General features: G+C 37.0%; 46 protein-coding genes and 2 riboswitches. Of the genes, 12 read left to right on the top strand and 34 right to left on the bottom strand.

Annotated elements, in window-relative coordinates; translation table 11 throughout:
• Nucleotides 1-96: 96 nt before the first annotated feature.
• Nucleotides 97-1,473, bottom strand: a complete 1,377-nt coding sequence (gene rlmD / locus ACM6HU_RS10900) for a 23S rRNA (uracil(1939)-C(5))-methyltransferase RlmD (RefSeq protein ID WP_016112855.1) — start codon at nucleotides 1,471-1,473, stop codon at nucleotides 97-99.
• Nucleotides 1,474-1,594: 121 nt separating this feature from the next.
• A riboswitch (purine riboswitch) is annotated at nucleotides 1,595-1,696 on the top strand.
• A 546-nt stretch (nucleotides 1,697-2,242) separates the two neighbouring features.
• Between rlmD and ACM6HU_RS10895 the strand changes: the two genes are divergently transcribed.
• The 3 genes from ACM6HU_RS10895 (at nucleotide 2,243) to ACM6HU_RS10885 (ending at nucleotide 6,667) form a co-directional block, all read left to right on the top strand.
• Nucleotides 2,243-3,439: a NupC/NupG family nucleoside CNT transporter gene (locus tag ACM6HU_RS10895; protein ID WP_016112854.1), complete on the top strand. Its 1,197-nt coding sequence runs from the start codon at nucleotides 2,243-2,245 to the stop codon at nucleotides 3,437-3,439.
• Nucleotides 3,440-3,978: 539 nt separating this feature from the next.
• Nucleotides 3,979-5,097, top strand: coding sequence for a polysaccharide deacetylase family protein (locus tag ACM6HU_RS10890; RefSeq protein ID WP_016112853.1), 1,119 nt, complete (start codon nucleotides 3,979-3,981; stop codon nucleotides 5,095-5,097).
• 484 nt (nucleotides 5,098-5,581) lie between these two features.
• Nucleotides 5,582-6,667, top strand: coding sequence for a polysaccharide deacetylase family protein (locus ACM6HU_RS10885; protein WP_016112851.1), 1,086 nt, complete (start codon nucleotides 5,582-5,584; stop codon nucleotides 6,665-6,667).
• 157 nt (nucleotides 6,668-6,824) lie between these two features.
• On the opposite strand, the gene ACM6HU_RS10880 is transcribed toward ACM6HU_RS10885, so the two are convergent.
• A complete protein-coding gene (locus ACM6HU_RS10880) occupies nucleotides 6,825-8,396 on the bottom strand; it encodes a vanadium-dependent haloperoxidase (protein WP_414848134.1) in 1,572 nt (523 codons plus the stop codon).
• Between the two features lie 229 nt (nucleotides 8,397-8,625).
• On the opposite strand from ACM6HU_RS10880, the gene ACM6HU_RS10875 reads away from it, so the two are divergent.
• The gene (locus tag ACM6HU_RS10875; RefSeq protein ID WP_414848133.1) at nucleotides 8,626-9,855 is read left to right on the top strand and encodes an aminopeptidase; all 1,230 of its coding nucleotides are present in this window, start codon (nucleotides 8,626-8,628) and stop codon (nucleotides 9,853-9,855) included.
• Nucleotides 9,856-10,148: 293 nt separating this feature from the next.
• Here ACM6HU_RS10875 and ACM6HU_RS10870 read toward each other — a convergent pair whose 3' ends face one another.
• The 9 genes from ACM6HU_RS10870 to ACM6HU_RS10830 all read right to left on the bottom strand — a co-directional run bounded on the left by ACM6HU_RS10870 (nucleotide 10,149) and on the right by ACM6HU_RS10830 (nucleotide 20,983).
• Nucleotides 10,149-11,600: an NAD-dependent succinate-semialdehyde dehydrogenase gene (locus tag ACM6HU_RS10870; RefSeq protein ID WP_033670947.1), complete on the bottom strand. Its 1,452-nt coding sequence runs from the start codon at nucleotides 11,598-11,600 to the stop codon at nucleotides 10,149-10,151.
• A gap of 213 nt (nucleotides 11,601-11,813) precedes the next feature.
• Nucleotides 11,814-13,175, bottom strand: coding sequence for a sigma-54 interaction domain-containing protein (locus ACM6HU_RS10865; RefSeq protein WP_016112847.1), 1,362 nt, complete (start codon nucleotides 13,173-13,175; stop codon nucleotides 11,814-11,816).
• Nucleotides 13,176-13,508: 333 nt separating this feature from the next.
• Nucleotides 13,509-14,870 (bottom strand): 4-aminobutyrate--2-oxoglutarate transaminase, encoded by a 1,362-nt coding sequence (gene gabT / locus ACM6HU_RS10860; RefSeq protein WP_016112846.1) that lies wholly within the window; start codon nucleotides 14,868-14,870, stop codon nucleotides 13,509-13,511.
• 157 nt (nucleotides 14,871-15,027) lie between these two features.
• Complete coding sequence (locus tag ACM6HU_RS10855) at nucleotides 15,028-15,774, bottom strand: HAD family hydrolase (protein ID WP_033671804.1); 747 nt, start codon at nucleotides 15,772-15,774, stop codon at nucleotides 15,028-15,030.
• Between the two features lie 174 nt (nucleotides 15,775-15,948).
• Nucleotides 15,949-16,854, bottom strand: a complete 906-nt coding sequence (locus tag ACM6HU_RS10850) for a diacylglycerol kinase (RefSeq protein ID WP_003194652.1) — start codon at nucleotides 16,852-16,854, stop codon at nucleotides 15,949-15,951.
• 547 nt (nucleotides 16,855-17,401) lie between these two features.
• Complete coding sequence (gene gatB, locus ACM6HU_RS10845; protein ID WP_016112844.1) at nucleotides 17,402-18,829, bottom strand: Asp-tRNA(Asn)/Glu-tRNA(Gln) amidotransferase subunit GatB; 1,428 nt, start codon at nucleotides 18,827-18,829, stop codon at nucleotides 17,402-17,404.
• Nucleotides 18,830-18,842: 13 nt separating this feature from the next.
• Nucleotides 18,843-20,300: an Asp-tRNA(Asn)/Glu-tRNA(Gln) amidotransferase subunit GatA gene (gatA, locus tag ACM6HU_RS10840; RefSeq protein WP_016112843.1), complete on the bottom strand. Its 1,458-nt coding sequence runs from the start codon at nucleotides 20,298-20,300 to the stop codon at nucleotides 18,843-18,845.
• A gap of 14 nt (nucleotides 20,301-20,314) precedes the next feature.
• On the bottom strand, nucleotides 20,315-20,605 hold the full coding sequence (gatC, locus tag ACM6HU_RS10835) for an Asp-tRNA(Asn)/Glu-tRNA(Gln) amidotransferase subunit GatC (protein ID WP_003194647.1): 291 nt from the start codon (nucleotides 20,603-20,605) through the stop codon (nucleotides 20,315-20,317).
• Nucleotides 20,606-20,746: 141 nt separating this feature from the next.
• Complete coding sequence (locus ACM6HU_RS10830) at nucleotides 20,747-20,983, bottom strand: YiaA/YiaB family inner membrane protein (RefSeq protein WP_016112842.1); 237 nt, start codon at nucleotides 20,981-20,983, stop codon at nucleotides 20,747-20,749.
• A 230-nt stretch (nucleotides 20,984-21,213) separates the two neighbouring features.
• On the opposite strand from ACM6HU_RS10830, the gene ACM6HU_RS10825 reads away from it, so the two are divergent.
• From ACM6HU_RS10825 to ACM6HU_RS10810, 4 genes are all read left to right on the top strand, one after another.
• Nucleotides 21,214-21,696 (top strand): MarR family winged helix-turn-helix transcriptional regulator, encoded by a 483-nt coding sequence (locus tag ACM6HU_RS10825; RefSeq protein ID WP_016112841.1) that lies wholly within the window; start codon nucleotides 21,214-21,216, stop codon nucleotides 21,694-21,696.
• 79 nt (nucleotides 21,697-21,775) lie between these two features.
• Nucleotides 21,776-22,954, top strand: a complete 1,179-nt coding sequence (locus tag ACM6HU_RS10820) for an ArsA family ATPase (RefSeq protein WP_016112840.1) — start codon at nucleotides 21,776-21,778, stop codon at nucleotides 22,952-22,954.
• Complete coding sequence (locus tag ACM6HU_RS10815) at nucleotides 22,947-23,141, top strand: DUF3926 domain-containing protein (RefSeq protein WP_016112839.1); 195 nt, start codon at nucleotides 22,947-22,949, stop codon at nucleotides 23,139-23,141. The genes ACM6HU_RS10820 and ACM6HU_RS10815 overlap by 8 nt, the downstream gene beginning before the upstream one ends.
• A 307-nt stretch (nucleotides 23,142-23,448) precedes the next feature.
• Complete coding sequence (locus ACM6HU_RS10810; RefSeq protein ID WP_016112838.1) at nucleotides 23,449-24,006, top strand: cysteine hydrolase family protein; 558 nt, start codon at nucleotides 23,449-23,451, stop codon at nucleotides 24,004-24,006.
• 59 nt (nucleotides 24,007-24,065) lie between these two features.
• On the opposite strand, the gene ACM6HU_RS10805 is transcribed toward ACM6HU_RS10810, so the two are convergent.
• The 7 genes from ACM6HU_RS10805 to ACM6HU_RS10775 all read right to left on the bottom strand — a co-directional run bounded on the left by ACM6HU_RS10805 (nucleotide 24,066) and on the right by ACM6HU_RS10775 (nucleotide 34,158).
• Entirely contained in the window at nucleotides 24,066-24,959 is an 894-nt protein-coding gene (locus ACM6HU_RS10805; protein WP_016112837.1) for a DUF4097 family beta strand repeat-containing protein, read from the bottom strand.
• 458 nt (nucleotides 24,960-25,417) lie between these two features.
• On the bottom strand, nucleotides 25,418-26,965 hold the full coding sequence (gene pruA / locus ACM6HU_RS10800) for an L-glutamate gamma-semialdehyde dehydrogenase (RefSeq protein ID WP_016112836.1): 1,548 nt from the start codon (nucleotides 26,963-26,965) through the stop codon (nucleotides 25,418-25,420).
• A gap of 156 nt (nucleotides 26,966-27,121) precedes the next feature.
• Entirely contained in the window at nucleotides 27,122-27,892 is a 771-nt protein-coding gene (locus ACM6HU_RS10795) for a TSUP family transporter (RefSeq protein WP_016132283.1), read from the bottom strand.
• A 95-nt stretch (nucleotides 27,893-27,987) separates the two neighbouring features.
• The gene (locus ACM6HU_RS10790; protein ID WP_016132282.1) at nucleotides 27,988-29,181 is read right to left on the bottom strand and encodes a CamS family sex pheromone protein; all 1,194 of its coding nucleotides are present in this window, start codon (nucleotides 29,179-29,181) and stop codon (nucleotides 27,988-27,990) included.
• Between the two features lie 16 nt (nucleotides 29,182-29,197).
• A complete protein-coding gene (ligA, locus tag ACM6HU_RS10785) occupies nucleotides 29,198-31,207 on the bottom strand; it encodes an NAD-dependent DNA ligase LigA (protein ID WP_016132504.1) in 2,010 nt (669 codons plus the stop codon).
• Between the two features lie 14 nt (nucleotides 31,208-31,221).
• The gene (gene pcrA, locus ACM6HU_RS10780) at nucleotides 31,222-33,456 is read right to left on the bottom strand and encodes a DNA helicase PcrA (protein WP_016132503.1); all 2,235 of its coding nucleotides are present in this window, start codon (nucleotides 33,454-33,456) and stop codon (nucleotides 31,222-31,224) included.
• A 12-nt stretch (nucleotides 33,457-33,468) separates the two neighbouring features.
• Entirely contained in the window at nucleotides 33,469-34,158 is a 690-nt protein-coding gene (locus ACM6HU_RS10775; RefSeq protein WP_016132279.1) for a heptaprenylglyceryl phosphate synthase, read from the bottom strand.
• Between the two features lie 515 nt (nucleotides 34,159-34,673).
• On the opposite strand from ACM6HU_RS10775, the gene ACM6HU_RS10770 reads away from it, so the two are divergent.
• From ACM6HU_RS10770 to ACM6HU_RS10760, 3 genes are all read left to right on the top strand, one after another.
• Nucleotides 34,674-35,054, top strand: a complete 381-nt coding sequence (locus tag ACM6HU_RS10770) for a DUF2892 domain-containing protein (RefSeq protein WP_016132278.1) — start codon at nucleotides 34,674-34,676, stop codon at nucleotides 35,052-35,054.
• A 376-nt stretch (nucleotides 35,055-35,430) separates the two neighbouring features.
• A complete protein-coding gene (locus ACM6HU_RS10765; protein ID WP_016132502.1) occupies nucleotides 35,431-36,276 on the top strand; it encodes an SPFH domain-containing protein in 846 nt (281 codons plus the stop codon).
• Between the two features lie 15 nt (nucleotides 36,277-36,291).
• A complete protein-coding gene (locus ACM6HU_RS10760; RefSeq protein ID WP_016132276.1) occupies nucleotides 36,292-36,456 on the top strand; it encodes a toxin-antitoxin system HicB family antitoxin in 165 nt (54 codons plus the stop codon).
• 61 nt (nucleotides 36,457-36,517) lie between these two features.
• Here ACM6HU_RS10760 and ACM6HU_RS10755 read toward each other — a convergent pair whose 3' ends face one another.
• From ACM6HU_RS10755 to ACM6HU_RS10740, 4 genes are all read right to left on the bottom strand, one after another.
• Nucleotides 36,518-38,002 carry an amino acid permease gene (locus tag ACM6HU_RS10755; RefSeq protein ID WP_016132501.1) on the bottom strand — a complete coding sequence of 495 codons (1,485 nt, stop codon included), beginning with the start codon at nucleotides 38,000-38,002 and terminating at the stop codon, nucleotides 36,518-36,520.
• Nucleotides 38,003-38,200: 198 nt separating this feature from the next.
• Complete coding sequence (gene gcvPB / locus ACM6HU_RS10750) at nucleotides 38,201-39,772, bottom strand: aminomethyl-transferring glycine dehydrogenase subunit GcvPB (protein WP_016132500.1); 1,572 nt, start codon at nucleotides 39,770-39,772, stop codon at nucleotides 38,201-38,203.
• A 29-nt stretch (nucleotides 39,773-39,801) separates the two neighbouring features.
• Nucleotides 39,802-41,190, bottom strand: a complete 1,389-nt coding sequence (gene gcvPA / locus ACM6HU_RS10745) for an aminomethyl-transferring glycine dehydrogenase subunit GcvPA (RefSeq protein WP_016132499.1) — start codon at nucleotides 41,188-41,190, stop codon at nucleotides 39,802-39,804.
• Between the two features lie 30 nt (nucleotides 41,191-41,220).
• Nucleotides 41,221-41,997, bottom strand: coding sequence for an SDR family NAD(P)-dependent oxidoreductase (locus ACM6HU_RS10740; protein ID WP_016132272.1), 777 nt, complete (start codon nucleotides 41,995-41,997; stop codon nucleotides 41,221-41,223).
• 187 nt (nucleotides 41,998-42,184) lie between these two features.
• Here ACM6HU_RS10740 and ACM6HU_RS10735 point away from each other — a divergent pair, with 187 nt between their 5' ends.
• Complete coding sequence (locus tag ACM6HU_RS10735; RefSeq protein WP_016132498.1) at nucleotides 42,185-43,591, top strand: sigma-54 interaction domain-containing protein; 1,407 nt, start codon at nucleotides 42,185-42,187, stop codon at nucleotides 43,589-43,591.
• Between the two features lie 83 nt (nucleotides 43,592-43,674).
• Here ACM6HU_RS10735 and purD read toward each other — a convergent pair whose 3' ends face one another.
• From purD to purE, 12 genes are all read right to left on the bottom strand, one after another.
• Nucleotides 43,675-44,940: a phosphoribosylamine--glycine ligase gene (gene purD, locus ACM6HU_RS10730; protein ID WP_016132270.1), complete on the bottom strand. Its 1,266-nt coding sequence runs from the start codon at nucleotides 44,938-44,940 to the stop codon at nucleotides 43,675-43,677.
• A gap of 275 nt (nucleotides 44,941-45,215) precedes the next feature.
• Nucleotides 45,216-46,751, bottom strand: a complete 1,536-nt coding sequence (gene purH / locus ACM6HU_RS10725) for a bifunctional phosphoribosylaminoimidazolecarboxamide formyltransferase/IMP cyclohydrolase (protein WP_016132497.1) — start codon at nucleotides 46,749-46,751, stop codon at nucleotides 45,216-45,218.
• A 24-nt stretch (nucleotides 46,752-46,775) separates the two neighbouring features.
• Nucleotides 46,776-47,363: a phosphoribosylglycinamide formyltransferase gene (purN, locus tag ACM6HU_RS10720; RefSeq protein WP_016132268.1), complete on the bottom strand. Its 588-nt coding sequence runs from the start codon at nucleotides 47,361-47,363 to the stop codon at nucleotides 46,776-46,778.
• Entirely contained in the window at nucleotides 47,360-48,400 is a 1,041-nt protein-coding gene (gene purM / locus ACM6HU_RS10715) for a phosphoribosylformylglycinamidine cyclo-ligase (RefSeq protein ID WP_077295398.1), read from the bottom strand. The genes purN and purM overlap by 4 nt, the downstream gene beginning before the upstream one ends.
• A 116-nt stretch (nucleotides 48,401-48,516) precedes the next feature.
• The gene (gene purF, locus ACM6HU_RS10710; protein WP_016132266.1) at nucleotides 48,517-49,932 is read right to left on the bottom strand and encodes an amidophosphoribosyltransferase; all 1,416 of its coding nucleotides are present in this window, start codon (nucleotides 49,930-49,932) and stop codon (nucleotides 48,517-48,519) included.
• A complete protein-coding gene (gene purL, locus ACM6HU_RS10705) occupies nucleotides 49,917-52,136 on the bottom strand; it encodes a phosphoribosylformylglycinamidine synthase II (protein WP_016132495.1) in 2,220 nt (739 codons plus the stop codon). The genes purF and purL overlap by 16 nt, the downstream gene beginning before the upstream one ends.
• Nucleotides 52,120-52,803, bottom strand: a complete 684-nt coding sequence (purQ, locus tag ACM6HU_RS10700; RefSeq protein WP_016132494.1) for a phosphoribosylformylglycinamidine synthase subunit PurQ — start codon at nucleotides 52,801-52,803, stop codon at nucleotides 52,120-52,122. The genes purL and purQ overlap by 17 nt, the downstream gene beginning before the upstream one ends.
• On the bottom strand, nucleotides 52,800-53,054 hold the full coding sequence (purS, locus tag ACM6HU_RS10695) for a phosphoribosylformylglycinamidine synthase subunit PurS (protein ID WP_016132493.1): 255 nt from the start codon (nucleotides 53,052-53,054) through the stop codon (nucleotides 52,800-52,802). The genes purQ and purS overlap by 4 nt, the downstream gene beginning before the upstream one ends.
• On the bottom strand, nucleotides 53,047-53,766 hold the full coding sequence (gene purC / locus ACM6HU_RS10690) for a phosphoribosylaminoimidazolesuccinocarboxamide synthase (protein WP_016132262.1): 720 nt from the start codon (nucleotides 53,764-53,766) through the stop codon (nucleotides 53,047-53,049). The genes purS and purC overlap by 8 nt, the downstream gene beginning before the upstream one ends.
• 89 nt (nucleotides 53,767-53,855) lie before the next feature.
• Nucleotides 53,856-55,157: an adenylosuccinate lyase gene (gene purB, locus ACM6HU_RS10685; RefSeq protein WP_016132492.1), complete on the bottom strand. Its 1,302-nt coding sequence runs from the start codon at nucleotides 55,155-55,157 to the stop codon at nucleotides 53,856-53,858.
• The gene (gene purK / locus ACM6HU_RS10680) at nucleotides 55,154-56,305 is read right to left on the bottom strand and encodes a 5-(carboxyamino)imidazole ribonucleotide synthase (protein WP_016132491.1); all 1,152 of its coding nucleotides are present in this window, start codon (nucleotides 56,303-56,305) and stop codon (nucleotides 55,154-55,156) included. Before purK ends, purB begins: the two co-directional genes overlap by 4 nt.
• Nucleotides 56,302-56,787: a 5-(carboxyamino)imidazole ribonucleotide mutase gene (gene purE / locus ACM6HU_RS10675; RefSeq protein ID WP_000839362.1), complete on the bottom strand. Its 486-nt coding sequence runs from the start codon at nucleotides 56,785-56,787 to the stop codon at nucleotides 56,302-56,304. The genes purK and purE overlap by 4 nt, the downstream gene beginning before the upstream one ends.
• Nucleotides 56,788-56,897: 110 nt before the next feature.
• Nucleotides 56,898-56,999: riboswitch (purine riboswitch) on the bottom strand.
• Nucleotides 57,000-57,671: the final 672 nt, after the last annotated feature.

Raw genomic sequence — 57,671 nt, 5'->3', positions numbered from 1 at the left:
GGCAATGTTTATTTTAACTAAAATCGGTCCTGAATGGTATTTTTATAAACAAAAAAGCAGATGGTATAGATTTTTTCTATATCAACTGCTTTTCTATTATACCAACTCCAACCACGCGACCGCTTCACAATGAGTAGTATGCGGGAACATATCCACAGGTTGTACTTCCTGCGTTTTATATCCGCCTTCTTCTAATACTTTTAAGTCACGTGCTAGTGTTGCAGGGTTACATGATACGTATACGACGCGCTTTGGCTTCATGTCGATGATTGTGTTTAGTAATGCCTCATCACAACCTTTACGCGGCGGATCAACGACGATTGTGTCGGCAATTACGCCTTCTTTGTACCAGTTTGGAATGACTACTTCTGCTTCTCCTACACCAAATTCAACGTTTGTCATGTTGTTTAATGCAGCGTTTCGGTTTGCGTCTTCGATTGCTTCTGGGACGATTTCAACGCCGTATACTTTTTTCGCTTTTTGCGCTAGGAATAGGGAGATTGATCCGATTCCGCAGTATGCGTCGATTACTGTTTCGTTTCCATCTAGTTTTGCGTATTCTAATGCTTTGTCATATAGCACTTTCGTTTGTTCTGGGTTTACTTGATAGAAAGAACGTGCTGAGATGGCAAATTTGATGTCACCGATAAAGTCATAAATATATTCTGATCCGTATAGGACTGTTGTTGTGTCTCCGAAAATTACGTTTGTACGTTTCGTGTTTACGTTTTGAACGATTGATTTTACATTTGGGAACTTCGCTGTGATTTCTTCGATGATCGCCTTTTTATTTGGAAGTTCTGCCGTACGTGTAATGAAGACAAGCATAATTTCCCCTGTTACTTGTCCGTATCGAGCCATCACGTGGCGAAGTGTTCCTTTATGACGTTCTTCGTTGTACGCTGTGATGCCTTTGTTTTCACAAATACGTTTTACTTCTTGAATTAATACATCATTTTCTTCCGCTTGAATTAAGCATGTTTCCATATTAATGATGTCATGCGTTCCTTGACGATAAAACCCCGCTACAAGTCCGCCTTCACGTTCTCCAATCGGTACTTGTGCTTTGTTTCGATAAACCCACGGATTTTCCATACCAAGAACAGGATGAACTGGTACGTCGTGCAATCCACCGATGCGTTGCATTACGTCACGCACTTGTTTTTCTTTCGCCCTTAGTTGTCCTTCATATGTTAAGTGCTGAAGCTGACAACCGCCGCACTGGTTGTAAACTGGACATTCTGCATCTTTACGATATGGGCTTTCTGTATGAAGTTTCATTAAACGACCAAATGCAAAGTTCTTCTTTACTTTAATAATTTTAATTTGTGCTTCTTCACCTGGTAATCCGTTTTTTACGAAAATAGGATATCCCTTTACTTTCGCAACACCGGCACCATCATGTGTTAAATCTTCGAATACTACATCTATAAACTCGTTTTTTTCAACTGGTGGCGTCATTTTATTACTCATTTTCCGACCTCTCTTTTTCATAACACTGCGTTACATTTTATCATACTTATGTGGTCTTTATCTATTGGAAGAAAAAAAGCTATTGACGCTGCTTCTTTATTAATGTTACGCTACTAATAATTTAATACGGACGATGTTACCTCATATATACTTGATAATATGGATCGAGAGTTTCTACCCGGCAACCGAAAATTGCTGGACTATGGGGAAAACTAATGAATATTGGCTTGTTTGTGTATACAAAGACTCATATTGATTAGCTTTCTCTCATAGATGAAAGTGAATCCATATGAGTCTTTTTTATTTTTTACTTTTCTAAAAGGTCAGACATCTTACGTATGACATAAAACCTCTTCTGTTTGAATTATATCTATCTATTTTGATTTTCCAGCATATCATTTGCGGCTATGAAGTACAAAAGGTGACCTGCTCTTATTTTTTCTTTTTGGTTTCACTTGGCATGGGATTGAAAAAGCTCTGACCGCTTGTATACTTGGCCGAATGCTCTCTCTCACCTAAACAGAACTGGTTCGGGTTTTCAAGCGCATCAATCGCGGCTATGAAGAATAAAAAAGACCTGTTCTCATTTTCTCTCTTTTGTTTTACTTGGCATGGGGCTAAAAAGGGATCTGACCGCTTCTATGCATGAGCGGATCCTCTATTCAACCTAAAAAAAATGGTTTGTCGGTTTTTCAATTTGTATTTATATAGTTATATAACAAGTGTTTTATGTAAAAACTTTATACGAACTTCTGAAAGGGGCAACTACATGCAATATGTAATGAGCGTTATCGGCATTCTTGTCGTGTTAGGTTTATGTTTTGCTTTGTCAAACAACAAAAGTAAAATCAACTTCCGTGCAATTGCTATTATGATTGGCTTCCAAATTTTAATTGGTTGGTTTATGTTTGGCACAAAAATTGGTCAACAGATCATTATTTTCATTAGTAAAGTGTTCAACAAACTGATTAAACTTGGTACAACAGGTGTCGATTTTCTCTTTAACGGTATTCAAAGAGACTTTGTCTTTTTCTTAAATGTATTACTAATTATCGTCTTTTTCTCAGCACTACTTTCTATTTTTAGTTATTTAGGTGTTTTACCATTCATCGTTCGAATTTTCGGCGGTGCAATTTCCAAAATTACTGGTTTACCACGCGTTGAATCATTCCATGCGGTAAACTCTGTATTCTTTGGTTCAAGCGAAGCATTAATCGTTATTAAAAATGACTTAAAGAACTTTAATAAAAACCGTATGTTCATCATTTGCTGTTCGGCAATGAGCTCAGTTTCAGCTTCTGTTACAGCATCATACGTTATGATGCTAGATGCGAAATACGTACTAGCAGCTTTGCCACTGAACTTATTCTCTAGCTTAATTGTTTGTTCTTTATTAACACCGGTTGATACAAAGAAAGAAGAAGAAACAGTTCAGAAATTCGATAGAAGTCTATTTGGAGACAGCTTTATCGGTGCAATGATTAACGGTGCATTAGATGGTTTAAAAGTAGCCGGTATCGTTGCTGCTTTAATGATCGCCTTTATCGGTGTGATGGAAGTTGTAAACTATGTAATTAGCGCAGCTTCAGGCGCAATGGGATATGCCGTTACATTACAACAAATATTCGGTTATATTCTCGCTCCATTTGCATTCCTAATGGGTATTCCAGCTCACGATATTATCCCAGCTGGCGGAATCATGGGAACAAAAATTGTTTTAAATGAATTTGTGGCTATTCTTGATTTAAAAGAAGTTGCAAAAACATTATCTCCACGTACAGTTGGAATCGTTACCGTATTCTTAATTAGCTTCGCAAGTATTAGCCAAATCGGTGCGATCGTTGGTACAATCCGTGCCCTTTCCGAAAAACAAGGAAGTGTCGTATCTAAGTTTGGTTGGAAAATGCTATTTGCATCAACACTTGCTTCTATTTTATCCGCTACGATTGCTGGATTATTTATTTAACAATGAATTACCCTATCCTTCCTTTCATTTTGGAATGTTGGGGTGATTTTTTTATGAGCAAAGGTAACCAATCTGAAAATGAAATGTAATCATATGCAATATTGCATACATTTTTCAATACGATTTTTCTTTTTTATATTAAGAAATATATATATACTAGTATTGGCCAGAAGATGTATTCTGTCTGTTTACAGTGAAAGAAATATCCAACAACAGAAACCCAAAAGTAAAAAAAAGCGTTTTTAAAGATACCTCCGAAATCAGCTATTTTTCGGAGGTATCTTTTTTCATAAGGCAATCTATAACTACAATAGTTTTTATTTACAAAATTTTATATAAGACAAATTCCATGCAATTGAACTGCATTTTTGTCGAATTCTCCCAAAAGAGATATTCCCCTCTATATTTCATAGTGATATGATAGACAAGGGTATAATTCAAATAGAAATATTTGAATCAATAATCTCTTATAACAAGACAAATAGAGAAATTATTACATATAAGAGACAAAACTAAAAACACAATAGAAGGATGATATTATGAAGAAATATGCATGTATCGCTTTGCTTTCTTCTGCTATTCTCGTAGGTTGTAACACTAGCACTGTTAGTGAAAAACAGACAAAAGAAGCAACTTACAAGAGCCAAAAGGAGACGAAAGAAGTACAAGCCAAAGTAGTAGAAATACCTGTAACTCAAGGACTCATTTCATGGGATCCATTTGAATACAATGCAAAGAATACGACACTTTATACAAAGAACTTAAGAGATTCATTTAAGGAAGTGCGTTACAATATTTGGCGTACAGCTGATGGACCTACAAGTAAACAAACCTTTGTATCACAAGAAAAAGCTCGTGATTTTGCTCTCCCATTTCATTTACAATCATTTCATTTAAAACGTGGAGAATTTCAAATTGAAGCAGTGGGATTAAAAAATGACAACACTGAAGTTCCTCTAGTGAAATCTACGATTACATTCCAGCAATATGCACCTTTCCTTATGTACCATGCTATTGAAAAATACCCTGGACCAGGTGATGGCGATTTAGGTTTATATGTACCACCAGAACAATTTGAAAAACATATGCAGTATTTAAAAGATAACGGTTATACAATGTTAACGTTTGAACGTTGGGGCGAGGTAAATCGTGTCAATAAACCTGTCTTTGTGACAATGGATGATGGCCGAAAAAATAATATGAACGCTCTTCATATTTTACAAAAATTAAAAGATGATAAATTCCAACCAGCAGCAACCGAATTCCTCGTTTCAAGTACTATTGATACACCAAATCGTCTTACAACCGATGATATAAAACAGATGCTTGATTCAGGTATTTTTTCTATTCAATCTCATACTGCTAATCATGCAATGATGGCTTATACGAGCAATTATGATGAAGAATTACGTGTATCTAAAGAAAAAATTGAAAATCTTACAGGCAAAAAAGTGATCGCCCTTGCCTATCCAGTAGGTTCTTATAATGACCCAGCTGTGGAAGAAACAAAGAAACATTATGAATTTGCGGTAACTACCGATCATGGAACTCATATTACAAAAGGCACACCGAACGAACAATACTTAATTAAGCGACATTTTGTTGGCCCTAATACAACAATGGCGCAGTTTACATCACTTGTGAAAGAAAAATATTAATCGTTTTTTAGGCTGCTTTCATGAAAAAGTAGCCTTTTCTTTTATTTATTTTTCCAACTTTAAAATTAGCTTAAATTTTAGCCTTGAACATTTAGCTCCACTCTTGAAAATGTTATAATTTGTAAAAAGATTGATGGAGGTACAAATGAAATTACATGCTCTTTTTGATTTCCTACATTTATTATTTTTCAGCATAAAAAGTCATTATGTTTTCGGCATCCCTAGTTATGTATTTTTAATTCCCTTCATTTTTGTTGTTGGCTACATGATCATAACGCTGAACAAGCCTGCAAAAAGAAAAAGACTTCGAAGTAGAGAAACATCTTAACTATTTGTTTCTTTGAACTACCATCACTTTACTATAACGACATAAAGTGAAACTTTAATCAGCCCGACCTCTTCATTTCTCTCTGAATCTTAAGGTGAGGGTCTTACTGCCCGTTCATACGGGGAAAAAGCGAATATACAATAGAAGGTGATCGTTATGAAAAAATATGCAGCTATTGCTTTATGTACATCTGCCATTCTAGCAGGGTGTAACTCTAACAATACAAATAATGAACCTAAAAAAGAGAAAACGGTTCAAGAACAGCCAAAAAAGCAAGTAGAAAAAGTGCAACCACAAGGTACAATATCTTGGAGTTCTATTACACATGAATCCACAAATACAGCTATACATATAACGGATATAAAAGATTCTTTAACCGAGGTACAATATAAAGTTTGGCGAACTGCTGATGGAAAAGAAAGTGCAAAATTATTTTCATCCAAAGATAAAAACAAACAGTTTGCAATTCCTTTTGATATTAAAGAATTTGACGGAAAACGTGGTGAATATCAAATTGAAGCATCTGGTTTAAAAGAAGATGGAAAAAGTATTCTGCTCACAACATCCACCATCACGTTTCAGCAATATGTTCCTGTCTTAATGTATCACGCGATTGAGGATTATTATGGTCAAGGAATAAAAGACTTATTTGTCTCACCCGCGAACTTCGAAGCGCAAATGAAATATTTAAAAGAAAACGGCTATACATTATTAACGTTCGAACATTGGGATGATATGAATAAAGTAAATAAACCAATTCTTGTTACGTTTGATGATGGTATGAAAAATAATATGAATGCATTTCATATTCTACAAAAGTTAAAAGACGATACATTTAAGCCGACAGCAACCGAATATATGATTGTTGATAACATCGATGCAGAAGGTTCCTTATCTACCGCGGATATAAAAGAAATGGTTGATTCGGGTATTTTCTCTGTCCAATCTCATACAGCAACACATGCTGATTTACCGAAAATCACAAACTATGAGGGAGAGTTAAAGGGTTCAAAAGAAAAGCTTGAAAAGATCACTGGTAAACCTGTCATTGCAATTGCATACCCGTTTGGTCATGTAAATGATAAAGTTGTAGAAGAAACAAAGAAATATTATCAATTTGCGACAACGACAAAACCAGGGAAGTTTATTACAAAAAGTGAAACAGATGAACTATTAAAAATAAAGCGCGTTCGTATACATAATTCCACAACGGTTGAACAGCTTGGACTTTCTATTAAATAAAGTTGGGTTTACTACCCATAAATAATCGAGTAAGAATAAAGATTATTGTAACTAGAAAAATGAGTACGATACTTTTCATATCGCACTCATTTTTTTTAATAACTCTTAACAATATGGGGTAATTTCAATAAACAGATAAGGAAATCGTTTACTACTATTAAATTGTTATAACCTCACCATTGAATTTAGTAAAAGAAAAGCCATTAAATTTTTCGTTATAGGTTGCTTTATGATCTTTCAGAATTCCAATCGCTACTGCTTCCCCGAGCTTTAAGCCTTCTATCGTGTCAGAACGCCAATGAACACCAGCTGTACTACGGCCAAGCCCAATATTGGTAGCAAGCTTATTCAATTCCCCTTCGACTTTCAAAGGTTGTCCTGAGTAAGAAAGCAAAGAAAGACCATCAGAACTTGCTACAACTGGTTTTGGAATGACAAACGATTCATTAAAAAAGGCTTTCAATACAGTGACACCAGCTCCCATAAGAGTTGCATGTCCCGCAGGGTATGCAGGATGAGTCGGACAGCCTTCAGGATACGCTAACGGAAGTAAATACGTTCCAAACTTGCTAAATACTTCGGAAATAACTTGCGAATTTAATAATTCTGGATGAATCGGATAATGAGTATCACCTGTTAACTGATTATGAACACGTCCTCCAAACTCTTCAGGGCGGATTCTGCGATGAACTAAAAACTTTTGAAACCATGCCGCTTCAAGTGCTGCCTTTGCCGTCTTACCCACTAAATCCAAAATATGAGGGGCACCGAAGGTAACAAAACCATTCTGAGTTTTTGAATGTAAGTAAGGGTTATTGGATGATAATGCTCCTTTTCCAAAGCTAAGTAATATCAAACACGCAGAAAGACAAGCTTGGTAGGAAAAATCTTGATGAACAAATTCAGCTAGGTCACGACCACTACGAATATAACGAGTGACTGTATCAAATATAATTTCCTTCGGAGATAAACCATTTTGGATATCAAGCCATTCTTGGTAAGCAGTCATATAATCTTTATCAGATACAGTAGTACGATATTTTTGAATCATTGTTGTAGCTCCATAAGGAACATCTTGCCATAAAAATCGAGAAATATAAGGTCCTACCAGATCACCAGATATTCCACCACGAAACAAAGTCTCTGTAGTAACGCTACCATTAACTTTAGGCCCACGGAAATCCGACAAACTTGATAATTCAGAAGCCGCTGCTAAAGTAAGAGAATTACTATTATATTCAGCAAAAGGCACATCACGTGTCAATGCCTGCCAGTACAGTTCAGTCATTTCACTTGCTTCCCAGGCACTACTAAAAGCTGGAGGTACCGCGATACTTAAATGGTGAGAGTCCGGCCCTTCTAGCCCATAAGCATAAGCTGCTTGTGGATTGGCAAGCTTCACTACACCACCAAGCGTTAAACATTCAAAAGCATCTGGTTTTCCCTTCTTAAGTGCCTCAATCCATTTTTTATAAGCATAAATATCAACTTCCCCTAAAGAATTATGTGGTAAAGCCTTAGAGAAGCTAGCAATTTTATTATCAAACAATTTTTCATCCCCGTTACAGAATTGAATTGGAAGAGGAAGATCTTTTTGATAATCTGCAGCTTGAAAACGAACTCGGAATGCCTTATCACAACGTTCATATGGGGACATAGGTCCTATCTCACAATTCTTTTCTATATATGGATAACAATCTTTTCTTTTTCGATTCGGATTTCGTCCCATTTTATCACCCTTTCATACTACATATTCATAACCATTTTCTTTTAAATTTTATTTAATATATGCTTATGCTTGTTTACCTGATTATTCTACTCAATCAATTGCCCATTTTCTCACAATACATCGTGAAAATACGAAATTAAGATTGATATAATTGAGGTATCGTTTATATTTTTGAATATTTCGTGTATTATATTTATAACAAATTCTTTCACACAAAGGAGATTATCATATGTCATTTGAACAAACATTAGAAAAGTATGCTGCTCTTGCAGTAAATGTCGGTGTTAATATTCAGCCTGGACAAACACTATCTATTAATGCGCCACTTGAGGCAGCTCCATTTGTCCGTCTTGTTACAAAAAAAGCATACAAATCAGGTGCAAAGCATGTATATGTAGATTGGAACGATGAGGTATTAACACGTTTAAAATTTGATTTAGCTCCTGAAGAAGCATTCTCAGAATTCCCTGCTTGGAAGGCACATGCACGTGAAGAATTGGCAAAAGAAGGCGCTGCATTTATGTCTATCTATGCAGAAAATCCAGATTTATTAAAAGGTGTAGATGCAAAACGAATTGCAAATTCTCATAAGGTTGCTGGAGAAGCAATGAAGGTATACCGTGATTATGTACAAGCAGATAAAGTAAGCTGGTGCGTAATCTCTGTTCCTACGAAAGAATGGGCTGCAAAAGTATTCCCTGATGTAGCACCAGAAGAGCAACAAGAAAAGCTATGGGCTGCAATTTTCCAAGCAACTCGTGCAGATTTAGAAAATCCTGTTGAAGCATGGAAAGAACATGATGCAATATTACATACAAAAGTAGACTACTTAAACGAAAAACATTATAAAGCGCTTCACTATACAGGTCCTGGAACAGATTTAACAATTGAACTTCCAGAAAAACATGTATGGGCTGGCGCTGGTAGCTTAAATGAAAAAAATATACCATTTATGGCTAACATTCCGACAGAAGAAGTCTTTACTATGCCATTAAAAACAGGTGTAAACGGTCAAGTATCAAGTACAAAACCATTAGTATTTGCAGGTAACATCATCGATAACTTTACATTAACATTCGAAAATGGTCGCATTATTGACTACAAAGCTGATGTTGGCGAAGAAGCACTAAAACATTTAGTAGAAACGGATGAAGGCTCTCACTTCTTAGGAGAAGTCGCATTAGTACCTCATGATTCACCGATTTCTAATACAAACATTTTATTCTATAATACGCTATTTGATGAAAATGCATCTTGCCATTTAGCAATTGGAAATGCTTATGCATTTAACTTAGATGGTGGTAAAACGATGACAAAAGAAGAGCTTGCAGAAAATGGAGCAAACTCTAGTATTACACACGAAGACTTTATGATTGGTTCAGCAGAGCTTGATATTAATGGTATTACAGCTGACGGAACACATGAACCAATTTTCCGTAAAGGTAACTGGGCATTCTAAGAATACAAATTATTTAATGAAAAGAGCCATTTTCCTAGAAAAAGGCTCTTTTCACTTTTTAGTATACTGCCTTAATATAATCAATGTATAAAGTTTTATTATTATAATATTAAAAATAAAGGGAGGAGTTTTCATGACAACAGCAAATGCGATTTTAACATTCGTTGGTAAAGTGATTCCATTAGTAACAGATCTATTGAAAGCACTCATGTAAACTTATTCTTTTATATTAATTTACCCTCACATAATAAAAAGGTTGTTTTCATTTTAGAAAACAACCTTTTTTTACTTTATTATAATCCTAAAGAAATGTATTTAATTTCTAAATATTCGTCAATTCCAAAATGACCACCTTCACGGCCAATACCACTTTCTTTATATCCGCCAAACGGAGCTTGTGCAACTGATGGAAGGCCATCATTTAAGCCGATAATGCCATATTCTAATGCTTCACTAATTTGAAATGCTTGACTAATATCTTTTGTAAATACATATGCAGCTAGACCATACGGAGTATTATTAGCTCGTTCAATTACTTCTTCAACCGTTTCAAATTTTGCAACAGGCGCAACCGGTCCGAATGTTTCCTCATTCATACATAACATTGTATCGTTTGCTCCTCCAATTACAGTTGGTTCAATAAAGTGACCATTTAATTCTGCAATTGTTTGTCCTCCATAAAGGATTTCGCCGCCTTTTTGGATAGCATCTTCTATATGTTCCTTTACTTTTTCTACTGCATTCGCATCAATAAGCGGCCCTACAGTCGTACCTTCTCCAAATCCATCTCCTACCTTAAGCTGACCTACTGCTTTTTGAAACTTCTCTGCAAATTCTCCATATACCGCTTCTTGTACAAATACGCGATTTGTACATATGCATGTTTGACCAGCATTACGGAATTTCGAACCAATTACCGCTTCTACAGCTTTATCTAAATCTGCATCATTCATCACAATAAACGGAGCATGCCCCCCTAATTCAAGTGACACTTTTTTCATTGTTTTCGCTGCACCACACATTAATTCTTTTCCGATTTCAGTTGATCCCGTAAACGAAACCTTTCTCACACGTCCATCATTCATCCACGTATCAGCAATAGCCTTTGCACTACCTGTTACAATGTTTAAAACGCCTTTTGGAATATCAGCCTCATGTGCAAGTTTGGCTAATTTTAACGCCGTTAACGGCGTTTGACTTGCAGGCTTTACAACTGCTGTGCAACCTGCTGCAAGCGCTGGAGCTACTTTTCTTGTAATCATAGCAGCTGGAAAATTCCACGGTGTAATTGCTGCAATAACACCAACAGGCTGTTTTATTACTAAGATGCGTTTATCTGGATGAGAAGCTGGAATCATCTCACCATATACTCGCTTTCCTTCTTCTGCATACCATTCTACAAAACTATTCGCATAATTCACTTCACCAAGTGCTTCTGCAAATGGCTTCCCTTGTTCTTTCGTCATAATTGCTGCGATTTCTTCTTTATTTTCATCAATTAGTGCAAACCACTTTTTTAATTTTTGCGCACGGTCAGCTGCAGTTAATTTTGACCAAGATTTAAAGGCTTCATGTGCAGCATCTACCGCTTGCTTCGCCTCAGTGACTCCGCCTTTTGGAACAGTTGCAAATACTTCCTGCGTCGCAGGATTATTAATTTCAATTTGTTCCTGTAGCCCGATCCATTCCCCATTTATATACATTGCTTTCTGTTCTAAATTTATATAAGTCGCTTTCTTATCCAACATTTTCTTCCTCCTTTATATTCACTTCATTTTCTTCTATATTTCTATCATACTTTCAAAAAAGCATTCGAACAAAGAAATAGCCTTCACTCGTATTCTCTCTTTATTTTCACTTGGAATGGGACAGTTTCTATGCATGAACGGATGCTCTCTCCCCCCTAAAAAGAAAGGTTCTATATCATTTTTTCAATTTGTATTTATATAAATTTGTATTTATATAAATTCCTCTCCTATAAACCTCTTAATTTTCCTCGTCGCTGCAGACTGGCTTATTTTCAAAAACTCTGCTACTTTATAGCTTGATCCATATGTTTTATACGCTTTAAGGATAATATTCCGTTCTACTTCTTCCAACATTTTATAGAGGCTTTGACCGGACTGTTCAACTGTTGATCCATGCATAGATAATGGTAAGTCTTCAATCGTTACAATGTTATCTGCAGTAATGACAATTCTTTCAATCACATTTTCTATTTCTCTATTATTCCCTTCCCAAGGGTACCCTACAAATATTTGTAGAGTACTAGGGGCCAATTTTACATCACGTCCATACTTCTCGTTAAAGTGATGTAAGTAATGATAGACTAAAGGTAAAATATCTTCCGTTCTTTCACGAAGTGGAGGGATATGAATTGGTATTACATTTAAACGATAGTATAAATCTTTTCGGAAAGTACCTTGTTTCACCATTTCAGCCAAATCTCTATTCGTAGCTGCTACAATACGAACATCTACTTTTTTTAGTTCCCTACCTCCTACTGAGCGGAATGTTTTTTCTTGTAATACTTGTAACAGTTTCGCCTGAATTTCAAGTGGCATTTCACCAATCTCGTCTAAGAAAAGAGTTCCTTTATGAGCTAGCTCTAAAATTCCTTTTTTTCCTTCGCGGTTTGCACCTGTAAATGAACCACCTGAATAGCCAAACAGTTCCGATTCGATTAAATTTGTCGGCAATGCCGCACAATTAATTTCATAAAACATTTCATTTTTACGATAACTCACTTCATGCAAATGGCGTACTAATCTACTTTTCCCTACACCAGTCTCGCCTAAAATAAGAACCGTACTATCTACCACAGAGACTTTTTTGATTGTTGTAACTATTTTTTGCATAGCTACACTTTTAAAAATAAGCCCCTCATATTCATACGTTTCTCTTAACTCTTTTTTATATGTCTTTAACTGATTATCCATCTCTTCGACCTTTTTTCGTAATTGGTAGAGTTCAGTGAGGTCACGAGAATAACTAATTACCCTTCGCAAATTCCCTTGTTCATCAAACACAGGCCTTGTACGAACGTGTAAATACTCTCCTGATTTTGTTGTCTGAACAAGTTCAATTGGCTTTTTCTTCTCAATTACTTCTAATGTTGCAGATGGATAAAAGATCCCTTCTTTTTGTAGTTCTTTTACATGCTTACCTACTAACTCCTCAGCAGATAATTGATAGTGTCTTTCGCATGTACTATTTACACGGACAACCGTTCCTTCCTCATCCGTGACAAAAATCTCATCAAATGCATATTCAAATACATCTTTTAAATCCATAAATGCTCGTTCCTTTTCTGCAACCATTCCAGCCACTCCTCAAATTCAAGTACATTGCTTCACTTTATTATCTCTTACATTTCATTATAAAATGAAACCTGTATTTAAGGGAATTTTCTGTATATTAAACAAAGTAAACTAGAATGGTCACAAATATGTTATATATATATCCATTTTGATTTTCCGACATATAAGGCGCTACTATAAAGAACAAACGGTAATCTACGGTCGTTTTCTCTCTTTGTTTTAACTTTGCATGAGGCTGTAGGAGAGTCTGACCGCTTCTATACATGAATGGATGCTCTCTCCACCTAAAAAAAGAAAGATTTTATGTCGTTTTTTCAATTTGCATTCTATTATTTATACACGAGCTATATCTGCTTGCTCATAACAAGCTTGCAGGGAATCTTCAATAATTGTAAGCCCCTCTTCTAGCTGTTCATCTGTAATGACAAGTGGCATTAATACACGAACTACATTCCCATACGTTCCAGCAGATAATAAGAGCAATCCACGTTTATTTGCTTCAGCACATAAATTTGCTGTTAATGCTTTATCCACTTCTTTCGTTGTACGATCTTTAACAAGTTCGAACGCACACATTGCTCCTAAGCCACGCACATCACCAATACAATTATATTTTTTCTTCATTGCTTCAAATCGATCCATCACAACTTTTCCTACATGTACAGCTCGATCATTTAATTTTTCTTTCTCTATAATATCCAAAACAGCTAATGCCGCAGCGCAGCCTAATGGACTTCCAGCGTATGTTCCACCAAGTTCCCCTGGTGCTGATTCATTCATAACTTCTTTTCGGCCAATAACGCCACTAATCGGTACTCCTGCCCCTAATGATTTTGAAACAGTAATTAAATCTGGAACTACATCATAATGATCAATTGCAAAGTATTTTCCTGTACGACTAAATCCTGTTTGAATTTCATCAGCTACAAATAAAATACCATGTTCAGAGCAAAGACGACGTACTTCTTGGACAAACTTTTTACTTGGAATGATAAAACCACCTTCACCTTGGACTGGTTCCATCACAACAGCTGCTATACTTTCTGGTGCAACTTCTGATATTAAAAAATTCTTAAATTCTTCAATAATAAAGTTATCGTATTGTTCGTCTGTTAAACCTTCTGGACGACGATATTCATATGGAAATGGTGCTTTATATACTTCCGGTGCAAATGGACCAAATCCGAATTTATATGGCTTTACTTTACTTGTCATCGTCATTGTCATCAATGTACGACCATGAAACCCTTTTGAAAACGCAATAATGCCAGGTCTTTTCGTATATTTACGAGCAATTTTCACAGCATTTTCAACTGCTTCAGCACCACTATTTAAAAATAATACTTGTTTTTCAAATTTTCCAGGAGCTAATGCCGCAAGCTTCTCTGCTAATTCAATATATGGCTCATACATCATTACATTAAATCCAGTATGAATATATTGATCTACTTGTTTATGAAGCGCCTCTTTCACAGCAGGGTGACAATGTCCTACGTTAATCGTTCCAATTGCTCCTGCAAAATCGATAAATTGATTTCCATCTACATCTGTTACAAGCGCACCATCGGCTGACTGTACGAATGTTGAAATCCCATTACTCACGCCCCTTGGTACGATATTTTGACGGCGTTCTAATAAAGAAGCTGCCTTTGGTCCTGGAATTTGTTCATTTACTTTAGCGAATTTTGTATTCATCGTTTCTCCCATCCTTTTCTATGCTATGATTTTCTTTTTCTATATTGCAAGATGTATGCCAACTTACAAATGTAGTGTTGTTCTAACATTCCTAGTATTTCGACATAAAAAACAAGTCTATAAAGACTTGTTATGAGTCTCTATAGACTTATTTTATTTATACATTAGACTTCCTTTGTTCCCAAATAAATTCACCAGAGCCAGAAATAAGATCTCCTACAGAATCTAGTACAACATCGGCAAGTGGTACTAATGTTTGTCGATCCCCCGTCCCAGAAAGAACACCAATTGCATAACAAGCGCCACTATTTTTCGCTAAATGTAAATCGGTCGGTGTATCGCCAACTACCGCTACTTCCGATGAATCCAAGCTAAACTTCTCGCAAAATGCTTCTACAATTTGTTTATCTGGTTTTTGTGCCGGAAATGTATCTGCAGCTACAATACAATCAAAGAAAGATTCCAATCGATACTGCTTTAAAAATAATTCTGTCGGTGCAAAATCATCAGCTGTCACCACCCCTAAAACGAAACCTTTATCTTTCAATGTTTGTAAAACCCTTGGTAAATCTGCTGTCATCCTCATATGTGAACGATGTTCGTACATAAGAGTAAATAGTTTTCCACTTATCCAGTGATGCATATCACTCTCTTTAACAGACGGTATATACTTACAACATATTTTCGCTATATCGAGGCTTGTTCCTGCTGCTAATACACTACTTGGATGAACAACCGCCCCTTTAACACCAATTTCTTCTAAAATCGTTAACTGTAATGATTGAGGTAATTGATGTAGTTCTATAAGTTTAGCTACAAGTTCTTCTGCAACTTTAATCCAAATCGAATGAAAATCCATTAATGTTCCATCTTTATCAAAGAGTATTGCCTTTATCTTCTCCATAACAGACCCTACCTTTCTGCCCTTCTCACATTCAGTGTAGCAAGTAAATGTGGATGTAAGATGAACGCATTGTAAAAATACAATGAAAATCAAACCAACTCCCAATTTACAAAAGGAATTAATGACACGATTCCATCGACACGTTCCTATATAAATAAATAAAAAAGGATACCTTTATAAGGTATCCTCTTTATGTTCTGGAACAAATAGTTCAAGACAATGATATATATTTTCAAATTCCATTGGCGCATCTCCGCCATATTCACCATCTAAATTAATCATTAATTTATCCGGCGAATGAACCTTAATACGATTTGCCTGCGTATATAAAACTTTTGGATTATTAATATGCTCACCGCGCTGTGCTTGTGTTGCTGCTTTAATCAAATCAGCAATAGAACCCTTCTTCAGCACTAATAAGTCAAATAAACCATCGTTAATAGATGCATATGGTGCAACTTTTTCAAAGCCACCAACTGAGCGGGTATTCGTAATTAAAAACATCGTAATCTCTTCTTGCAATAGCTTTCCATCATACTCGATTTCAACGTATGTTGGATGTAATGATGGCAGCATTTCGATACCTTTTAAATAATAGGCAAGCTGTCCTAGTACTGTTTTCAGCTTACTTGGTACTTCGTATGTTAATTCTGTAATACGTCCGCCGCCAGCAATGTTAATAAAATATGTATCGTTCGCTCTACCAAGGTCTAATGGAACAGTCTTACCTTCGCAAATAATATCTGCCGCCTCTTCAATAGAACGCGGTACACCGATTGCACGTGCAAAATCATTTGTCGTCCCAACTGGAATGATTCCGAATTTTGGACGATATTCATTTCCTACTAAACCATTCACCACTTCATTTAACGTCCCGTCACCACCCGCTGCAATGACAACATCAAATTTACGATTTGCCGCTTGCCTCGCTGCCACAGTCGCATCTCCAGGACCCGTTGTCGCATGACAAGATGTTTCATATCCAGCTTGTTCTAATTTTTGTAATACTTCTGGTAAGCTCTTTTTAAATAACTCACGGCCAGAAGTAGGGTTATAAATTATTCTTGCTCGCTTCATCATTCATTAGCACAGGAAATTTCTCATTCACCATTCACAGAAAAAGAATATACCGAATCTTTATTCAGCGTTCCTATGCCTACCTCCTCTCATCTCCATATCCTTCTTTTAGCCCATTTAAAAGGACAAATAAGGACCCAGGTTCATACCGCTTTACATCAGCAAAATATAAAGAACAACCTACTAATGAAAGCTTTACTTTATTGAACTAAGCAATATATATCATTTCACCATTCATAGTACTTTCTGTTTCTTACATACAAGACAGGGGATAACAATTATCTATTATTTCACGAGATGAAAAAACTCTCTATGTCTAGATTTATCATTATTCCCACCTTTTTGCAACTATCATACCATAGTTGCTATACAAACATTTTCTCACTTTTGTCAGTTAATCAAACGTTTGTTTAAATAATTTCTTAATTTAAACAAACGTTTGATTAACTCAGAAAAAACACCCAAATATGGGTGCTTTCTCTGAGTAATCTTTACTATTTGATAACCGCTTAACTTCATGAGCTAGGCTATCCAGTTCCACTTTTCTTTATTATCGCTTGTTGATTTCTTCTAACAAGATTTTATTAACAAGTGGTGGGTTTGCTTGTCCTTTTGTCGCCTTCATAATTTGACCCACTAAGAAGCCAATTGCACGGTCTTTACCGTTTTTAAAGTCTTCAATAGATTGTTCGTTATTATCAAGAATTTCTGTTACGACCTTACGAAGTGTACCTTCGTCAGAAATTTGAACAAGACCTTTTGCTTTAACGATTTCTTCTGGGTCTCCACCTTTTTCAATTAATTCATTAAATACTTTTTTCGCAATTTTAGACGAAATTGTACCTTTTTCAATTAATTGAACCATTTTAGATAGACCAGCTGGCGTTAATGCTACGTCTTTTAATTCTTTTTGTTGTTTATTTAAGTATGCAAGTACTTCACCCATTAACCAGTTTGATGTTAATTTTGCATCTGCACCATCTGCGATTGTTGCTTCAAAGAAATCAGACATCTCTTTTGTTAATGTTAATACGTGTGCATCATAAGCTGGTAAACCAAGTTCTTCAACATAGCGTACTTTACGAGCATCTGGAAGTTCTGGAATAGAAGCACGAACGCGCTCTTTCCACTCATCATCGATGTAAAGTTCAACTAAGTCTGGCTCTGGGAAGTAACGGTAATCGTCAGATCCTTCTTTTACACGCATTAAGATTGTTTTCTTTGTTGCTTCATCATAACGACGCGTTTCTTGTTGAATGATGCCACCAGATAATAATTCTTTTTCTTGGCGTACTTGTTCATGCTCAAGACCTTTTTGTACATAAGTGAAAGAGTTTAAGTTTTTCAGCTCTGCTTTTGTACCGAACTTCTCTTGTCCTACTGGACGAAGGGAAATGTTCGCATCACAGCGAAGAGACCCCTCTTCCATCTTACAGTCAGATACACCTGTATATTGAATGATAGATTTTAATTTTTCTAAGTATGCATATGCTTCTTCTGGCGTACGCATATCTGGCTCAGATACGATTTCGATTAATGGCATACCTTGACGATTATAATCCACTAATGAACCTTCACTTGTATGCGTTGATTTACCTGCATCTTCTTCTAGGTGAAGACGTGTAATACCGATGCGTTTCTTTTTGCCATCTACTTCAATTTCAATCCAACCATTTTCCCCAATTGGTTTATCATATTGAGAAATTTGGTATGCTTTCGGATTATCTGGATAGAAATAGTTTTTACGATCAAATTTTGTTTCTGTTGCGATTTCACAGTTTAATGCCATTGCAGCTTTCATTGCAAAGTTAACTGCTTCTTTATTTAGAGTTGGAAGCACCCCAGGATATCCTAAGTCAATTACACTTGTTTGTGTATTTGGATCCGCTCCGAATTCTGTTGGACTCGCAGAGAAAATTTTCGAATTCGTTTTTAACTCAACGTGAACCTCTAAACCGATAATTGTTTCTAAATTCATCTATGCTCGCCTCCTACAGACTTGCTTTTTTTGTATGATAATCTGTTGCTTGCTCAAACGCATGTGCAACGCGATAAATTGTTGCTTCATTAAAGTGTTTACCGATAATTTGTAAACCAAGTGGCATGTTGTTCGCACCGAATCCACATGGAACAGAAATCGCCGGAACACCTGCTAAGTTCACTGGAATTGTTAAAATGTCGTTTGCGTACATTGTCATTGGATCATCTACTTTTTCGCCTACTTTGAATGCTGGAGTCGGCGTTGTTGGTCCAATAATAACGTCATAGTTAGCAAATACATTTTCAAAGTCATTTTTAATTAATGTACGTACTTGTTGTGCTTTTTTGTAATATGCATCATAGTAACCAGAGCTAAGTGCAAATGTACCGAGCATGATACGACGTTTTACTTCATCACCGAAGCCTTCGCTACGCGTGTTTTTGTAAAGGTCCATTAAGTTACTCACATTGTCAGAACGAACGCCATAGCGTACGCCATCAAAGCGTGAAAGGTTAGCAGACGCTTCTGAAGAAGAAATTACGTAATACGTTGCTAAAGCATATTTAGAGTGCGGAAGAGATACTTCTTCCCAAGTTGCCCCCATACCTTCTAATACTTTTAACGCAGCTAGTACTGACTCACGAGCTTCTTCGCCAACACCTTCTCCTAAGTATTCTTTTGGTACAGCGATACGTAAACCTTTTACATCACCTGTTAAACCAGCTAAGTAGTTGCCAACTTCAACATTTGCAGAAGTTGTATCCATGCGGTCAACACCTGAAATCGCTTGTAATAGGTATGCATTGTCTTCTACTGTACGTGTAATTGGTCCGATTTGGTCAAGAGAAGATGCAAATGCAACTAAACCAAAGCGAGATACACGTCCGTAAGTTGGTTTTAAACCAACGACACCGCAATATGCAGCTGGTTGACGGATTGAACCACCCGTATCAGAACCTAAAGAGAATAATACTTCTCCTGCCGCTACTGCTGCTGCAGAACCACCACTAGATCCACCCGGAACATAATCTAAATTCCATGGGTTTTTCGTAGCGTAGAAACCAGAGTTTTCATTTGAAGACCCCATTGCAAACTCGTCCATGTTTAATTTACCGATTGTAATTGTGTCAGCAGCTTTCAGCTTTTGCACAACTGTCGCATCATAAATTGGATCAAAGTTTGCTAACATTTTGCTCGCACAAGTTGTACGAAGGCCGTTTGTTACAATGTTATCTTTCACACCGATTGGCATACCGAAAAGTAAACCGTTATCTTCAGCACCAATTTTCGCATCTAATTCCTTCGCTTTCGCGCGTGCATTTTCTTCATCTAATGTAAGAAAAGCTTTTACGCTATCTTCTACATCCGCAATACGTTTGTATGATTCTTCTACTAAATCCGTAACGGAAATTTCTTTGTTGTTTAACTTCTTATGTAACTCTGATACAGAATGATCAAATAATGACATCGAAATTCCCCCCTCTATTCTAATACTGCTGGAACACGGATTTGATTATCTTTGTGATCCGGTGCATTTTTTAATACTTCTTCAACTGGTAAACCTTTTTCTGGTACATCTTCACGCATAATATTTTTCATATCTAATACGTGAGTTGTTGGTTTAACACCTGTTGTATCTAATTCATTTAACTGCTCTGCAAATGTAACAATTGCATCGAGTTGCTTTTGAAATTTTTCTGCTTCTTGATCTGTAATTGCAAGACGTGCTAAATGCGCTACATGCTTTACATTCTCAACGGAAATTCTTGACACGGCTAGGCCACCTCCATAATATATCGTTCAATCTACAATACTATTGATGATACCAAATTTTCAGTACTTCAAGCAAGTCAACACACGGCACTTACAGCATTTTTGCATAAAAAAAGAAAGGCTTCTGCCTTTCCTCTCAATTTAGTTTTTATCCAACGGTTCTTTTTTCGGTAAATGCTCGTTATCTTCTTCATTATCACGAATTGTTTTTTGCAGTACAAAACAGGACATTGTTAAAAATAATGTTCCAATTAAGTAGTATCCTTTTACACTAAGCGTTTCATCTAATGTATAAATACCAATTAACATACCAGAAAGCGCACAAACAAATGAAGTCCATGCTAAAAATGTGAACGCTTGGGTATTTCTCTTTCTCATTGTTCTCCCCCTTGATCTGTACATCCATTATAGATAAGTATATTACTATTATGGATTTTTATGTAAAATATAATTCTGTATTTATTACTCACCATACACATTTTCTATTATAAAGTTTATTTTTTATCTAATCTGAAAAAAACAAACATTAATTGTTTGACATTTATTTGCAATACGCATAAAATAAAACCAAATATTACGAATCTCGAAATATACGGGAGTGGAAATAATTGTTGCAATATGAACATTTTTTAGACTTACTGCTAGATAACGCCAAGAAGCTTTTCTATCCAGAAGAATGGGTGAGCCTTGATTTATCACTTTCTAAAACAGAAATATTCTGTCTGCTATGGATGGAGCGAAATACAGATATTACGATGACGAAGATCACGGAACTCCTTGACATTCCAATGAGCACAACGACAGGTGTTGTGAATCGGCTTGTGAAAAAAGGATATATTGAGCGCTATCGGAATGAAAGTGATCGACGCATTGTCTTAATTCGCTTAACCGAAACAGGAATACGACTTGTTCAAGAAGTGAAACAGAATGCAGCTCATTACTTTAACCTTGTGACGGAAGCATTATCAGAAGAAGAAAAAACATCTTTACTACAAATCTTCCAAAAGATTATGAATCACATCGCTACGTCACAACAAAAACAAGTGGAAAAGCTTCCTACACCTAAGATGAAAAACATCCCGATTGAATAAGGCCCTTTATGGGGTTTTTATTCAAATATATATTTCGATACTCGTAATATTCGATAACCGAAACAAAGGGGATATAAATATGAGAATTATTTTGTATACAGGCAAAGGCGGCGTAGGAAAAACTAGCATTTCAGCGGCAACAGCACTTCAAAGTGCAAAACAAGGATTAAAAACATTAGTAATGAGCACTGACCCAGCTCATAGCTTAGGAGATTCCTTTGGCATAAAATTATCTTCTGAGCCACTAGAAATTCGTGAAAATTTATGGGCTCAAGAAATCAATACAATTTATGAAATGGAAAAAGGCTGGGGGAAATTACAAAAGTATATTACATTGCTATTCACATCAAAAGCAGCCGATGATATTACAACAGAGGAATTAACGATGTTTCCTGGCATGGAGGACTTAATTAGTTTACTTCGTGTACTCGATTACTATAAACAGAAAACATATGATGTCATCATTATTGATTGCGCACCAACCGGAGAAACTCTCGCCATGCTAAGCTTTCCTGATATGCTCGGCTGGTGGATGGAAAAACTCTTTCCGATTAAAAGAAAAGTTTTAAAAGTTGTTCGACCTGTTGCACAACCACTTCTAGGAGTCCCACTTCCTACTGATGATATTATGGATGAATTAACAAATACACTTGAACACCTTGGAGAAATGCGGGATATTTTATCTAACCGTGACGTGACAAGTATTCGCGTTGTTGTAAATCCAGAAAAAATGGTTATTAAAGAAGCGCAGCGTAGCTTCACCTATTTGAATTTATATGATTATAACGTGGATGCGATCATGATTAACCGCGTCATCCCTAATACTGTTACCGACTCCTACTTCCAAGCATGGAAAGACGCGCAGAAAAAATATAAAGCATTAATTCAGGATAGCTTCCAACCACTTCCTATTTATGAAGCTCCTATGTTTGAACAAGAAGTAGTTGGATTACCTATGCTAGAGCGTGTAGGAGATGCTCTATTCAAAGATGATGTAGAACCAACCGCTGTAAAATTCAACGGGCGTACACAATATGTAAAAAAAGATGGAGATGAATATATTTTTGTTCTCTCTATTCCATTCTCGGATAAAAGTGAACTCTCTTTAAATCAAAAAGGTGATGAACTCATCATTCGCGCCGGTTCTGTCAAACGAAATATTACATTACCAAAAACATTAACGCACTTATCCGTTCAAGGTGCAAAATTTGAAGGGGATGTTTTAAACATTCGTTTTGGGGGTGCGGTTCATGCATGAGGATTTATTAAGAAAAGTGATTCATACAAAAGTGGAAGTTGGAATGTATATCATAAATGAATTACCTACTCCCTTTAGGCAACAAGCTAAAAAAATGATAAATATTTTACAAGAAGAACTCTCTTCTTGTATGCAAGAAAAAAAACAACCGACAGACAAATCATTAAAGAATATCACAATTGAATAACTATGATAAAAATATGAAACCCTCTTTTCAACTAATTTCTTTATTGAATCAAATAAAAAAGACCAGGAAAATTCCTGGTCTTTTCACTCTACCTAACAAACATTGGATTTATCCCGCTATTTGCGGGCAGTAATACTCCCATCTCAAAATTCAATGAAAGCAAGGAACTTAGTAGCTCATTACAAAACAATTATTTTTAAATTCATGTAAAATTCTCCTTCACATTCTCTCTCTAAAAGGAAAATATCCCTTTCCAGTTGAATAACATTACATGAATACGAAATGAAAACGGAGGACGATGACTAATATGAAAACAGCCCTTTTACTCGTTGACATTCAAAATGATTATTTTCCAAATGGCAAGATGGAACTACGTGGTGCCGTTGAAGCTAGCGAGTATGCAAGTCAACTTCTAAGGCACTTTCGAAAAACTAAGCAACCAGTTTTCCATATCCAACATGTATCTACGAAAGAAACTGCCACCTTTTTTCTTCCTAATACAGAAGGTGTTCACATTCATGAAATTGTTCGTCCATTACAAGATGAAACGGTTATCCTCAAACACTATCCAAATAGTTTTCGAGAAACAAACCTACTAAAGCAATTACAAGACTTAAACATTCAACATCTCATTATATGCGGAATGATGACTCATATGTGTATTGATGCCACAGTAAGAGCTGCTTTTGATTTCGGTCTTCGTTGCACTGTTGTACATGATGCATGTGCAACAAAAGATCTTATCTTTAAAAATGCTACGATTCCTGCTGTCTATATCCATAATACAATTTTAGCAAGTTTGAATGACGTATATGCAGATGTCATGAGTACAGAAGAGTTCTTACGTTTTAGAAACTCCATCTAAGACAAAAAATCATGTCTCTCACAGACGGAGACATGATTTTTTATACTGTTATTCACAGGTTACCGTAACTTGAAGTCTCCCGAACTTGTTTTTACTTTCACTTTATTTTCCCCTGTGCCTTTTACTCCAACTAACTGATTCTTTGATTTCTCTTCATATAGCAAACCAGCAATATTTACATCCGCCTTACCTGAACTTCCATCAAACTCAACTCTTAAAGATTCAGGAAGTGTATCAAATTGCATCTTAACATCACCGCTTGATGTATTACACTCTACCTCTCCTTGCAAACTACGATCATTATATTCAATATCACCTGATGATGTTTTAGCTACTAATTCTTTAGAATGTAGATTTTCTACCCTAATTTTTCCGCTACCTGTGTTCAATTTTGCTACTTCGATTTCACTTTTATCTGTCTCAATCTTTCCGCTAGACGTTTTAGCTGTTAATTTTTCTTTTATCTTAGAATGCGAGAATGATACATCCCCAGAGGAAGTATTTATCTCCGCTACCTTTGTTTCAATTTCTTTTGCAACAAAATCTCCTGATGATGTAGTTACTTTTACAGTGTCATATATTTTCTTTGGAATTTTAACTTGTAAATTTACATCTGCGGTAGTTCCAATTCCCCAACCGATAGAATTCCAATTTTTACTAAAATCAATATTTAATCTATTGTTTTCTTTTTTCACCTCAAATTTATATTTATCTACTAGCTCTTTGCTTATCTCTCCATCCAGTAACACTTCTATATCTTTTGAATCACCTGTAATAATTTCAACATCTGCTGCCGAAGTCTTTACTTCAATTTCATCAATTTTTTCACCATCCACCGTTTCTTCTTTATGAATTTCAGTTTTATTAAAAGCTACACCAAAAACAGTCATTGCCCCAACACCAATGCCCCCAATAATTAACAATGATAATGCGATAAAAACAATCTTTTTCATAAAATAACACTTCCTTCGTCTTATTTCTTTTAATAAAATCATTAAAAATTAAATTCCATACATCCCTATTCATATAACTTTTATTATTCAGTACTATATATTATACAGTACCATTCCAAAGCTACTTATTCTCCTCAGAATCTTTCATGTTTCATTTTATCATTTACCATAATTTAACACAATGTTATTTTCTGAAAAATATAAAAACACCACTTCCAGTGAGCAAAACCGAAAGTAGTGTCCTCTTGTCTAACCATAGATTTTCTTTCAAATTGTATTATACAGGAAATTCAAAAAATTAATACAGAAAAATATGACGAATGGATCAACTTTTCTGGTGCTTTTGTTTCTTTTCACTCTTTTATATTGTATTTAAGCAAGGTAGCAGTTTTCCAATCAGAATCTTTCTTACATGAAAAAGGCCTTCCCTATTACAGGAAGGCCTTTTCACCTATTTCTTATAAAGTTTCAGAAGTAGTTTTTCCTTGCATGTGAAGTGCGATATAGTCAGGTCCACCAGCTTTAGAGTCTGTACCAGACATGTTAAAACCACCAAATGGTTGGTAACCTACGATTGCACCAGTACATCCACGGTTGAAGTATAAGTTACCAACGTGGAAGTCTTCACGCGCTTTTTCGATATGTTCACGGTTATTAGAAACAACAGCTCCTGTTAAACCGTATTCTGTGTTATTTGCAATTGCAAGCGCATGATCAAAGTCTTTCGCTTTACAGAATGCTACTACTGGTCCGAAGATTTCTTCTTTCATTAAACGAGCGTCTTCTGCAACGTCAGCAACGATTGTTGGTTGGATGAACCAGCCTTTAGAGTCGTCTCCTTCGCCACCTGCTACTACTTTACCTTCTTCTTTACCAATTGCAACATAGCTCATTACTTTATCAAATGCAGCTTGGTCATTAACTGGTCCCATGTTCATGTCTTTTTCAGCTGGGTTACCTACAGTTAATTCTTTCGTTAATTCAACAGCACGGTTTAATACATGATCATATACATCTTCATGGATTACTGCACGAGAACAAGCAGAACATTTTTGTCCTGAGAATCCAAATGCAGATGCAACGATAGACTTAGCAGCTAATTCAAGATCTGCTTCTTTATCAACAACGATTGTATCTTTACCGCCCATTTCAGCGATAACACGTTTTAACCAAATTTGGCCTGGATTTACTTTTGCTGCGCGTTCGTAAATACGAATACCTACATCGCGTGATCCAGTGAAGCTAATGAAACGTGTACGAGGGTGGTCTACTAAGTAGTCACCAACTTCAGATCCGCTACCAGGGATGAAGTTTACAACGCCTGCTGGTAAGCCTGCTTCTTCTAATACTTCCATAAATTTCGCTGCCACTACAGGTGTTGTACTAGCTGGTTTTAGTAATACTGTGTTACCAGAAACTACTGCAGCTGTTGTCATACCTGCCATAATTGCGAATGGGAAGTTCCAAGGAGAAATGATAACACCTACTCCTAATGGAATGTAAGAGAAACGATTATATTCAATTGGACGGCTTTCTACTGGCATACCGTCTTTTAATTTTAACATTTGACGACCATAATATTCCATAAAATCGATTGCTTCTGCTGTATCCGCATCTGCCTCATTCCATGGTTTACCTGCTTCTTTTACAAGAATAGCAGAGAACTCATGCTTTCTACGACGAACGATTGCTGCAGCACGGAATAAAATGTCTGCACGCATTTCTGGTTTTGACTTTCTCCAAGTTTGGAATGTTTCATCCGCCACTTGCATTGCTTTTTCAGCTAATTCACGGCTTGCTTTTGAAACACTGCCCACAACTTCTTCTTTATTTGCAGGGTTTACAGAAACGATTTTCTCGTCTGTAGTGATCTTTTCTCCCCCGATAATTAATGGATAGTCTTGTCCAAGATAAGATTCTACTTTCTTTAAACCTTCTTCAAACGCTAACTTGTTAGCCTCTACTGAAAAATCTGTAAATGGCTCATGCTTGTATGCTACTACCATTCTTTTTAGCCTCCCCTTAGAAAAACGTTTACATTTTACAACATTATTCTACACGATAATTTAGATTTATTCAAATATTCCTAGACTTATATTTTAAAAATTAATTAATTTTTAAAATATAATAATAATAAAAGAGCTTCATACCTAAGTATGAAGCTAAAAAATATGAACATATTCCAAAACATTTTTCCCAATCAACAAAATTGTTACCAATAAAAATAAAGTACGAACATATCCAACACCTTTTTGTACTGCAAACTTTGATCCTAGATAAGCCCCAAAAATCATTGATAACCCCATAATAATACCGTATTCAAAATGAATGACATCTAAAAATAGAAATGTGATTAAAGATACAATGTTACTAACGAAATTCAAAAGTTTTCCAGATGCAGCAGCTTGAATAAAATCCAAACCAATTAATAAAAATGCAAAAATTAAAAATGAACCTGTCCCGGGACCAAAAAATCCATCATAAAATCCTAAACTTAAAATAACAAAGAAAAACATTAATGCTTTTCCTTTCGTCATCTTTTTATAAGTGGACACACTTCCCCAATCTTTTTTTACAATAATATAAATTGCAATAAATACCAACATAATAAGTACAAGCGGCCGTAAAATATCGGGTGGAATAAATTTCACAACTAAAGCTCCAGCTATCGCACCCACAATAGTTAATGGGATTAACTTTCCTACTATACGAAAATTAACCTTCCCTGAACGAATAAAATAAATAGTGCTTGTAAAAGTCCCCATCGTTGCAGCCAGCTTATTTGTTGCAATTGCCGATGCAGGCGATAAGCCCACAAACATAAGTGCTGGAAGTGAAATGAGCCCTCCTCCTCCAACAACTGAATCAATAAATGCAGCCAAAAAACCGAAAGCAACAAGTAATACAATAATCTGTAAACTTAACTCATCCATGTCTTTTCTCCTTACCCCTTTTTATTCACAACATTAGAAATTATAACAAAATTACAGAAGAAAAAAAGCCGTTCCAAAAAGGAACAACTTTTTTCTTAATCTAAAATTTTCACAAATGGTTCATCTTGCTTTTCCTCACGAATAATAATCGCTTCCGGTCGCTCAACAGACTTAATTGTTACCTGTACTTTCACATAATTCGGGAAGTATTGCATAACTTGTCCAGCAACAAATTGCGTAAACCCAATGACTTCTGCTTTTCCGTTAAATTGAACAGGAATTTCAAGCTTCATTTCCTTTAATTGATCATCTTTATAGAATCCTGTACCAATAACAGCTGTGTAATCATTTTTGAAATACTCACTCAGCTTTGCAGTGAAGTTTTTTACAATGGCTGCATCGTCACGATGCGCTTCATCTACCTCTTTTGAAGGAAATAAATAATATTTCTCGTTAATTTCTTTCCAATCCCCTATCTTTTCACTGCCCTTATCTACTTGAGTGTAGGAGACAAATCTTCCTGGTACAAGTGTTGATTTTGGACCTTGGCGATAAATAGCAAATGTAATTGGAACATTTTTTAATTTCGGATCTTTCTTTTGCAACAATGTTAAAATTTCTTGCGCCATAGGCTTAGCTTTTTCTAGCATTTCTTTTTCTGAAATTTCAACTTCTCGTGGATACCCATGTTCCTCAGTATAATAATGAATCGAATTCATTGCTAACCCAATAACAACCCCACCAAGTTCAACTTCTTTGTCATCTTTTGGCACATAATAATCGTGCTCTAAAATATTAGAAAGATACATTGGTGTTTTTTTATTTCGAACCTCTAATGATTCTGAACCTTCTTGTAACGCCGGGTTCAATCCAATATTAGGGAATTTCACTGCGTCTTTTTTCAGTTTCTCTTCTAACTCTTTTTGCTCAGCATCTGTACGCTTTCTCTTTACAAGCATTTGAACCGTTTCTTTATCTAAATATTTACCACCTTGGAATAAATAATTTTTTGTGCTAAACGATTCTTTTGCAATGCGCATCAATCCTGTTTCAAATTCATCTATATCTAGACGGCTATTCAATCCTTGTACAACTAAGCCACGTGCAGAAGCTGGATCAAACGGGAATACCGTTTTATAATACTCATCAGAAATAGAATATTTCGGAACAATCGCTTGTTCTTTTGATTTACCCGATTTTTCAACAACTTTTTCTTCTTTTTTTATACCTGTACTACATCCACTTAGAAGTAGACCTAGGCTTAATACCGCTAATGCTATTTTTTTCATGGTAAGTTTGCACCTCTTACTTATTCAGCTCTTGTAAGAACCTCTCTTCATTCCAAACCTCAATATTATGTTTCTCTGCTTGTGCTAATTTTGACCCTGCCGCTTCACCAGCAACGACTAAATCAGTACTTTTACTTACACTACCTGTTACTTTTCCACCTAGCTCTTCAATCTTTTTCTTCGCTTCGCTACGCCCCATAACTTCTAGTTTCCCTGTTAGAACGATTGTTTTTCCAGCGAAGTAAGATGCAATATTTTGTAAATCAGCACGTTTTATGCCTTTGTAGGTCATGTTAACACCGTACTCTTTAAATTGTTGTAATAATTCTAACACGTCTTCATTATCAAAGTACGTTACAATTGATTGGGCCATTTTCTCGCCAATTTCATTAATCTCTTTTAACTCTTCTTCTGTTGCTTTCACAAGATGATCCATCGTTTCAAAATGCTCAGCTAACGTGCGAGCCGCTTTTGCACCGACATGACGAATACCAAGTCCAAATAATAGACGCTCCAACGAATTTTCCTTAGAAGTTTCAATTGCTTGTACTAATTTAGATGCTGATTTCTCACCAAAACGCTCTAATTGTAACAATTGCTCTTGCGTTAATGGATACAAATCTGCGAATGTCCGAATATAATCTGCTTCAAAGAGCTGTGTAATAACACGCTCTCCAAGCCCATCAATATTCATTGCATTTCTTGAAACAAAATGAATCAATCCTTCACGAATTTGCGCTGGACATGCTGGATTAATACAACGCAGAGCTACCTCTTCTTCTAAACGAACCAGTTCACTGTCACAAGTCGGACAATGCGTTGGCATATGATACTCTTCTTCTTCACCAGTACGTTTATCGAAAATAACATTAACTACTTCTGGAATAATGTCTCCAGCCTTTTTCACAATAACGTAGTCACCAATTCGAATATCTTTTTCACGAATTAGATCCTCGTTATGTAGAGATGCACGGCGGACAATTGTTCCTGCCACTCGAACTGGTTCTAGTTCTGCCGTCGGTGTCACAACCCCTGTGCGTCCCACGCTCAGTTCAATACCTGTTAATCTCGTTACAACTTCTTCTGCCGGAAACTTATAAGCAATTGCCCAGCGTGGACTCTTTGCTGTTGTTCCTAAACTATCTTGCAAGGCCACATCATCTACTTTAATTACGATTCCATCAATCTCATAATCAAGATTCGGGCGCTTTTCCTGCCATTCTTCTACATAAGCGATTACATCTTCAATTGTTTCACATGTACGGCGATTTGGATTTGTTTTAAACCCAAGCTCGCCTAAGAAGTTTAATGATTCGCTATGTGATGCAATCGTCTTTTCTTTCACATCAGCAAGGCCGTACACAAACATTGACAAATTACGCTTCGCAGCAATTTTTGGATCAAGCTGGCGAAGTGATCCGGCTGCTGCATTACGTGGATTTGCAAAAACTGCCTCACCATTTTGTTCTTTCTCTTCGTTTAATTTTACAAATGAACGCTTTGGCATATATGCTTCACCGCGCGCTTCTAATGTTACTTCTTCTTTCAAACGAAGAGGGATCGCTTTAATTGTTTTTAAATTTTGCGTAATATCTTCACCAGTTACGCCATCACCACGTGTTGCGCCTTGAACGAAGCGTCCTTTTTCATAATGAAGGGAAACAGCAAGACCGTCAATTTTTAGTTCACATATATATCTTACATTTGAATCATCAATTCCTTGACGTACTCTGCGATCAAAATCACGTAAATCTCCTTCATTAAAGGCATTTCCTAAACTTAACATCGGCGATTTGTGCGTTACCTTTTCAAATATATCAAGCACTGTTCCCCCAACTCGAACGGTGGGAGAGTCTTCTGTTAAAAATTCTGGGTTCTCTGCTTCTAATTTTATAAGCTCCTGCATATCGCGGTCGTATTCCGCATCAGAAACAGAAGGATTGTCTAATACGTGATATTGATAGTTGAATGCATTCAACATATCACGAAGTTCTTCTATACGCTGCTTTGCCTCTTCTTTTGACATATCCTTACTCCTTTCTATTGTTTCGTTACAGGTGCAAATTTTGCTAATAAACGTTTAATGCCAATTGGGCTTGGGAATGCAATATCTAATTCTTTTGCATCTCCTTCACCTTTCACACTTACAACTGTACCAACACCCCATTTTTGATGGGACGCTTTATCACCTACAGCCCAGCCAATTTGCTCTCCTCCTGTCGTTTTCACAGTTGGACGCACAAATGCAGAGCGGGAACGTGTTGTCGTTGTTGTTGCCCCAGCCGTTCTTCCTTTTGCACTAAATGTCTCACGCTTTGGCGCTGTTTCATTTAATGGTTCTAGCAACTCCGTAGGAATTTCTGAAATAAATCGAGATGCTGCATTCATATTTGTTCTACCGAATAAAGTACGCATTTGGGCATTTGATAAATATAACTCTTCTTCCGCACGAGTAATACCTACATAAGCAAGACGGCGTTCCTCTTGCATTTCATCTTCTTCCATAAGAGAGCGAGTATGCGGGAACACTCCTTCTTCTAGTCCAACAATAAAGACAACTGGGAATTCAAGTCCCTTTGCCGAGTGCATTGTCATTAAAATAACTTCTTCACCCGCAGTTGGATCCTCATCCACGCGATCAATATCTGCAACAAGTGCCAAATCTGTTAAGAAAGCAACAAGACTCTTATCTTCACTTTGCGATTCAAATGTCTGTGTAACAGATAAAAACTCATCTAAGTTTTCAAGTCGTCCTTCTGCTTCTAAAGAACGTTCATTCTTTAGCATATCGCGGTAACCCGTTTTCTCAATCACTTCTTCTACTAGTTCCGTAACAGATAAGTATTCTTGCATGTTTACCCAATTGTGTAATTGACTTGCAAATTCTTTTACTGCTTTTGTGATTTTTGCACTTACTCCGACATGTTCAATTTCATCCATTACAGCCGTTAATGAAATCCCATTTTGCACGCCGTAGTTAATAATTTTATCGATAGACGTGGCACCGATTCCTCGCTTCGGCATGTTAATAATACGTGCGAAGCTAATCTCATCATCTGGATTTGCAATTAAACGTAAGTATGCCAAAATATCTTTAATCTCTTTACGATCATAGAACTTAATGCCGCCGACAATTTTATATGGAATATTAGACTTTAAGAAAATCTCCTCGACCATACGAGACTGGGCGTTTGTACGATACAGAACCGCAAAATCTGTATATTTTCGATTTCCCATTTGAATTTCATCGCGAATTTTTTTTGCAACAAAATATGCTTCATCCTTTTCCGTTGCAGCACGGTAATACGAAATCTTGCTTCCAATTTGATTGTCTGTCCATAATTTTTTCGGTTTACGATTTGAATTTTTTTCAATTACAGCATTAGCCGCATTTAAAATATTTTGTGATGAACGGTAGTTTTGCTCTAACAAGATAACCTGTGCATTTTCGTAGTCTTTTTCAAATGACAAAATGTTAGAAATGTCCGCCCCACGCCAACGATAAATGGACTGGTCAGAATCACCAACAACACAAAGGTTTTTAAAGCGAGCAGCTAATTTATTTACAAGAATGTATTGGGCTCTATTCGTATCTTGGTACTCATCCACATGAATATATTGGAACTTACGCTGATAGAATTCCAATACTTCTGGAACACGTTCAAATAAATGGATCGTCGTCATAATTAAATCATCAAAATCTAATGAGTTATTTTTCAAAAGACGTTTTTGATATTCCGTATATACATCGCTTGTTAATTTTTCAAATGGATCCGCAATTGAAATTTGCTTTGCATATTTATCAGCAGATAACAATTCATTCTTTGCATTGCTAATACCAGATAAAATAGAACGTGGATCGAACTTTTTCGGATCAATATTACGCTCTTTCATAATCTTTTTTACAACCGTAAGTTGATCACTTGCATCTAAAATCGTGAAGTTACGATTAATTCCGATACGATCAATGTCACGTCGTAAAATACGTACGCACATTGAGTGGAACGTAGAAATCCAAATATCTTCCGCTTCCGGGCCAACAAGCTTATCGATACGTTCACGCATTTCACGAGCCGCTTTATTTGTAAAAGTAATTGCTAATACATTCCAAGGTGCTACACCTTTTTCACCAAGTAAGTATGCGATGCGATGTGTTAGCACACGCGTCTTACCACTACCAGCACCAGCCATTAATAGAAGTGGTCCGTTTGTTGTTTGCACTGCCTTTTGTTGCTGAGGATTTAAACCATTTAATAATTTATCAGTTATACTCATATGTGCCTGCACCTACTCTCCTTTTACAGCTTTTACTGTTTGTAAAGCTGCTTTTATATCATCATAAATTACATTTCCTACAACGACTGTATCAGCGTACTGTGCCATTTCTTTTGCTTCTTTCGCACTTGAAATTCCACCGCCGTAATACAGCTTTGCTTGTTGTAATTCTGCTTTTACGTTTTTAACGAGTTCAATATCTCCGTAAGTACCGCTATATTCTAAGTAGAAAATCGGCAACTTCAGAAGCTTGTCTGCCATACGTGCATATGCAATCACATCATCTTCTGTTAAATCACATTTCGCTTCTGTAAGCTGAGCTACCTTTGCTTCTGGATTTAAAACACAATATCCTTCCATGAAAATTTCATCCCAGTTCATAATATCCCCAAATTCCTTCAATGCCTCATGATGAATTCCCGTTATCCATTCCACTTTTGGGCTGTTTAAAACACTTGGAATGTAATAAAAATCAAACCCTGGTGTAAGAGCTTCAAGATCAGAAACCTCTAACACACAAGGAACTGCATATCTACGAATGCTTACTAGCATGTGTAATACATTATCAATTGTTACCCCGTCACTTCCGCCTACAATCACTGCGTCTGTTCCAGATTCACAAATCATTTCTAAATGTTCATCGCTTAATTCCTTATTCGGATCAAGCTTAAATACATGTTTCCACTGTGAAATATCGTACATGAAAACACCCTTTCTTTTGTCTATTCACCTTTATGTGCTGGTTCAAAAAGGAGGATCTAGAGAGCCGAGCTATTCGAGGCGCTGCAGCCAGGAGGATACGGAGTATAGCTTATACTACATGAGTACCGGACTGGCACAGCAGCGAAGAAATGCGAAGGTTATCTTGACCGGACTTTTTAAACTTCCTTTTACAATACACGTTTAAAAAGGAGAATCTAGAGAACCGAGCAGTTCAAGGCGCTGCAGCCAGGAGGATACGGAGTGTAGCTTATACTACATGAGTACCGGACTGGCACAGCAACGAAGAAATGCGAAGGTTATCTTGACCGGACTTTTTAAACTTCCTTTTATGCATTCTTACATTATAACAAAAAAAGACACCTATACACACGTCCAATCCAACATCTTTTTCACCGTCAAATGTTGGATTACATATCGCAAAACTTACGTGGAATAATAACAACTGAAATAGTGTTTGCTATTTCTAAGCTGATGAAGAAGGAGTGTTTTCTTTGATGAAGCAAAACATCGGCATAATGAATGCTTTAATCCGAATTACATTCGGTTTGGTCGTACTAAGTTGTAGCACAGCTAAACTCACACGTAAACCATGGTGCACTTGGTCAAAGGTTTTGCTGTGGCTTAGTGCAATGAAAATTGCAGAAGGAATCTTGCGTTTCTGTCCTATTACTGAAGCATGTAAATTCGGAAAATATATAAACATGGGTGCCTTTAAAATACCTAGCATGGATTTTAATAAAAAAGGACATGCTAAACAAGAAGAAGTAAGTCACACTTCCAGTCCTGACAAACCAGGATCAAAAGGAAGTTATGATGCTTCTGACAAAGAGATTGAGTCAGCGATTGAAGAAGCAATCCTGGCGAAACCGCTTTGAATCATTTGTCACAATGCAAGATGCTCTCAAAGGGACTTAGCTGCTGCAGTGGGCGGCTAAGTCTTCTTTATTTTATCACAAAACAGAACTAATGTTCTTTTTTGTTTTATTTCCCCTAAGAGATTCCATTGAACTACCCCCACCTAATCTCTTTGCTTTTGCTGAATTCTGAGGTGGAGGTCTTACTGCCCGATAATGCGGGATAAATAACTGTAGCTATATATTAATTTGAGATGTATCGCGCCGCACACCTAAAAAACTAATTTCCCCGTTCTTCTAAGAATCATTTTTATTTTTTTCAGAAAATTAGACTTTCCTCCCTTGCATTCGATGATATAAAAATGATATCATTTTTATATCAGAAGGAGGCGATTATATGAGAGAAAAACAAGTGTTTTATGTAAATGGTTTTCTAGGTATTATTGGTCTTTTAGCTTTATCCGGTATCGGTGTGTTTTGCCTCGTACAAGAAATATTTGTAGTAGCTGTACTTTGTCTAATTTTAGCTGCGATTCTTGCCACCGGTATTGGGATTGTCCAACCAAATCAAGCAAAAGTGATTACGTTTTTTGGGAACTATTTAGGAACAATCCGTCAAAATGGATTATTTTTAACAATTCCATTCGCACTTCGTCAAACTGTTTCTCTTCGCGTTGAAAACTTTAATAGTAAAAAACTAAAGGTAAATGATGTAGAAGGGAACCCGATTGAAATTGCAGCTGTTGTCGTTTATAAAGTTGTCGATTCAGCAAAAGCGATTTTTGGGGTTGAACATTATGATCAATTCGTCGAAATTCAAAGTGAGACAGCAATTCGCCACGTTGCAACGAAGTATCCGTATGATAATTTTCAAGATGATAATTGCATCACACTACGTGGAAATGCCGAAGAAATCTCTGAGGAACTAAGACGTGAATTAGAAGCGCGCTTAAATATTGCTGGTGTAGAAGTACTAGAAACTCGTTTAACACATTTGGCTTATGCAACAGAAATTGCACATGCGATGCTTCAGCGTCAACAAGCGAAAGCTGTTCTAGCAGCACGAAAAGAGATTGTCGAAGGTGCTGTGAAAATGGCGAAAGATTCGATTCATATGTTAGATGAAGAAGGCGTACTCGATTTAGATGATGAGCGTAAAGCAAACATGGTTAACAACTTATTGGTTGCCATCGTTTCAGATAAAGGTGCACAACCAGTTATTAATACAGGAAGTCTATATTAAAGGTTGTATGTAATTATGGCCAAAAAGAAAAGCTTTCCATTACGTATTGATCCTGAATTGCACGCAGTCATCGAAAAATGGGCGGATGATGAATTTCGCAGCGTCAACGCACACATCGAATATTTACTTCGAGAAATAGCAAAGCAAAAAGGAAAACTAAAAAAAGAGAAAGAGTCTTAAATTTATGTTAAATGGCTCTCTTCCCTACACAAAAACACACCCGCGTTCAGCGGGTGTGTTTTCACAAATCATCTCGACTAAAGTCACACTCTTTTAACGGGACAACCTGCGTCTTTTTAATAAACTTATAACCTAACCAAAGAATAAGAAACACTGGCACACTAATATACGATACAAGCATTCCATACCAGTTAATCTCCCCTCCAGAAACCACTTCACTTCCTTGTCCAATAATAACAATGATGCATAATACTAACGTAAACAACGGACCAAAGGGATACCATTTCGCCTTAAATTTGAGTTCATTTAGGTCTCTCCCTTGCGCCACGTATGCTTTACGAAATCTATAATGACAGATTGCGATTCCAATCCATGTTAAAAATCCCGTTAACCCCGTCATATTAAGCAACCATATATAAACAACGCCATCGCCAATGAACGATGATAAAAAGACAAGTAATCCAAAAATAATATTAGCATACAAAGCATAGGTAGGGACCCCTCTTCTATTTACCTTGCGCAAAATTTTAGGCGCTTTTCCTTCTTGTGCAAGAGCCCAAAGCATGCGAGTAGAAGCATACATAGAAGAATTGCAAGCTGAAAGCACAGAGGTTAAAATAACAGCATTCATTAATGATGCCGCAAATGCAAGTCCAGCTTTTTGAAAAACTAAAGTAAATGGGCTAATAGAAATATGATCCACATCCGATTTAAGAAGACTCGGATCTGTATATGGAATAATAATCCCGATTACGGCTATAGCCAACACATAAAAAATTAACACCCTCCAAAAAACACTACGAATTGCCCGAGGAACATTCCGCTCTGGATCCTCACTTTCACCAGAAGCAATACCAACCATTTCTGTACCTTGAAAGGAGAAACCTGCAATCATGAAAACACCAACTATAGCCAAAAATCCTCCTTTGAAGGGAGCCTCACCTATCGTAAGATTATGAAACCCTACTGCCGGGCTAAAGAATATACCAAGTATCATGAAAATACCAATCACTAAAAATAGAATAATTGTAACGACCTTAATACCAGCAAACCAAAATTCCGATTCACCATACCCTCTAACAGATAGTACATTTAATAAAAATATAAGTGTCAAAAAAAGCATCCCCCATAGAACATCCGAGGATTCTGGTAACCAGTATTTCATAACCAAGGCACCTGCTGCCAACTCAGCTGGAATGGTTGTAGCCCAGCTTAGCCAATAATTCCAACCAAGTGTAAATCCAAATGCTGGATCAACAAACCGAGTTCCATATGTTTCAAATGAACCTGACGTTGGAAGATATGTTGCCATTTCACCAAGACTTGTCATCAAAAAATAAACCATACATCCGATAGCAAGGTACGCAACAAATGCTCCTCCCGGTCCCGCTTGACTAATCGTAGCACCGCTTGCAACAAATAACCCCGTACCAATTGCACCACCAATTGCAATCATAGATATATGTCGTGGCCTTAAGCCACGATTCAACTTCCCATCTATAGTAGATGGTGTTCCAATATTTGATTTTGTCTCTAAATTATCCATCATCTCACCTCTCTCTTTGCAACTTTCCTAAAAAATAACCGATTCACTCTATGCAAAATCAAGTGATTCGTTTCAAAATATACAATGTCCTCTCTTTCCTGCTCTGAATATTCAGACTATTAAACCCACAATAATAGAATTACTATGTTATAGAACGAAAGGCAATCAAAAACAATTCTGATTGCCTTCCCATTTCATTCAAATCAATTCTAGTAACTGCACCTTCTTCTGATACGCTCTCCATGTAATACACCATTTTTTCGGATTATCGAGAAAATCCTGTTCATCTAATTTGTGAATCGTACTATTTTGTGGAGCGTTTTGAATGACTTTGGGATTTTCATAGGCTTCCTTAGAAATTTGTTCAAGGGCTGCTATATACTCATCTAAGTCAGTCTTAGAATAGCTCTCAGTCGGTTCAAGCGTGAACGGCTGGGGTACGATATATGGATGGTGACTCGTCCAATAGTGCAAGCCGAAATCCGTCATTCTTCTTTGGACATCCTCTGTTGTAATACCTGTTTCATTTTTCATCTCTTCCCAGCTATAGCGAACTTGCTCAAGGCGCTGTCCTTTTACATATGGAGCACTTGCACCACGAATCTTTTGTACTTTGTGATACATATAATTGTTATTTAATACAGCTGTTTTCGCCACTTCTTTTAATCCTTCTGGACCAAGGGCACGAATCCATGCATAAGACCTGAGAATTGTTTGTGCTACCCCATGAAAAGCGCGCACTTTTCCAATGGAATGTTTCAGGTCATTGTTTAAATAATATTTTCCTTCATCGCATTCCACAATTGGCCCAGGTAAATATTCTTTTAGCTCTTTTCTCACTCCAAGTGCACCCGTCGCTGGCCCACCACACATATGCGGAGCAGCAAATGTTTTGTGAAGGTTAAAAAAACACATATCAAATCCTGCTTCTTTCGCTCTAGTAATTCCAAGGAGACCATTGGCATTTGCCTGATCATAGTAACAAATCCCACCAGCTTCATGTACGACCTTTGTAAATTCTTTAATTTTCGAATTAAAAATCCCTGTATCTTCAGGATTTGCAACAACAAATCCCGCTGTCCGCTCTGAAACAACTGCCTTTAATTTTTCTATGTCAGGGAATCCATCTTTATCGGGATGAAGCGTAATGATTTTAAAGCCTTTAACAGCTGCTGTAGCCGCTTGTGAAGGATGAGAAAAAATAGTTGTAATAATTTCATTACGTTTTTCCCCTTCTCCGCGAGATTCATGATATTTTCTTACGATAGAAGCCATAGCAAATAATGCTTGCGTACCGCCACTCGGTTGGAATGAAAAATGATCCATACCAGAGATTTCTCTCATGCAAAGATCCAATTTGTATATGATTTCTAACATCCCTTGAACAGTGCTTATATCTTGAAGAGGATGCAGTTCCATTATTTTAGGATTTCGTACTAACAATTCATTAATTTTAGGAATATATTTCATTGTACAAGTACCTTGCCCAATTTCAACGTTAAAATCTGACCCTAACGTCTCTTGCGAAAGTCTCACATAATGCCTTAACACACGCGCCTGACCGATTTCTGGAAGTTTCGGTCTTTCTTTTCTATACATAGAATTAGGAATCTGCGAAACCCCATCTCCAACTTCCTTCACAATCGTTTGATCAACTAATGGAACCTCTACTCCTCTTTCTCCTTGCTGGTGAAGTTCAAAAATAATTGGTTCATTCCATTTTGCTTGATGAAAGTCACGAACTTTACTATTCCTTTTAATTTTTTTCATGAGTCAATTCTCCTTTCTGTCCATCTATTTTAATTCGTCACAACTTCCTGAAGAGCATCAATTAACCGATCAAGGTCTTCCTTCGTATGGACTTCTGTAACGCAATATAAAGCACATTGGCCAAATATAGGAAACTCTTTTGAAATATCCTTTCCTCCAAATATCTGCTTTTCTAATAATTTTTTATTTATGGTTTCTACCGATAAACCAGTTTCATTAAAATCGACAAGAAATTCTTTGAAAAATGGAGAACTTAATCTTGAACCTCTCACTCCAGGAATTTTGTTCAGTTGTTTTACTGCATATTGACTATTTTGCATAATGGTTTGACCTAATTCATACATACCATTCGGTCCAAGTAACGATAAATAAACCCCAGCTGTAATTCCCCATAACGCAGTTTGTGTACCAACTGATTCTTTTCCTTTTTCACGAAGGGCAAAAGATGTCCGATCATAAGCCACATCGCCAAAGCCATACTCCCCTTCTTTTACTGTTGGCACAATTCCAAATAGACGTGAAGGATATTCATTAATAAACTTTTCTTCATCCCTTGTAGCAATGAATCCCGCTTGCCCTCCGCTATAGTTCATATGCATACCAAGCGGCTGCAAATCACCACAAACAATATCCGCTTGATAGTGACTTGGCGGCGCCAACACTCCAAGTGAAATTGGATCAACACCAACTACTACTAGTGCATCATTCTGCTTCGCAATTCCCGCAATTTCCATACCTTGTGATTCAATAAACCCTAAATAGGAAGGATTTTCAAAATAAATGGCTGCCACATTAGAAGAAATCTTATTCTTTAAATCTTCTAAATCTAGAAGACCATTCTCAGCATCATAACTAACAAAAACAAATTCAAGATCTGGGGAGCCATAATTTTGAATAATTTTCATTCTTTCAGGTGATACGGTTTGCGCTACTAATACCTCTGTTCTTTTTGTTATACGAGCAGCCATCCGAATCGCTGTAGCTGCTGCTTGCCCCCAATCAAACGTCGGTACATTTACAACATCCATATCAACAAGTTCAGCTACTAGACTTTGATATTCAAATAACGCTTGGAATCTACCATGATCCTCGTAAGGTTCACCGGCATATGCCGTCAGAAATTCCGATCTTTGATTCACTTCATCGCAAACTGCTGGTACAAAATGCTGCCAGCAACCTGCTCCTAGAAAGTTTAGATATTCACTTGTACTCGTGTTCTTACACAATATTCCTTCAATGAGGCGACGCAATTCGTATTCTGTAAGCGCCTTTGGTATGTTCATTTCCTCTTTCAACTTTAGTTCATCTGGTATACAAGCGTATAATTCCATCACTGATTCAGCGCCTATTTCTTTTAACATCTCTTCCTTTACTTCAGGTACCATATTTGGAATGTAAGGATGTACCTTTTTCGTCATCTTAATACCCCCTTATTAAAATTCTTTCAATTATGCTAAACCTCCACCATCAACAACAAGTTCTGTTCCTGTCACCCAAGATGACAAATCGCTAGCTAAAAATAAAACACCTTTTGCGATATCACGAGGCGTACCAATTCTTGATAGAGGCCGATCTGTTGCTGACTCTTTCAAAAATGTTCCCTCTTCCACATTTAATTGCTTCGCCTCGTCACGTAGTAACTGTGTATCTGTATCACCAGGACATATACAATTCACTCTAATATTTTGCGGACCATGATCAATTGCCATCGCCTTCGTTAAGTTCACAACCCCGGCCTTCGCAGCACAATAAGCAGCTGCTTTATCGCCTCCTTTTAGCCCCCATCCGGAACCTGTGTTGATAATGCTCCCACCTTGCTTTTCAGCCATAATTGGAATGATATATTTAGATAAAAGATATACACCTTTTAATGAAACATTAATAACTGAATCCCATTCCCTTTCCTCTAATTCAACAACTGTTTTTCTTCTAATAATTCCCGCATTGTTAAACAACACATCTACATTTCCATATACCTGCCTAATACGTTCACTGACATTCTTACAATCTAACTCACTTGTTACATCGCACTTCAAAAACTCTGCTCGCTGTCCATCATCTCGTAAACTCTGTGCGGCCTGCATACCTTTTTCTTCATCAATATCTAAAAGAATAACGGTAGCCCCTACTTCAGCAAAAATTGTTGCAGTCGCATACCCAATTCCTGATGCCGCCCCAGTTACAACCGCCACTTTATCCTTTAATTGAAAATAATCTCTTTCCATAAAAAGCCTCCTTTATTTGCATCTGCTTTTTATTAAGCAAAAATCATGCCAATGTTATTGCATAGAAAATCCTTATCATAGCAAGCAATCTTAGTACGATTGTTTGACATTTTTGACAAACGTTTGACACTTTTGTATTTTTCAGAATTATCATACAATGGTTATATAATAGAGAGGAGGTTCTAAATTGTCTACAATCACAGCAATCACAAAAATTATTTATACCTTTTCCGAACTCTTACAAATAGAAATTGCCTATTTCAACCATGAAGGGCTATTAGTTTCTTCAACGGAAGAATATAAAAAGAAAAAAGGAGAACGTGTCTACCTCCCCTTTTTCCAAAAACTATACGAGCATCCCATTACCTTTGTACATAAGCCAGGACATATGAATATGTGTCATGGTTGTCACTTTCAAAAGAGCTGTCCATCAACTGCAGAAATTATACAAAATATGATTCAAAATGAACGCCACTATGGCTATCTTTCATTCGTTAGTTTTTCCAAAGATAAGCAACAAAAATTACTCGATCAGCAAAAAGACTTTATCTATTGGATGGAAAAATTAAAAGAAATTATTACTGAGATTATCCATGAAATGAATTATTCTACTTCCAAAATAGGAACAAAATTAAAACAAACTGAATATATCCTTGGAAACAGCTATACATTACAAAACATAAAAGAAATCTTAAAAAATATGAAAAGTAGTACTTCCTCTATCGTGATTACAGGAGAAACCGGGACGGGGAAAAGCTTAATGGCAAAACTAATTCATGAACAAAGCATGTTCCAAAGGGGAGATTTCATTGAAATAAATTGTGCTAGTATTCCTGAATCGTTATTCGAGAGTGAACTCTTCGGCTATGAGGAAGGCGCATTTACGGGAGCAAGAAAAAAAGGAAAACCAGGTTACTTTGAAATGGCTGATCGAGGAACACTATTTTTAGATGAAATTGCCGATCTCCCTCTCCATTTACAACCAAAACTATTGAAAGTGCTGCAAGATGGTGTTGTACAAAGAATTGGTGGAACACTTCCTAAAAAAGTGAATATCCGGATTATCGCTGCATCTAATCAATCATTAGAAAAATTGATGGAATCTAAACAATTCCGTTCCGATCTTTACTACAGACTAAATGTTATTCCTATCCATTTGCCACCATTAAGAGAGCGAAAAGAAGACTTAAAAAAACTAGTTCCCTTCTTAATTGAAAAATTACAAACAAGAACAGGAAGATTCATTCAAACTCATACAGATGATTTTTTAGAAAAGTTAAAGCAATATCACTGGCCCGGGAACATTCGTGAGCTAGAGAATGTTTTAGAATATAGCATGAATATGGAGAAAAGCGGCCAATTAACTGAATCATCACTACCAGCATTTCTTCAAAATAATTCGGATTTGCTGCGTTCATCCACAAAACAACATGGTGCATTACAAGAGGCTGAAAAAGAAAGCATTATTCAAAAACTTCATGACTATGGTTATGATTATGAAGGAAAAAAACAAGCCGCTGCTGCTTTAGGAGTAAGTGTACGAACGCTATACAGAAAAATGGAGAAACTCGGAATATCTGAGCCAACTAGATAATATACTACTTTTATTATTAGAACTTGCTTTTTTCATAAAAACTATTAAACCAAAAAAGAAGCTAACATAAAACATGTTAGCTTCTAGCAATCGACCTTTTCAATTGCGCGATATCCGATATCACTTCGATAAAATAAACCATCACTCTCGATTTTTTCTATCTCTTTATATACTTTATCCTTCGCTTCTTGTAAGTTTTTTTCCTTACAAGCAACAAATAGTACACGACCACCGTTTGTTACGAAATCTCCATGCTTCATAGCTGTACCTGCGTGAAAAACAATTGCATCTTCTAATGTATCTAATCCGCGAATAATAGCGCCTTTTTCATATGCTTCCGGATATCCGTTTGAAGCAAGTACGACACCAATAACCGCTTCTTCGGACCATTTAAGTACTAATTTTTCTCCATCTAAAACGCTATTACATACATCAACTAAATCATTGTCTAAACGAGGCAGTACAACCTCTGTTTCCGGATCTCCAAAACGAGCATTAAACTCAATTACTTTTGGGCCTTCGTTTGTTAAAATAAGGCCTGCATATAAAATACCTGTAAATGAACGACCTTCTTTGATCATCGCCTGAGCGGTTGGATGTAAAACCGTTTCAATCGCTACTTCAACCGCTGATTCTGGAATTTGTGGTACTGGAGAATATGCACCCATTCCTCCTGTATTCGGTCCTTTATCACCATCAAAAGCGCGTTTATGATCTTGTGCAATTACCATTGGATAAACAGTTGTTCCATTTACGAATGCCATTAAAGAGAATTCCTGTCCATCTAAAAACTCTTCAATAACAACCTTTTTACTTGCTTCACCAAATTTCACATCTTGCAGCATTTCTTTTACAGCTTGTAATGCCTCTTCTAACGTCATTGCCACTGTTACACCTTTACCAGCTGCTAAACCGTCCGCTTTAATAACAATTGGTGCACCAATTTTTTGAATATACGCTACTGCTTCCTCATAATTCGTGAACGTTTCATATGCTGCTGTTGGAATATCGTACTTTTTCATCAATTCTTTTGTAAAAGCTTTACTGCCCTCAATCACGGCCGCTGCTTTATTCGGACCAAAAACACGAAGTCCTTCTGCCTCAAAACGATCGACAATCCCATTCATAAGCGGAATTTCGGGACCGACGAATGTTAAACCTATATTGTTCTCTTTCGCAAACAGAACAAGTGTATCAAAATCATTTTCATCAATAGCAACTGGCGTTGCCACATCTCTCATACCTTCATTTCCTGGTGCTACATATACCTTTTCCACTTGCTCAGACTGTGCAAACTTCCAAGCTAAAGCATGCTCACGTCCACCGCGGCCAATTACTAAAACATTCATATGTCATCCTCCATTATTCAAATAAGTACAAACCAGGAGCAATGCCCCTAGTTTGTTTCTACTCGTTCATGCTCAAAAAGAAGATTATCTTGACCGGACTTTTTGAACTTCTTCTGACAATATAAGTTTAAAAAGGAGGATCAAGAGAACCGAGCAGTTCGAGGCGCAGCTGCCAGGAGGACACGGAGTGTAGCTGACACTACATGAGTACCGGACTGGCAATGCAACGAAGAAATGCGAAGGTTATCTTGACCGGACTTTTTAAACTTCCTCTATTAATGTTTGAAATGACGTACGCCAGTGAACACCATCGCAATGCCAAACTCATCAGCTTTTTTAATAGAATCTTCATCACGAATCGATCCGCCTGGTTGAATGATTGCTGTAATCCCTGCTTTAGCGGCCTCTTCTACTGTATCTGGCATTGGGAAAAACGCATCAGATGCAAGCGCACTACCTTGTGCTTTATCAGCAGCTTGTGTAATAGCAATTTTCGCTGAGCCAACGCGGTTCATTTGTCCGGCTCCAACTCCAATTGTCATATTATCTTTTGCTAAAACAATTGCATTTGATTTTACGTGTTTGACAACTTTCCAAGCTAGTTTTAAATCGGCCCATTCTTGCTCTGTTGGTTCACGTTTTGTTGGAACTGTAATTGTATCTTCATCTAGCGCTAGCGTATCTTCTTCTTGAACAAGAAGGCCACCTTGTACAGAAGTTAATTTTTTACTTGCATTTACTGCTTTTTCAATATTTACAGTTAAAAGGCGTAAGTTTTTCTTACTTTGCAACACTTCTAATGCTTCCTCTGAGAAGGAAGGTGCAATAATAATTTCTAAGAAAATTTCATGTAATTTTTCTGCTGTAGCTTTATCAATTTCACGATTCGCTGCAATAATGCCGCCAAAGATCGATACTGGATCTGCTTCGTAAGCACGTGTATATGCTTCATGAATATCAGTACCAACACCAACTCCGCATGGGTTCATATGTTTTACTGCTACCACTGCTGGTTCTGTAAATTCTTTCACGATGCTAAGCGCTGCATCTGCGTCATTGATATTGTTGTAAGATAGCTCTTTTCCATGTAACTGCTCTGCATATGCAACAGAAGACGTTGCTGCAAATGGTGCTTTATAGAATGTTGCTTTTTGATGCGGGTTTTCTCCGTAACGTAAATCTTGTTTTTTCTCGAATGTTACTGTTAATGTTTCTGGGCTTTCTTCTCCCATTTGTTCAGTTAAATAGTTTGAAATTAATGCATCATATGCCGCTGTATGACGGAATACTTTTGCTGCTAATTTACGTTTTGTTTCGTCTGTAACTTCACCGTTTTCTTTTAACTCAGCTAGTACAACATCATAATCTGTTGGATCAACGATTACTGATACAAATTTATGATTTTTCGCAGCTGAACGAATCATTGTTGGACCACCGATATCAATATTTTCAATTGCATCAGCAAATGTCACATCAAGTTTAGCAACTGTTTCTTTAAATGGATATAAGTTTACAACAACAAAATCTATTGGCTCAATACCTAATTCATTCATTTGCGCTACATGAGTTTCATTGTCACGTACTGCAAGTAAACCACCATGGATGTTTGGATGTAATGTTTTCACACGTCCATCCATAATTTCTGGGAAACCTGTTACTTCAGAAATCCCGATGACTTGTAAGCCGTTTTCTTCTAATAATTTTTTCGTTCCGCCTGTTGAAATAACTTCAATCCCTTGTTCAAGTAATCCTTTAACAAATTCTACAACGCCTGTTTTATTCGAAACACTTACTAATGCACGCTTTTTCATTTATCCTTCACCCCTAGTTGAATGTTATTTAACAGTTGGCTCTTCTATAAATTGAACGATTTCGTTCACCGTATCTACGTACAATCTATGTTCAACTTGCTGAATTTTCTTTTGTAAACTCTCTCTCGTATCCGTTTCAGAAACTGTTACTGCTTCTTGTGCGATAATTGGTCCTGTATCCATCCCTGCATCTACATAATGAATTGTCACACCAGTTACTTTCACACCCGCTTCTAATGCTTGACCAACAGCATCTTTCCCTGGAAAACTCGGTAATAATGATGGATGAATGTTAATGATTTTCCCACCATAGGCTTCTAATAATGTTGGCCCGATAAGACGCATATATCCTGCCAAAATAACACAATCAATCTCGTATTCTCGCAGTTTTTTTAATATCCCATTTTCAAATGCTTCTTTTGATTCATATTCTTTCGCTGAAAAAGCAAAGCATGGAACATGATGATAATGCGCTCGTCCGATAACACGTGCCTCGGGTTGATCACATACTAGCAAACTAATTTCAGCATGTAATCTTTTTTCTTCCACTGCATTAATTAGTGCTTGGAAGTTAGAGCCGCTCCCAGAGGCAAAGACTGCCAATCTACTCATAGTTCTGCGCCTCCATTAAAAGTAACACCTGATCCTTTTACAGTACGTCCAATAATATGTGCTTTTTCTCCTTGTTCTGCAAGAAGTTGAACAACAGCTTTTGCATCTTCTTCTTTTACTGCAACTACCATACCAATACCCATGTTAAAAATATTGAACATTTCTTTTTCTTCTAATTTTCCAACCTCTTGAAGTAAGCTGAAAATCGGTTGAATTTGCCAAGAACCTAGTTCAATTTCTGCACCGATTCCTTCCGGCAACATACGTGGAATATTTTCAATAAAGCCGCCACCTGTAATATGTGCCATGCCATACACTTCATACTTTTTCAATAGTTCTAAAATAGGTTTGACATAAATTTTCGTTGGTTTTAATAGTTCTTCACCAAGAGGTAGTTCTAAGCGACCATGTATACGATCTAAAGATAGCTGTCCGTCTTCCAATAACACTTTTCGTACTAAAGAATACCCGTTACTATGAATACCACTAGATGCTAAACCAATTAATACATGACCAGCTTCAATAGACTGACCTGTTACAATTTTCTTTTTATCAACAATTCCAACAGTAAAACCAGCTAAGTCATACTCTTCAGTGGAATACATACCTGGCATCTCAGCTGTCTCTCCACCAATTAATGCACAACTCGCTTGGCGACAACCTTCTGATATACCTTTGACGATGTTTTCAATTTTACTAGGTTCTGCTTTACCGCAAGCAATGTAATCAAGGAAGAAAAGCGGTTCTGCCCCTTGGACAACAATATCATTTACACACATCGCTACTGCATCAATACCAATTGTGTCATGTTTATCCATCATAAAAGCGAGCATCAATTTTGTACCCACGCCGTCTGTTCCAGATACTAATACAGGTTCTTCTAATGCAAATTTTGATAGATCAAACATACCTCCAAAACCGCCAAGACCGCCTAGTACTTCTTTTCTCATTGTTGTTTGTACGTGTTTTTTCATGCGAGATACCGCTTCATATCCAGCTTCAATATCCACTCCTGCTTGCTTATATGCATTCGCCATCGTTTTTTACACCTCGTCTTTTAATTTCTCCCACCCAAGCGGGCACTCTCTTTATAGAGTATGTTTTAGGAAAAAGCTAGCTTCTACTTAAAATGAAGTAGAAGCTTCTCGCCTTTTTATTTCATACTTTCTAAAAGCTCTTGCTCATAATCATAAAGAGCTGTTGGATAATCTCCATTAAAGTAAGCCATACATAAGCCGCCGTATTTCCCTTCATATGGACGTCCAATTGCATCTACTAAGCCATCTTCACTTAAAAATGTTAAAGAATCTGCACCGATGATTTGACGTATTTCTTCTACAGAGTTATTTGCTGCAATTAATTCTTTTCTCGTTTGAATATCAATTCCATAGAAACATGGGTACTTAAGTGGCGGAGAAGCAATTCTCACATGTACTTCTGTCGCTCCTGCCTCACGAAGCATGCGCACAATACGTTTACTTGTTGTTCCTCGTACAATGGAATCGTCAATCATTACAACACGCTTTCCTTCAACCACGCCTCGTACTGCTGAAAGCTTCATTTTTACCCCTTGCTCACGCAATTCTTGAGAAGGTTGGATAAAGGTACGACCAACGTAACGATTTTTAATTAATCCTAATTCGTATGGAATTCCTGTTGCTTCTGCATAACCGATCGCTGCCGAAATACTAGAGTCTGGAACACCTGTTACAATATCTGCTTCAATTGGAGCTTCCGTCGCTAAACGTTTTCCCATATTTTTACGTGCTGCATGAACGTTAATGCCAGCAATATTAGAATCTGGACGAGCAAAGTAAATGTATTCCATACTACAAATTGCATGGTCTACTTCGTTTGTAAAACGATCTACTTGAATACCCTCGTCATTAATGATAAGTAGTTCTCCAGGTTCTACATCACGAATGTATGTTGCACCAACTACATCAAAAGCACATGTTTCAGATGCTACGACATACGCATCCCCCATTTTCCCAATTGAAAGTGGCCGGAATCCATTCGGATCTAGTGCAACAATCATTTCGTTTCCTGTTAGTAAAAGATACGCAAATGCGCCTTTTACTTTGTTCAATGCATCTTTTACGCTCTCGATTAGTGAACCTTTTGTATTACGTTTAATTAAATGAAGCAGTACTTCTGTATCTGAACTTGTTTGAAAAATACTTCCTTCTGCCTCTAATTCACGGCGAAGCATTTTTGCGTTAATTAAATTTCCGTTGTGAGCTAACGCCATACTATGATCAGAGAAACGGAATAGTAATGGTTGCACATTTGCTACTTCACTTCCGCCTGCTGTCGCATAGCGCACGTGTCCAATTGCTGATTTTCCATTTAAGCCTTCTAGCTCACCTCTTGAAAACACTTCTGATACTAAACCTAACCCCTTATGGCCAACAATTTTCTCCCCGTTATTGACAACAATGCCCGCGCCTTCTTGCCCACGGTGCTGCAAACTATGCAATCCGTAGTACGTAACTTGTGCTGCATTTTCATGCCCCCAAATTCCGAAAACGCCACATTCTTCATTTAACCCCTTTATTTCAGCAAGCATGGGATTGCCCCTTTCCAAGCCTTTCTCATTTCATCAACATTTGCTGTAAGTAATACTTCATTTTCTTCATTGTGAATTGTTACTTCATTCGTATTTGTGACTTCCCCAACTTGAATTGCTTCTACTGATTTCTCAAATGCTTCTTGTTGTTCACGTTTTACTGTTATGACAAAGCGTGATTGTGATTCCGCGAATAATGCCGCTGTTGCTTCTCCACCTAATTTCACAGTAGCACCTAAGCCTTTAGCGCCAATTGCACTTTCAGCAATCGCAACCGCTAAACCACCTTCTGCAACATCATGTGCAGATTGTACAAGTCCTGCTTGAATAGCTTCTAGTAATTGTTTTTGGCGTTTTAATTCTACTTCTAAATCGATGCTTGGTGATTGACCAAAGATTTTACCGTATACCATCTTTTGCAATTCACTTCCACCAAACTCAGCTTTCGTTTCACCAATTACATAAATAAGATCGCCATCTTGCTTAAACTCTTGTGTTGTTACATGTTTTAAGTCATGAACAAGACCTACCATACCAACAGTCGGTGTTGGATATACAGCTTCACCACTACGTTCATTGTACATTGATACGTTTCCGCCGATAACTGGAGTTTGTAATGTGCGACAAGCTTCACTCATACCATCTACTGACTTCTCAATTTGCCAGAAAATCTCTGGTTTTTCTGGGTTACCAAAGTTCAAGCAATCTGTAATTGCAAGTGGTTCTCCACCAGAACATACGATATTACGTGCTGCTTCTGCTACTGCAATTTTACCGCCCATTTCAGGATCTAAGTAAATGTAGCGAGAGTTACAGTCTGTTGTCATTGCTAATGCTTTCTCTGTACCACGTACACGTACAACTGCCGCATCTGATCCTGGTGTAACAACTGTACTTGTGCGTACTTGATAATCGTACTGATCATATACCCACTCTTTACTTGCAATCGTTGGTTGTTGTAATAGAGCTAGTAATGTCTCTCTATAGTTATCTACTTTCGGCGTTTCCATCTTCATTTCTTGGAACTCTTTAAAGTACGTTGCCTCTTTTGAAGGCTTATGATAAATTGGTGCTTCTTCTGCTAATGCATCCGCTGGTACTTCCGCTACCATTTCACCTTTATGGAATAATCGAAGCATTTTATCTTCAGTTACTTTCCCCATCGTAACTGCCGCAAGTCCGTACTTTTCAAATAAATCTACAATTTCTTGTTCTCTACCTTTTTTCACCACAATCAACATACGTTCTTGTGATTCAGATAACATCATTTCGTATGGTGTCATACCTGTTTCACGTTGTGGTACATCGTCTAAGTACATTTCAATACCCATTCCTGCTTTACTTGCCATTTCTGCAGAAGATGATGTTAAACCAGCTGCTCCCATATCTTGAATTCCGACAAGAGCATCAGATTGGATTAGCTCTAGGCATGCTTCAATAAGAAGTTTCTCCATAAATGGATCGCCTACTTGTACTGCTGGACGTTTCGCTTCTGAACTCTCAGATAATTCTTCTGATGCGAAAGTTGCACCGTGAATGCCATCACGTCCTGTTGAAGCACCTACGTACATCACTGTATTACCAGCACCATGCGCCTGCCCTTTTTTAATATCTTCATGATTAATTAAACCAACGCACATTGCATTTACAAGTGGGTTTCCTTCGTAACACGGATCAAACTGTACTTCTCCGCCCACAGTTGGAATACCGATGCAGTTACCGTATCCTGCAATCCCTGCAACTACTTCTTCAAATAAATATTTTACGCGTGGTGATTGTAGTTCACCGAAGCGAAGTGAGTTTAATAATGCTACTGGACGTGCTCCCATAGAGAATACATCGCGAATAATACCACCAACACCCGTTGCCGCACCTTGATATGGCTCAATTGCTGAAGGGTGATTATGGCTTTCCATTTTAAATACAACCGCTTGGTTATCACCGATATCTACAATCCCTGCACCTTCACCAGGTCCTTGTAGTACACGCTCTCCTGTTGTTGGGAACTTACGAAGAACTGGTTTTGAGTTTTTATAACTACAGTGCTCTGACCACATAACAGAGAATAGTCCTGTTTCTGTGTAGTTCGGCAAACGACCTAAAATCTTTTCAACCATGGCAAACTCTTCGTCTGTTAGCCCCATTTCCGCATATATACGTTCTTCTTTAATTTGTGTTGGATTTGGTTCAAGCATTAACGACATATGTTTCCCTCCAATGTTTCAAAATAGATTGAAAGACTTTTAACCCTTCAGCGCCGCCAAGCAATTCACTCACAGCACGCTCTGGATGTGGCATCATGCCAAGTACATTTCCTTTTTCATTTACAATACCTGCAATATCTGAAACGCTTCCGTTTGGATTGTCTACATAACGGAATGCAATTTGGTTCTTTTCTTCTAATTCTTTAAGAGTTGCTTCATCGCAGTAGTAATTTCCTTCACCATGTGCAATTGGAATATTGATTACTGCACCTTTTTCATATTGCGATGTAAACATCGTTTCGTTATTTTCAACACGTAACTGAACAGTACGGCACATAAACTTTAAGTTTTCATTTCGCATTAGTGCACCTGGTAACAATCCTGACTCAACTAAAATTTGGAATCCATTACATACGCCTAAAATCGGCTTTCCTTGCTCAGCTGCTTTTTGTACAGCCTTCATTGCATTGGCGAAGCGAGAAATAGCACCACAGCGAAGGTAATCACCGTAAGAGAAGCCTCCTGGTAAAAGAATTGCATCATATTCATCTAAATTCTCTGCATCATGCCAAACGTAGTCTACCTCTTCGCCAAGCTCATCTTTAATTGCATGAAACATATCAACATCACAGTTCGAACCTGGAAAAACGATTACGGCAAATTTCACTGTGCGACAACCTCCTCAACTTCGTAATGATAATCTTCCATTACAACGTTTGCTAATAGTTTTTCACACATTTCTTTTACCTTGCTATCCAGATCAGTTACTGATTTATCGATTGTTAACTCCATATATTTACCAATGCGGACATCTTGTACTTCTGTAAAGGAAAGACTGTGAAGAGCACCTTTCACTGCTGTTCCTTGTGGATCTAATACGCTCTCTCTTAATGTTACATATACCTTAACTTTATACATGTGAAGCTCCCCCTAAACGTTTTAAAATTTCTTCATATGCCTCTGTTAAATTACCTAAATCACGGCGGAATACATCTTTATCAAATTTCTCATTACTCTCTTTATCCCATAAACGGCAAGTATCTGGTGAAATTTCATCCGCTAATACGATTTCGCCTTCTTCTGTTAGCCCAAACTCTAATTTAAAATCTACTAATCTTACACGACAGCTTGCGAAGTGCTCAATCAATACTTGATTGATTTGTAGAGCTTTTTCTCTTAATGTACTTACTTGCTCTGGCGTTGCAACGTTTAACACACGGATATGATCTTCTGTTACAAGCGGATCTCCTAAATCATCATCTTTGTAGTAAAATTCTACGATTGGTGCTACAAGTGCAGTTCCTTCTTCCATTCCTAATCGCTTTGAAAGACTTCCTGCAATTACGTTTCTTGTGACAACCTCTAATGGAATAATGCTTACCTTTTTCACAAGTTGTTCTGTGTCTGACAGCTTCTCAACAAAATGTGTTTTGATTCCCACTTCTTGTAACTTTCTGAATAAAAGAGTTGTAATCTCATTGTTCAGACGACCTTTTCCTGTAATTGTCGCTTTTTTCTCCCCATTGAAAGCAGTAGCACTATCTTTGTACTCTACCCAAACCATATCTGCTGCTTCTGTACGATAAATTCTTTTTGCCTTACCTTCATACAGCAATTCTAGCTTTTGCATTTCGCAAGCCCCCTGTAGTTTGAAAAATATGAATATTTTTTTTATAAAGAATGGCACAGAATCACTCTATTCTGTGCCATATAAAATTATCAGTTTAATCCAAGACGTTCAAAAATTGTATCAACATGTTGTAAGTGATGCTCGTAGTTAAAGCATTCGTTGATTTCTTCTTGTGTTAATTTGCTTGTAATACGCCCATCAGCTTCTACAAGCTCTTTAAATTGTACTTGTGTCTCCCAAGCTTCCATCGCTTTAGGCTGTACGATATCGTAAGCTTCTTCACGTACCATACCTTTGTCGATTAGCGTAAGCATTACGCGTTGAGAGTAAATTAAACCGTATGTTCTTTGCATATTACGCTTCATGTTCTCTGGGAATACCGTTAAGTTTTTCACGATATTACCAAAGCGATTTAACATGTAGTTTAATGCGATTGTTGCATCTGGTAAGATAATACGTTCTGCAGAAGAATGTGAGATATCACGTTCATGCCATAATGGAACATTCTCGTAAGATGTCATCATATAACCACGGATAACACGAGCTAAACCAGTCATATTTTCAGAACCGATTGGATTTCGTTTATGTGGCATTGCAGAAGAACCTTTTTGCCCTTTCGCAAATGCCTCTTCCACTTCACGTGTTTCACTCTTTTGTAAACCACGAATTTCGACTGCCATTTTCTCAATAGATGTTGCGATTAATGCAAGTGTTGACATGTAATGTGCATGACGATCACGTTGCAATGTTTGTGTTGAAATCGGAGCTGCTTCTAGCCCTAAGTTTTCACAAACATATTTTTCTACGAATGGATTAATGTTCGCGTATGTACCAACTGCACCAGACAATTTACCAACGCGAACTGTATCAGCTGCTTGTTTGAAACGGTCTAAGTTACGTTTCATTTCTTCATACCAAAGACCAAGTTTTAAACCAAATGTTGTTGGTTCTGCATGAACACCGTGTGTTCTTCCCATCATAATTGTGTACTTATGCTCTTTTGCTTTGTTAGCTAAAATAGTAATGAAATTTTCTAAGTCGTTTAGTAGAATTTCATTTGCTTGTTTTAAGATATAAGATAAAGCTGTATCTACTACGTCTGTAGATGTTAAACCGTAATGTACCCATTTGCGTTCTTCACCTAATGCTGGTGTTTCTGATACAGCACGAGTGAAAGCAACTACATCATGACGTGTTTCTTTTTCAATCTCATAAATACGCTCCATATCGAATGCTGCATGTTCACGAATTTTTTTCACATCTTCTTTTGGGATATCACCAAGTTCGGCCCATGCTTCACATGCTAAAATCTCAACTTCTAACCACGCTTTAAATTTGTTCTCTTCTGTCCAAATCGCACCCATTTCAGGGCGTGTATAACGACTAATCATTTTTTTCCCTCCAACAGTTGTTCTTGATGGTCCCAAATATGCAATTCTTGCGCTTTGTCTAAAGCATCTTCAACATTTTCATTTAAAATATTTACATGCCCCATTTTACGCTGCAGCTTTGCTTCTTCTTTTCCATACAAGTGTAAATAGCACCCGGTTAATCTATTCACTTGCTTTAGGACCCCTTCTATATGTTCGCCTAAAATGTTTACCATGACAACTGGTTTTAACAAAATTGTTTCTCCAAGAGGTAAATTACAGATTGCTCGAATATGTTGCCCAAATTGACTTATTTCACATGCATCCAGTGTATAATGTCCAGAATTGTGAGGTCTTGGTGCTAATTCATTAATATAAATCTCACCATCTGCCGTAGCAAACATCTCTACCGCTAGTGTTCCCACAAGCTGCAGTTCATCCGCTAGTACCTGTGCATATTCAATTCCTTTTTGTGAAAGCTCTTCTGTAATACGAGCTGGTACGATGGATTCATGTAAGATGTTATTAACGTGAATATTTTCAGCTACTGGAAATACCTTCGTTTCACCACTTACGCTACGAGTTACAATAACTGATATTTCTTTTTCAAATGGCACCCATTTTTCAAGAATACATTCAGCTTGACTGGCAAGCTCCCTTGCTCTTACAACATCCGTCTCACTTCTTAAAACAACTTGCCCTTTTCCGTCATATCCTCCTGTTGTTGTTTTTAACACACAAGGAAAGGAAAGTTCCGTAATTGCTTCTAAAAGTTCATCTTGCTTCTTCACAAGTCTATATGGTGCTACTGGTAAACCAGCCTTTACGATTGCATTCTTTTCTGTAAAACGATTTTGCGTTTTGTTTAATAACTGACTGCCTTGTGGTAAATACGCATGTTTTTCAAGCCATTGTAAACATCTATAATCAATATTCTCAAATTCATATGTGATAACATCGCTTATTTCCGCTAAATGCTGAATCGCTTTCAAATCATCGTAAGATGCAACAATTTCGATATCAGCAACTTGTGCACATGGTGAATGTTTTGCCGGATCTAATACAGCAATTTTATAACCCATTTCCTTCGCTGCTAGCGCCATCATTCTTCCAAGCTGGCCACCGCCAATAATTCCAATTGTTTTTCCCGGTAAAATGATTCTTGTCATATCAGTTCACTACCTTCACGCACATTTTTCTCAATTGCTTCTCGTCTGAGTTCTAATGCGTCATGTATGTCATCATGAAATGATCCAAGTATTTGTGCTGCAAGTAGTCCTGCGTTTGTTGAACCAGCCTTACCAATCGCAACAGTCGCAACTGGAACCCCTCCTGGCATTTGAACGATAGACAGTAAAGAATCTAAACCATTTAACGCTTTTGATTGAACAGGAACACCGATTACAGGAAGATTTGTCTTCGCTGCAACCATCCCTGGTAAATGAGCGGCTCCCCCAGCTCCAGCAATAATAACCTTTAATCCACGTTCACGAGCTGTTTCTGCATATTCAAACATATAATCTGGAGTCCGATGAGCGGATACAACTTTTTTCTCATACGGAATGTGTAATTCATCTAAAATGTCACAAGCATATTTCATTGTTTCCCAGTCTGACGTGCTTCCCATTATGACTCCAACTAGTGATTTCATATTAGAATCCCCCCGATTCAAATAAAAAAAGCCTGAAATAGAACAGTTTCTCTTTTACTATGAGAGAAAGCGCTCTACTCAGGCATACGTATCCCTTGTGAATAGAAAAATACCGAGTGACTTTCCCCCATAGTCTAACGAATAACGGTCGTTAGGTAGAGACTTGCAGGCCATATCCCCGCGATTATATGAGGTGCGATATAATATTGTTTCTATGGATATATTAACAACATTTCATAAGCCATGTCAACAAATAATCGAATGTTTTTTTGTTAGTTATTGATATCGTTCGTGTTTTAGTTATATTCAAAAGAAGAAGTGAAAATATATGCAAGTGGGAAAGGGAATTAGGATAGGCGTATAAGATGCAATCATATGAAGATCTAGCCATGTAGCGATAAAATACCTTAACCAGGATTTAATCGAATTTCATTTTCTAAATTTATCACAATAACAGTTATGTATTTTCAAATTCATACTATGTATAACCTTAGCATAAGAAGAAGTAATCAAATTAAGGTTCAAGTAATATCATTTTTTGTATATTTAAGTGAAGCTCATGATACTATTACTATAAGTTCACACTAATTTATAGGTGGATTAATTATGCAGAACCTTAATGTATGGTCATATTTATTTTTTTCATCGCAGTAACTGGTGCAATTATTGATTCTTCCTTTATAACATCTCACTTTTTCTACTATCATTACTTCAAACCTATACTGCTTGTAGAAATAATTAGTCCATTATCGGAATTATTCTAAGTTCGTTCGGAAAACCTGGAAAACCAAAACAAATCGCTATTATTTTAAACAGCCTCTTCTTTTTTCTTTTTTAGCATTGCTAAATTTATGGATTACTACATTTGGCAAATAAAAATATAT

This window comes from Bacillus sp. IT-79MI2, assembly GCF_949768135.1.
Classification (GTDB): domain Bacteria; phylum Bacillota; class Bacilli; order Bacillales; family Bacillaceae_G; genus Bacillus_A; species Bacillus_A pseudomycoides.
Note: the sequence above shows the minus strand (reverse complement) of the source record. Positions and strands in the feature narration are given on the sequence as shown.

Coding starts and splice junctions, on each gene's coding strand:
- ACM6HU_RS10885 (WP_016112851.1), top strand. CDS start 5,582: ATGAAAAAATATGCAGCTATTGCTTTATGTACATCTGCCATTCTAGCA.
- ACM6HU_RS10865 (WP_016112847.1), bottom strand. CDS start 13,175: ATGGTTGCAGAAAAGGAACGAGCATTTATGGATTTAAAAGATGTATTT.
- purF (WP_016132266.1), bottom strand. CDS start 49,932: ATGCTTGCTGAAATAAAGGGGTTAAATGAAGAATGTGGCGTTTTCGGA.
- pruA (WP_016112836.1), bottom strand. CDS start 26,965: ATGGTAGTAGCATACAAGCATGAGCCATTTACAGATTTTTCAGTAGAG.
- ACM6HU_RS10895 (WP_016112854.1), top strand. CDS start 2,243: ATGCAATATGTAATGAGCGTTATCGGCATTCTTGTCGTGTTAGGTTTA.
- ACM6HU_RS10775 (WP_016132279.1), bottom strand. CDS start 34,158: ATGTACGATATTTCACAGTGGAAACATGTATTTAAGCTTGATCCGAAT.
- ACM6HU_RS10740 (WP_016132272.1), bottom strand. CDS start 41,997: ATGGAAAGAGATTATTTTCAATTAAAGGATAAAGTGGCGGTTGTAACT.
- ligA (WP_016132504.1), bottom strand. CDS start 31,207: ATGTCAAAAGAAGAGGCAAAGCAGCGTATAGAAGAACTTCGTGATATG.
- purN (WP_016132268.1), bottom strand. CDS start 47,363: ATGAGTAGATTGGCAGTCTTTGCCTCTGGGAGCGGCTCTAACTTCCAA.
- gabT (WP_016112846.1), bottom strand. CDS start 14,870: ATGAATACAAAATTCGCTAAAGTAAATGAACAAATTCCAGGACCAAAG.
- purK (WP_016132491.1), bottom strand. CDS start 56,305: ATGACAAGAATCATTTTACCGGGAAAAACAATTGGAATTATTGGCGGT.
- ACM6HU_RS10875 (WP_414848133.1), top strand. CDS start 8,626: ATGTCATTTGAACAAACATTAGAAAAGTATGCTGCTCTTGCAGTAAAT.
- rlmD (WP_016112855.1), bottom strand. CDS start 1,473: ATGAGTAATAAAATGACGCCACCAGTTGAAAAAAACGAGTTTATAGAT.
- ACM6HU_RS10810 (WP_016112838.1), top strand. CDS start 23,449: ATGAAAACAGCCCTTTTACTCGTTGACATTCAAAATGATTATTTTCCA.
- ACM6HU_RS10760 (WP_016132276.1), top strand. CDS start 36,292: ATGGCCAAAAAGAAAAGCTTTCCATTACGTATTGATCCTGAATTGCAC.
- purD (WP_016132270.1), bottom strand. CDS start 44,940: ATGAATGTTTTAGTAATTGGCCGCGGTGGACGTGAGCATGCTTTAGCT.
- ACM6HU_RS10765 (WP_016132502.1), top strand. CDS start 35,431: ATGAGAGAAAAACAAGTGTTTTATGTAAATGGTTTTCTAGGTATTATT.
- purS (WP_016132493.1), bottom strand. CDS start 53,054: ATGTATAAAGTTAAGGTATATGTAACATTAAGAGAGAGCGTATTAGAT.
- gcvPB (WP_016132500.1), bottom strand. CDS start 39,772: ATGAAAAAAATTAAAAGGAATAGTAAAGTTCGTGACTTTCATCAAGCA.
- ACM6HU_RS10820 (WP_016112840.1), top strand. CDS start 21,776: ATGAGAATTATTTTGTATACAGGCAAAGGCGGCGTAGGAAAAACTAGC.
- ACM6HU_RS10880 (WP_414848134.1), bottom strand. CDS start 8,396: ATGGGACGAAATCCGAATCGAAAAAGAAAAGATTGTTATCCATATATA.
- ACM6HU_RS10795 (WP_016132283.1), bottom strand. CDS start 27,892: ATGGATGAGTTAAGTTTACAGATTATTGTATTACTTGTTGCTTTCGGT.
- ACM6HU_RS10770 (WP_016132278.1), top strand. CDS start 34,674: ATGAAGCAAAACATCGGCATAATGAATGCTTTAATCCGAATTACATTC.
- purH (WP_016132497.1), bottom strand. CDS start 46,751: ATGAAAAAGCGTGCATTAGTAAGTGTTTCGAATAAAACAGGCGTTGTA.
- ACM6HU_RS10850 (WP_003194652.1), bottom strand. CDS start 16,854: ATGATGAAGCGAGCAAGAATAATTTATAACCCTACTTCTGGCCGTGAG.
- ACM6HU_RS10815 (WP_016112839.1), top strand. CDS start 22,947: ATGCATGAGGATTTATTAAGAAAAGTGATTCATACAAAAGTGGAAGTT.
- purM (WP_077295398.1), bottom strand. CDS start 48,400: ATGGCGAATGCATATAAGCAAGCAGGAGTGGATATTGAAGCTGGATAT.
- pcrA (WP_016132503.1), bottom strand. CDS start 33,456: ATGAGTATAACTGATAAATTATTAAATGGTTTAAATCCTCAGCAACAA.
- purE (WP_000839362.1), bottom strand. CDS start 56,787: ATGAAATCACTAGTTGGAGTCATAATGGGAAGCACGTCAGACTGGGAA.
- ACM6HU_RS10890 (WP_016112853.1), top strand. CDS start 3,979: ATGAAGAAATATGCATGTATCGCTTTGCTTTCTTCTGCTATTCTCGTA.
- purL (WP_016132495.1), bottom strand. CDS start 52,136: ATGTCGTTAATGCTTGAACCAAATCCAACACAAATTAAAGAAGAACGT.
- purC (WP_016132262.1), bottom strand. CDS start 53,766: ATGCAAAAGCTAGAATTGCTGTATGAAGGTAAGGCAAAAAGAATTTAT.
- ACM6HU_RS10805 (WP_016112837.1), bottom strand. CDS start 24,959: ATGAAAAAGATTGTTTTTATCGCATTATCATTGTTAATTATTGGGGGC.
- gatA (WP_016112843.1), bottom strand. CDS start 20,300: ATGTCATTATTTGATCATTCTGTATCAGAGTTACATAAGAAGTTAAAC.
- gcvPA (WP_016132499.1), bottom strand. CDS start 41,190: ATGACGAAAAAGGTACATCCTTACATTCCAAATATGGTACCTGAAGTA.
- ACM6HU_RS10855 (WP_033671804.1), bottom strand. CDS start 15,774: ATGGAGAAGATAAAGGCAATACTCTTTGATAAAGATGGAACATTAATG.
- ACM6HU_RS10790 (WP_016132282.1), bottom strand. CDS start 29,181: ATGAAAAAAATAGCATTAGCGGTATTAAGCCTAGGTCTACTTCTAAGT.
- ACM6HU_RS10830 (WP_016112842.1), bottom strand. CDS start 20,983: ATGAGAAAGAGAAATACCCAAGCGTTCACATTTTTAGCATGGACTTCA.
- purB (WP_016132492.1), bottom strand. CDS start 55,157: ATGATTAGTCGTTATACACGCCCTGAAATGGGTGCGATTTGGACAGAA.
- ACM6HU_RS10755 (WP_016132501.1), bottom strand. CDS start 38,002: ATGGATAATTTAGAGACAAAATCAAATATTGGAACACCATCTACTATA.
- gatB (WP_016112844.1), bottom strand. CDS start 18,829: ATGAATTTAGAAACAATTATCGGTTTAGAGGTTCACGTTGAGTTAAAA.